General features: G+C 60.7%; 49 protein-coding genes and 1 pseudogene (2 of these 50 cut by a window edge). 29 read left to right on the top strand and 21 right to left on the bottom strand.

Going from position 1 to position 57,671, the window contains the following annotated elements; genetic code table 11:
* From IPM54_25895 to IPM54_25905, 3 genes are all read right to left on the bottom strand, one after another.
* Nucleotides 1-253: the start of a hypothetical protein gene (locus IPM54_25895; protein MBK9263222.1), read on the bottom strand. The gene continues 6,821 nt to the left of window position 1, outside the view; only the first 253 of its 7,074 coding nucleotides appear in the window; it begins with the start codon at nt 251-253; its stop codon lies beyond the left edge, outside the window.
* 206 nt (nt 254-459) lie between these two features.
* A complete protein-coding gene (locus IPM54_25900) occupies nt 460-1,155 on the bottom strand; it encodes a hypothetical protein (protein ID MBK9263223.1) in 696 nt (231 codons plus the stop codon).
* Complete coding sequence (locus IPM54_25905; GenBank protein ID MBK9263224.1) at nt 1,152-2,342, bottom strand: ATP-binding protein; 1,191 nt, start codon at nt 2,340-2,342, stop codon at nt 1,152-1,154. Before IPM54_25905 ends, IPM54_25900 begins: the two co-directional genes overlap by 4 nt.
* Nucleotides 2,343-2,464: 122 nt before the next feature.
* Here IPM54_25905 and IPM54_25910 point away from each other — a divergent pair.
* The 5 genes and pseudogenes from IPM54_25910 (at nt 2,465) to IPM54_25930 (ending at nt 7,384) form a co-directional block, all read left to right on the top strand.
* Nucleotides 2,465-2,614 (top strand): annotated as a pseudogene (locus IPM54_25910) (DUF1589 domain-containing protein).
* Between the two features lie 431 nt (nt 2,615-3,045).
* Complete coding sequence (locus IPM54_25915; protein ID MBK9263225.1) at nt 3,046-5,646, top strand: WD40 repeat domain-containing protein; 2,601 nt, start codon at nt 3,046-3,048, stop codon at nt 5,644-5,646.
* A gap of 57 nt (nt 5,647-5,703) precedes the next feature.
* On the top strand, nt 5,704-6,330 hold the full coding sequence (locus IPM54_25920; GenBank protein ID MBK9263226.1) for a hypothetical protein: 627 nt from the start codon (nt 5,704-5,706) through the stop codon (nt 6,328-6,330).
* Between the two features lie 161 nt (nt 6,331-6,491).
* The gene (locus tag IPM54_25925; protein MBK9263227.1) at nt 6,492-6,758 is read left to right on the top strand and encodes a hypothetical protein; all 267 of its coding nucleotides are present in this window, start codon (nt 6,492-6,494) and stop codon (nt 6,756-6,758) included.
* Between the two features lie 14 nt (nt 6,759-6,772).
* A complete protein-coding gene (locus tag IPM54_25930; protein MBK9263228.1) occupies nt 6,773-7,384 on the top strand; it encodes a hypothetical protein in 612 nt (203 codons plus the stop codon).
* A 73-nt stretch (nt 7,385-7,457) separates the two neighbouring features.
* Here the strand turns inward: IPM54_25930 and IPM54_25935 are convergent, their stop codons facing one another.
* Nucleotides 7,458-8,498 (bottom strand): histone deacetylase, encoded by a 1,041-nt coding sequence (locus IPM54_25935; GenBank protein MBK9263229.1) that lies wholly within the window; start codon nt 8,496-8,498, stop codon nt 7,458-7,460.
* A 231-nt stretch (nt 8,499-8,729) separates the two neighbouring features.
* Between IPM54_25935 and IPM54_25940 the strand changes: the two genes are divergently transcribed.
* Nucleotides 8,730-9,641 (top strand): hypothetical protein, encoded by a 912-nt coding sequence (locus tag IPM54_25940; GenBank protein ID MBK9263230.1) that lies wholly within the window; start codon nt 8,730-8,732, stop codon nt 9,639-9,641.
* A 14-nt stretch (nt 9,642-9,655) separates the two neighbouring features.
* Here the strand turns inward: IPM54_25940 and IPM54_25945 are convergent, their stop codons facing one another.
* The 3 genes from IPM54_25945 to IPM54_25955 all read right to left on the bottom strand — a co-directional run bounded on the left by IPM54_25945 (nt 9,656) and on the right by IPM54_25955 (nt 10,737).
* A complete protein-coding gene (locus tag IPM54_25945) occupies nt 9,656-9,883 on the bottom strand; it encodes a hypothetical protein (GenBank protein MBK9263231.1) in 228 nt (75 codons plus the stop codon).
* On the bottom strand, nt 9,880-10,137 hold the full coding sequence (locus IPM54_25950) for a hypothetical protein (GenBank protein ID MBK9263232.1): 258 nt from the start codon (nt 10,135-10,137) through the stop codon (nt 9,880-9,882). Before IPM54_25950 ends, IPM54_25945 begins: the two co-directional genes overlap by 4 nt.
* A gap of 267 nt (nt 10,138-10,404) precedes the next feature.
* Nucleotides 10,405-10,737, bottom strand: coding sequence for a GlsB/YeaQ/YmgE family stress response membrane protein (locus IPM54_25955; GenBank protein ID MBK9263233.1), 333 nt, complete (start codon nt 10,735-10,737; stop codon nt 10,405-10,407).
* A gap of 199 nt (nt 10,738-10,936) precedes the next feature.
* Between IPM54_25955 and IPM54_25960 the strand changes: the two genes are divergently transcribed.
* On the top strand, nt 10,937-12,781 hold the full coding sequence (locus IPM54_25960; protein ID MBK9263234.1) for an adenylate/guanylate cyclase domain-containing protein: 1,845 nt from the start codon (nt 10,937-10,939) through the stop codon (nt 12,779-12,781).
* Nucleotides 12,782-12,887: 106 nt separating this feature from the next.
* Entirely contained in the window at nt 12,888-16,784 is a 3,897-nt protein-coding gene (locus IPM54_25965; GenBank protein MBK9263235.1) for a protein kinase, read from the top strand.
* A gap of 38 nt (nt 16,785-16,822) precedes the next feature.
* Here IPM54_25965 and IPM54_25970 read toward each other — a convergent pair whose 3' ends face one another.
* Together IPM54_25970 and IPM54_25975 are read right to left on the bottom strand one after the other, a co-directional pair.
* Nucleotides 16,823-17,506, bottom strand: coding sequence for a hypothetical protein (locus IPM54_25970; protein ID MBK9263236.1), 684 nt, complete (start codon nt 17,504-17,506; stop codon nt 16,823-16,825).
* Nucleotides 17,503-17,820, bottom strand: coding sequence for a hypothetical protein (locus IPM54_25975; GenBank protein MBK9263237.1), 318 nt, complete (start codon nt 17,818-17,820; stop codon nt 17,503-17,505). Before IPM54_25975 ends, IPM54_25970 begins: the two co-directional genes overlap by 4 nt.
* Before the next feature lie 373 nt (nt 17,821-18,193).
* On the opposite strand from IPM54_25975, the gene IPM54_25980 reads away from it, so the two are divergent.
* From IPM54_25980 to IPM54_26025, 10 genes are all read left to right on the top strand, one after another.
* On the top strand, nt 18,194-18,457 hold the full coding sequence (locus IPM54_25980) for a hypothetical protein (GenBank protein MBK9263238.1): 264 nt from the start codon (nt 18,194-18,196) through the stop codon (nt 18,455-18,457).
* Nucleotides 18,458-18,575: 118 nt separating this feature from the next.
* Entirely contained in the window at nt 18,576-18,791 is a 216-nt protein-coding gene (locus IPM54_25985) for a hypothetical protein (protein ID MBK9263239.1), read from the top strand.
* Between the two features lie 98 nt (nt 18,792-18,889).
* Nucleotides 18,890-19,231, top strand: a complete 342-nt coding sequence (locus IPM54_25990) for a hypothetical protein (protein ID MBK9263240.1) — start codon at nt 18,890-18,892, stop codon at nt 19,229-19,231.
* Nucleotides 19,194-20,255: a hypothetical protein gene (locus tag IPM54_25995; protein MBK9263241.1), complete on the top strand. Its 1,062-nt coding sequence runs from the start codon at nt 19,194-19,196 to the stop codon at nt 20,253-20,255. Before IPM54_25990 ends, IPM54_25995 begins: the two co-directional genes overlap by 38 nt.
* Nucleotides 20,256-20,400: 145 nt before the next feature.
* Nucleotides 20,401-20,928, top strand: a complete 528-nt coding sequence (locus tag IPM54_26000; protein MBK9263242.1) for an SMI1/KNR4 family protein — start codon at nt 20,401-20,403, stop codon at nt 20,926-20,928.
* A gap of 209 nt (nt 20,929-21,137) precedes the next feature.
* A complete protein-coding gene (locus IPM54_26005) occupies nt 21,138-21,833 on the top strand; it encodes a hypothetical protein (protein ID MBK9263243.1) in 696 nt (231 codons plus the stop codon).
* Between the two features lie 96 nt (nt 21,834-21,929).
* On the top strand, nt 21,930-22,136 hold the full coding sequence (locus IPM54_26010) for a hypothetical protein (protein ID MBK9263244.1): 207 nt from the start codon (nt 21,930-21,932) through the stop codon (nt 22,134-22,136).
* A 141-nt stretch (nt 22,137-22,277) separates the two neighbouring features.
* Nucleotides 22,278-23,600 carry a hypothetical protein gene (locus tag IPM54_26015; protein MBK9263245.1) on the top strand — a complete coding sequence of 441 codons (1,323 nt, stop codon included), beginning with the start codon at nt 22,278-22,280 and terminating at the stop codon, nt 23,598-23,600.
* Nucleotides 23,545-24,210, top strand: a complete 666-nt coding sequence (locus IPM54_26020; protein ID MBK9263246.1) for a hypothetical protein — start codon at nt 23,545-23,547, stop codon at nt 24,208-24,210. The genes IPM54_26015 and IPM54_26020 overlap by 56 nt, the downstream gene beginning before the upstream one ends.
* 1 nt (nt 24,211) lies before the next feature.
* Entirely contained in the window at nt 24,212-25,039 is an 828-nt protein-coding gene (locus tag IPM54_26025; GenBank protein MBK9263247.1) for a hypothetical protein, read from the top strand.
* Between the two features lie 290 nt (nt 25,040-25,329).
* On the opposite strand, the gene IPM54_26030 is transcribed toward IPM54_26025, so the two are convergent.
* On the bottom strand, nt 25,330-30,327 hold the full coding sequence (locus tag IPM54_26030) for a hypothetical protein (protein ID MBK9263248.1): 4,998 nt from the start codon (nt 30,325-30,327) through the stop codon (nt 25,330-25,332).
* Nucleotides 30,328-30,893: 566 nt separating this feature from the next.
* Here IPM54_26030 and IPM54_26035 point away from each other — a divergent pair.
* From IPM54_26035 to IPM54_26045, 3 genes are all read left to right on the top strand, one after another.
* Entirely contained in the window at nt 30,894-32,447 is a 1,554-nt protein-coding gene (locus tag IPM54_26035; GenBank protein MBK9263249.1) for a protein kinase, read from the top strand.
* Between the two features lie 33 nt (nt 32,448-32,480).
* Nucleotides 32,481-33,389 (top strand): PEGA domain-containing protein, encoded by a 909-nt coding sequence (locus tag IPM54_26040; protein ID MBK9263250.1) that lies wholly within the window; start codon nt 32,481-32,483, stop codon nt 33,387-33,389.
* Nucleotides 33,390-33,452: 63 nt separating this feature from the next.
* The gene (locus tag IPM54_26045) at nt 33,453-34,511 is read left to right on the top strand and encodes a hypothetical protein (GenBank protein ID MBK9263251.1); all 1,059 of its coding nucleotides are present in this window, start codon (nt 33,453-33,455) and stop codon (nt 34,509-34,511) included.
* Nucleotides 34,512-35,489: 978 nt separating this feature from the next.
* On the opposite strand, the gene IPM54_26050 is transcribed toward IPM54_26045, so the two are convergent.
* The 4 genes from IPM54_26050 to rdgC form a co-directional block, all read right to left on the bottom strand.
* A complete protein-coding gene (locus tag IPM54_26050; GenBank protein MBK9263252.1) occupies nt 35,490-36,941 on the bottom strand; it encodes a hypothetical protein in 1,452 nt (483 codons plus the stop codon).
* Between the two features lie 6 nt (nt 36,942-36,947).
* Nucleotides 36,948-37,961 (bottom strand): hypothetical protein, encoded by a 1,014-nt coding sequence (locus IPM54_26055; GenBank protein MBK9263253.1) that lies wholly within the window; start codon nt 37,959-37,961, stop codon nt 36,948-36,950.
* A 211-nt stretch (nt 37,962-38,172) separates the two neighbouring features.
* The gene (locus tag IPM54_26060; GenBank protein MBK9263254.1) at nt 38,173-38,754 is read right to left on the bottom strand and encodes a hypothetical protein; all 582 of its coding nucleotides are present in this window, start codon (nt 38,752-38,754) and stop codon (nt 38,173-38,175) included.
* Nucleotides 38,754-39,389, bottom strand: coding sequence for a recombination-associated protein RdgC (gene rdgC, locus IPM54_26065; GenBank protein MBK9263255.1), 636 nt, complete (start codon nt 39,387-39,389; stop codon nt 38,754-38,756). The genes IPM54_26060 and rdgC overlap by 1 nt, the downstream gene beginning before the upstream one ends.
* A 211-nt stretch (nt 39,390-39,600) precedes the next feature.
* Here rdgC and IPM54_26070 point away from each other — a divergent pair, with 211 nt between their 5' ends.
* Nucleotides 39,601-42,246, top strand: coding sequence for a hypothetical protein (locus IPM54_26070; protein ID MBK9263256.1), 2,646 nt, complete (start codon nt 39,601-39,603; stop codon nt 42,244-42,246).
* Nucleotides 42,247-42,309: 63 nt separating this feature from the next.
* Here the strand turns inward: IPM54_26070 and IPM54_26075 are convergent, their stop codons facing one another.
* The 6 genes from IPM54_26075 to IPM54_26100 form a co-directional block, all read right to left on the bottom strand.
* Nucleotides 42,310-43,281, bottom strand: coding sequence for a hypothetical protein (locus tag IPM54_26075; GenBank protein MBK9263257.1), 972 nt, complete (start codon nt 43,279-43,281; stop codon nt 42,310-42,312).
* The gene (locus IPM54_26080; GenBank protein MBK9263258.1) at nt 43,278-44,405 is read right to left on the bottom strand and encodes a DUF3696 domain-containing protein; all 1,128 of its coding nucleotides are present in this window, start codon (nt 44,403-44,405) and stop codon (nt 43,278-43,280) included. The genes IPM54_26075 and IPM54_26080 overlap by 4 nt, the downstream gene beginning before the upstream one ends.
* The gene (locus tag IPM54_26085; protein MBK9263259.1) at nt 44,402-45,529 is read right to left on the bottom strand and encodes a DUF262 domain-containing protein; all 1,128 of its coding nucleotides are present in this window, start codon (nt 45,527-45,529) and stop codon (nt 44,402-44,404) included. The genes IPM54_26080 and IPM54_26085 overlap by 4 nt, the downstream gene beginning before the upstream one ends.
* Before the next feature lie 168 nt (nt 45,530-45,697).
* Nucleotides 45,698-46,360: a hypothetical protein gene (locus tag IPM54_26090; GenBank protein MBK9263260.1), complete on the bottom strand. Its 663-nt coding sequence runs from the start codon at nt 46,358-46,360 to the stop codon at nt 45,698-45,700.
* Nucleotides 46,361-46,863: 503 nt separating this feature from the next.
* Nucleotides 46,864-47,781 (bottom strand): hypothetical protein, encoded by a 918-nt coding sequence (locus IPM54_26095; protein ID MBK9263261.1) that lies wholly within the window; start codon nt 47,779-47,781, stop codon nt 46,864-46,866.
* Between the two features lie 31 nt (nt 47,782-47,812).
* Entirely contained in the window at nt 47,813-49,609 is a 1,797-nt protein-coding gene (locus IPM54_26100; protein ID MBK9263262.1) for an AAA family ATPase, read from the bottom strand.
* 220 nt (nt 49,610-49,829) lie between these two features.
* Here IPM54_26100 and IPM54_26105 point away from each other — a divergent pair, with 220 nt between their 5' ends.
* The 6 genes from IPM54_26105 (at nt 49,830) to IPM54_26130 (ending at nt 57,069) form a co-directional block, all read left to right on the top strand.
* Nucleotides 49,830-50,852: a hypothetical protein gene (locus tag IPM54_26105; protein ID MBK9263263.1), complete on the top strand. Its 1,023-nt coding sequence runs from the start codon at nt 49,830-49,832 to the stop codon at nt 50,850-50,852.
* Nucleotides 50,852-52,048, top strand: coding sequence for an SMP-30/gluconolactonase/LRE family protein (locus tag IPM54_26110; GenBank protein ID MBK9263264.1), 1,197 nt, complete (start codon nt 50,852-50,854; stop codon nt 52,046-52,048). The genes IPM54_26105 and IPM54_26110 overlap by 1 nt, the downstream gene beginning before the upstream one ends.
* Nucleotides 52,045-53,346 carry a hypothetical protein gene (locus IPM54_26115; GenBank protein ID MBK9263265.1) on the top strand — a complete coding sequence of 434 codons (1,302 nt, stop codon included), beginning with the start codon at nt 52,045-52,047 and terminating at the stop codon, nt 53,344-53,346. Before IPM54_26110 ends, IPM54_26115 begins: the two co-directional genes overlap by 4 nt.
* Nucleotides 53,347-53,348: 2 nt before the next feature.
* Nucleotides 53,349-53,837: a cytochrome P460 family protein gene (locus IPM54_26120; GenBank protein ID MBK9263266.1), complete on the top strand. Its 489-nt coding sequence runs from the start codon at nt 53,349-53,351 to the stop codon at nt 53,835-53,837.
* Nucleotides 53,822-54,946, top strand: coding sequence for a hypothetical protein (locus IPM54_26125; GenBank protein ID MBK9263267.1), 1,125 nt, complete (start codon nt 53,822-53,824; stop codon nt 54,944-54,946). Before IPM54_26120 ends, IPM54_26125 begins: the two co-directional genes overlap by 16 nt.
* A 185-nt stretch (nt 54,947-55,131) precedes the next feature.
* Entirely contained in the window at nt 55,132-57,069 is a 1,938-nt protein-coding gene (locus IPM54_26130; GenBank protein MBK9263268.1) for a protein kinase, read from the top strand.
* Nucleotides 57,070-57,096: 27 nt separating this feature from the next.
* On the opposite strand, the gene IPM54_26135 is transcribed toward IPM54_26130, so the two are convergent.
* On the bottom strand, nt 57,097-57,342 hold the full coding sequence (locus IPM54_26135) for a hypothetical protein (protein MBK9263269.1): 246 nt from the start codon (nt 57,340-57,342) through the stop codon (nt 57,097-57,099).
* 93 nt (nt 57,343-57,435) lie between these two features.
* Between IPM54_26135 and IPM54_26140 the strand changes: the two genes are divergently transcribed.
* Nucleotides 57,436-57,671 carry the 5' portion of a hypothetical protein gene (locus tag IPM54_26140; GenBank protein ID MBK9263270.1) on the top strand. It continues 871 nt past the right edge of the window, so the window shows 236 of its 1,107 coding nt (coding positions 1-236); it begins with the start codon at nt 57,436-57,438; the stop codon falls past the right edge of the window.

Genomic DNA, 57,671 nt, shown 5'->3' on the forward strand with positions numbered 1-57,671 from the left:
AGCTGCCTTCCAGCGTAGGGTTTGGCACGAGGGGCCAAAGCCAGAAGAAACCGTCGTGGCCCCCGCGCGGCTGATCCGAAATTACGCGCTGGCTGGCTTGTGCCGTGTGTTCCTCAACGTGCCTGTCCTTGCTGCAGCCTACGAGGCCCACGGCGATGACCATCACCGCAATGATCCGCAAATAGACAAGACAACGCAATTCCATAAGAGCGCTGCATTCACGCAGCGCGCGACCAACCAAATTCGTCTTCACTGGGCATTCTCCCGCAGTGGCGCGAAGCTGTCACCGGACGTAAGTAGCCAAAAGCTCGCGTCCAACGCACGAGCGTCGCACGGTGGAGGTTCCGGGAGCAGTGGGAGAGGCTGCAATTGGGGATAAGTGAAGAGCTTGACGTGCCGTAGCGTGCGTCGGGCGGTATGTCCTGGGGCGGAATGGGCGAGTGTGTGGTGGTCTGGGCGCTATGCCCGCTGCGGCGCGATGCCGAGAACGTCCGCGGCGGCGCCGAGCTCCTGCAACGCCGACACGAGCGATCCAAACGACGGGATGTGCTTTGTCGTCGTCTGCCGCCGAATGAGCTCGCGTAGGTAATAATGTTCTTTGGCGCCGCCAGGATTGTTCTTGGCGTACCGGTCGCCGCGCTCTTCGAATGCCTTTCGGAGATATGCCAGGTGAAATCCAGCGCGTGTATCGAATCCATCCATCGACGGCATTTTTTCTGGATCTTCTCGAACCACATTGTAATGCGCCATGAAACTGCGCAGCGGTTCAGTCTCCGGCATGCGTTTGACGATCTTGGCATTCCCCAATAACCACGTCTCGATGCAGCAGTGCTGCACAATCACGCGTGTGCCGTGGAAAGAAGGACACTCGTCGAGGATAGAACGAATCTCATGCACCTTTTCGTCGTACGACATATCTTCGGAATCGATGCATATCCACAACCATCGCACCCCATGCGCGTGCACGTCCGAAACCGCGGCCTTGATTCGTTTCAGATAACTCGGATAGCCTTTCCCCGAGATCATGAAAAACGTTTTGTCCGAAATGTCCTCCACCCGGTCGACTCGTTGCCATGTCGGCAAACAATGCTCGAGCCAAGATGCGTAAATGAGCGGCTCGGTTTGGTCGCCCTCCACGAGCAAGTACAGACTCACGCGACGCCCCGCTCGTATTCGCGCAGATTCGTGAGCAGCGTGAATTTGTCTTGATGAGACTTCGTATTCAAGGCCGGAAGTTGGCTCGCGTCGAGCACCTTCACGGTGCAACCGTGACGCGTTACCACGAGCCAATCACGAATGGGGACGTTGTTGATGATGTACGGATGGTGGCTCGTGATGAGAAACTGCAAGTCTCCTGATCGTTCGAGGAGGTGATCGGTCACCTGTGATAGACAGTTGACGCCTAGGCTGTTCTCGAATTCGTCTATCAAGACGACCGTTCCGGCCGGTGCAAGGGCGAGCTCGAACAGGTGCATGAGGGTCCGAATCATACCCGACGAAATGCGATGATGAACGAGCAATCGAGGAACACCCCGCTCGCGCAACGCAACGGCAATCCACTCCGCCGGTATGTCGGGTCCTTCGGCTGCAGGATCGAATTCGCTCAGCTTCCCTACCTTGACTTCTTCGATTTGTTCGAATATGGCCTGATATTGGCTCACGACCTTCTTGAAGTCATCAGGAAAGCGGTTCTGCATGATGAGCATCTTGGCCATGACCGAGAGATTGCTGGCGTCACGCAGATCGTCGAGCGTCTTGAATTTCGATTCGGCACGCTCGAAGCGACGCGTGTCATACGGGAAGTATGTGCGGGTGAGCGCATGCGCATTACTGACGAGGAAACGGCGCATCGCACGGAAAATCGGCTTTATTTCTTCGTCTTCATTCAGCAGGCTAATGAGACTTTCTGTTTTCTTCAGGGATGGCATCGGTCGATCGCGGAGCACGAGATCGTCGTCACATCGATTGAAAAGTACGCTGCCGTCTTCGCGCGTAACCGACTCTTCGACGAAGCAAATATCTTCATAGCTCGCGTCGATTTCTCCATCCTCCTCCAGCATGTCATCGAGCATGTAAAACGCGCCGACCGACGCCGACGGTCGGCTGGTTGCCGCAGACCACACGTAGCGCTTACCGTCGATGGCAATCTCCATGGTCCAAGCGCAACCTGGTACGCGACGCGCTCCCTCGATAACAGCTTTGCTTACGCGACGGAGTGAATCCAGGATGAGTGTCTTGCCCACACCAGACATACCCACGAGGAGATTGAATGGACCGAACTTGACCCTCTCCAATTTCCACTCACGCACCTTGTCTTCAAATTCAAACGCTTGAATCGTCATGTTTTTCACCAGTGTGGTGTACTACTGTCGACGGCGCACAGCGAGCGAAACGATCGTGCTCGGGCCTCAATCGTTCAGGTCACTTCTCGACGAGCCAGCATTCGCGGTGGTCCTGAAATTCCCCGGGGAAAGCATGGCCGCGACAGTCGCATTTTCCCGTCTCGCACGCAAGAGGGTTTTGCGAACTGCTACGCTCCCACAAAAGTGACGAAACACACCACGTAACACCCTCGTCGCGTGCGGGTACGGCCGGCCGACCGCCGGTAACGTGAGCCATCGGCCCGTGCACGCCTGTCCGACACGTGTGCAAGCCATCGAGATACGCGTAACGGCCATCGCGACGTGCGGGCAAGCCATCGCGATGCGCGTAACGGCCACTGAGATGCGCGTAACGGCCATCGAGACGCGCGGGCAAGCCATCGAGACACGCGTAACGGTCGTCGAGATACGCGTAACAGCTATCGAGACTGCATGTGCAAGTCATCGCGACGCGCGTAACGGCCATCGCGATGCGCGGGCAAGCCATCGCGATGTGCGTAACGGCCATCGAGACACGCGTAACGGTCGTCGCGACGTGCGGGCAGCCGTCGTGGGCGTGCTGAACGGCCATCCATGATCAATAAACTTGTTCCATCCGCGCCTTCTCGACTACCGTCTAGACCGTTCACGGAGTGCTCACCGGGACGAGGAGCAGCAGGATCGCATGGCAAAGCAGGCGACGCAGGATGCGCGGCAAAAGTTGGCGGTTGGAGTCATTGCCGTCGGCGTGTCGATGCTCGTCGGGGGCGGCGTATGGTGGGTCGTCCAGCAGCGAAGGACGGCGCTATCCGCCACGGAGGCGGCGCAACAAGCAAAAGCCGCGCAGCAGGATGCCTTGCGCGCTTCGCAGATGGCAGGTGCGCGCGAGCTGCTTGGAACGGGCAAGCCGCATCTGGCCGCGCTCGTGCTCGCCTCTGTCGACTCGCCGGACAAAGCGCGCGGATGGTCACAATTGGCCGTCGACCTCCTGAAACAAGGATGGCCGAAAACCACGTTGTACCACGACGCCGCAGTCACTTTCTCCGCGTGGAGCCCCGACGGAAAACGCATCGTCACCGTCACCGGGTCGGCCAATACGGCGCACGTGTGGAACGCCAACGGCTCGGCTGCTGCGATTGACTTGAAAGGCCACAAGGGCTGGGTGAATTCGGCCGCGTGGAGCCCCGATGGCAAGCGCATCGTCACCGTCTCCGAAGACAAGACCGCGCGCGTCTGGAACGCCGACGGCTCGGGCACGCCCGTGGTGCTTTCGGGTCACACCGGCGAGGTCATCTCGGCCGCATGGAGCCCCGACGGCACGCGCATCGTCACGGCGTCGAGCGACAAGACCGCTCGGGTGTGGAACGCGAGCGGCGCGGGCAAACCCGTGGTGCTCGATGGACATCCGGACGTGGTCCGATCCGCGACGTGGAGCTCGAGCGGAAAGTACATCATCACGGTCGCCAAGAACGACATGGTCGTCCGCGTATGGAAGGTGGATGGCTCGGCGCCGCGTTTGCTCGAAGGGCATCAAGGTATCATTCGCGCGGCGACGTGGAGCCCTGATGGAATTCGCATCGTCACGGCGTCTGAAGATTACCTTGGATGCGTCTGGTATGCTGATGCATCGGCGAATGCCGTGGACTTGCAGGGTCACGCCGGGGTCGTGACGTCGGCGGCTTTCAGCGCCGATGGCAAGCGCGTCGTCACCACGTCGTCCGATGGCACGGCGCGCGTGTGGAACGCGGATGGCTCGGGCGAGGCCATCGTTCTCAAAGATGGCACCTTGGGCGTGAAGTCTGCTTCGTGGAGCCCCGGCGGAAAGCGCATTCTCACGACGAACGATTCCGGCCAAGTGCGCTTGTGGAATGCGGACGGCTCGGGCAAGCCGATGACGCTCGAAGGGTCGCACGCGACATGGAGCCACGATGGCCGGCGCATTGCCACATCGAAGGACAAGGTCGCGTGGATTCGGAATGCGGATGGGTCAGGCGAGCCCATTGCGCTGAGGGGGCACGAGGGACCGGTCGATTCGGTTGCATGGAGCCCCGATGGAACGCAGTTGCTCACGCATTCCGAGGACAAGACGGCGCGCGTATGGGACTCCTTTCGATCGGCGCAGGTTTCGAATGGCCACTTGCGGCACATCAGTGGGGCGGCGTTCAGCCCTGATGGAGTTCGCATTGCCACGGCGTCGTTCGACAACACCGTCCGCGTAGGCAATGTGGATGGTTCGGGCAAACCGGTGATTCTGAAGGGGCATGAAGGCGACGTTTGGGCTGTCGCCTGGAGTCCCGATGGCAAGCGCATTGCGTCGGTGGCATCGGACATGACCGCGCGCGTGTGGAATGCCGATGGCTCGGGCACGCCGGTGGTGCTCAAGGGGCGCAAGGGTTTCGATACTGTGGTCGTGTGGAGCCCGGATGGAAAGCGTATCGTCACGGCGCCCGCTGACAACAGCGCGTGCATTTGGAACGCCGACGGTTCGGGCAAACCGGTCCTATTGGATGGGTATCGAGGTGAAGCGAAGGTATCTGTGCAATCGTGGAGCCCCGATGGAAAGCTTTTCGTTGCGCCGTCCGCGGGTGACGTTGCGAGCATTTGGAATGCCGACGGATCGGGCAAGCCGGTCGTGCTGAAGGGTCACGGCGGGGCGGTCCAGTTTGCTGCATGGAGCGCGGATGGCAAGCGTATCGTCACGGCATCGGCGGACAAGACGGTGCGCATATGGAATGCGGATGGCTCGGGCGCCGGGGTGCTCATGGGTCACGACGGGGCGGTGACGTCTGCATCGTGGAGCGCGGATGGAAAGAGCATTCTCACGGGGTCGGACGATCACACGGCACGCGTATGGGATGCCGAGCGTCCGGGTACGTTCGTCGCATTGAAGGGACATGGGGATCGCGTTCAATGGGCGGTGTGGAGTCCCGATGGGAAGCGCGTGGTGACGACGTCGAAGGACGAGACGGCGCGCGTGTGGAACGCGGATGGATCGGGTGAGCCGATTGTTTTGAAGGGGCACGTGCGTGGATTTGGCGGCGTTGCGTGGAGCTCGGACGGCAAGCGCATCGTTTCGACGACGCCGTGGGCTCGTCATGAATCGGAGGACAAGAGCGCACGCGTGTGGCTCGTGGATGCCGCGATGCTTCAACAGGCGATTCGTTCTGCGACGGCCGATTGCCTCACGCCTGCGCAGCGCGAGATGTATTTGGTCGAGACCGAATCCGATGCGAAGAAGGGTTTTGATGCGTGCAGGAAGGCGCTCGAGGCTCCGGCGGGGAAGTAGGACGCTCGTCACGCGAATGCGATTGACTTTCCCTAGTAACCCGCGATAGGGTGCATCATGTTTCGCTCTTTGCCCGCTCTCGCTCTTGCACTGGCTCTCTTCTCGCCCGCGTTCGCGCGTGCCGATGTGCCTCCGCCCGATGGTCAACGCCGCGTATCGTACCGCTTTCGAGTGGACGGCGTAGCGAAGCTATCGCCCGATCATATCATCGTCGTGTATCCTTGGAGCTTGTCGAACGGGGCTCCGACGCGCGAGCAAACGGTGGCGCCCGATGGTGAATGGGTTTCCGTGGGCAGGCGCAGCTATAGGCCAGAGCTTCATGTGGTTCGCAAGGCCGACTACGAGGAATTCGTAAAAACGCATGTCGCTCCGGAGGGGCGTGAGCAGGATGATCCGGCCCTTGATGCATTCCTGTCGAAAGGCGCAAAATGCAATCTCGGGCCGATGCCGAATCACACGATATCGGAAGATGATCCGCGCAGTGCGGTCGAAGAGATCTTCGTTGCGCAGACCATCAGCGATACGTCGTGTGTATTGACGAGGGTGAACACTCGAGCGAATGCGCCGAAGAGCGGGGGATGCGCTGGATGCACCACGAGCGACAATCAGGTTGCGTCGGGCATTGGTCTTGCCGGACTGCTTTTCGGGCTCGGCGTGCTCGTGAGAAGGCGCAGGCGGGGTTAGGGCGGAACGCCGTATGGTTTTTCTCGGCGAACGTTTTTCTTGACCAAGGGTTCGTCCGTGCTACCGTCCGCCCGTGCGCTTCTACAAGCTCGTCAACATCCTTGACGGAGAAGTAAAATTTTACGCTTCCCAGCCGCGGTCTCCCGTGGTAAAGGAGATGCATGACCACGACTGCTCCAGGGCCTCAGATGGTCAATCCGCAACGGGTCAAACGTCGCCGAACTGCGGGCGGCGAGGTGCCGTTCGACGACGACCCTACCGAGTATCCTGAAAGCGAAGTCATGTGCCGGGAGCCGGTCGAGACCGAGATTTGCCTGCAGCTCCAGCCGGTGTTGCGCCGGTTTCTGGCAGAGCGGGGGATCGTCGCTTTCGTTGGCTCGGACAATTTCATTTATTGGGTCAAAAGGGAAACATCAAGGCGTGCGTAGCGCCGGACATTTACGTGCTCCCTGGCATCGCCCCAACGAGTCGCCCGACGAAGTGGGCGGGCACCAAAGACGAGCAGTGTTGGAAGACGTGGATTCATCAAGTGGTGCCGAGTGTTGCGATCGAGGTAAAAGCGCGGCGCGTGCCGCGCAAGGATGAGCTGCAATCGCCATCTCGCCACGATGCTTTGGGGACCAAGGAATTGATCGTCTTCGATCCGTTCCACCATCGACGCCGGGCTCCACGAAAGCGCTTCGCCGTCTACCGAAGGGACGCCGTTGGCAAGCTCGTGATCGTGCTCGAGACCAATGACGATCGGGTGCATTCCGAGCAGCTCGATGCGTTCATCGTGGCTCAAGATGAAGGGGACGACGCGCTCTTGCGGCTTGGCGTGGGTCCGAACGGGGAAAACCTCTTGCCGTTCGAATCGGAGCTCGTGGAGCTGGAGACTCGGCGCGCGGAAGAAGCGGCGCAGCGTGCAGAGCATGAGGCGCGCATGCGACAAGAAGAAGCGCGGATGCGACAGGAAGAAGCGCGACGTGCAGAGGACGCGATCCGCCGCGCACAAGAGCTCGAAGCGGAACTTGCGCGCCTACGTGCGGGCACGAGCAAACGCCGAACGCGATAGGTCGTATCGGCTCGGCCGCCGGCGTGCAGCGGAAGCTTGCCCGTGTGTGCGGCCAAGGACGACGCGTCATCGATCATCGTGGGGCCGCGCGAGCACCGAGCATTTTCTCGAGCGATATCTCCACGCAATCGGTCAAAGCGCCAAGATGGTAGCCTCCCTCGAGCCCCAGCACGACCCCCACGCGCCCGCATTCCCTTGCAATGTCGAGTATCTCTGCAACGAGCTGCCCATAACCTTCGGTCGTGAGACTCATTCCCGTTCCGCGTTTTCCACCGAGCGGGTCGTCGATGTGCGCATCGAATCCCGCAGAGACCAGGACGAGATTCGGCCGGAATGCAACGAGCTGTGGACGAATTCTTTGCAGCGCTGCGACATATTCGGTATTGCCGGCAGGCGGCTTCAGCGGCACGTTCACGGTATGGTCGCGGCCTTTTCCTTCGCCCGTTTCCGATGCCCAACCCGATAGCGGATAAAAACGCACCGACGGATACCGGTGCATCGAAACGAAAAGCACATCATCGCGCGCATAAAAAATATCCTGCGTCCCATTGCCGTGGTGCACGTCGATGTCGATGACGAGCACCCTCGGGAGCTGCTTGCGACGAATCGCATATTGCGCTCCCACCGCAATCGGGTTGATGAAGCAAAACCCCATCGCTCGATCCCGCGTCGCGTGGTGCCCCGGTAGACCCAATGAGAAGGCACTCCGCGCGCGACCGTCGACCACCGCGTCGATGCACGACAATAACCCCGCAACCGACGCACGTAGGGCACCGGCGGTCCCTGCGGAGATTTCCGTATCCGGATCTTTTGGATAAAGTCGAACGCTGCGACCGCCATTCGTTCGTAACGCCTGATCCACTTTGCAGATCTGCTTCCATAGCTCAGGGTCGTGCGTGTCGCAGATGAATCGATCGGCTGCCCGCGCATAGGGGCTTTCCGTTTCGAGCTGCACGCGACGCCCCACGGATCGATCGAGCGCCGCCCGGGCGGCCTCCATTCGCTGTTTACTCGTGACCGATGCGCCCTTGCGCCCCATTTCAGCGTGATGGTTCAGCGACGTTGCGGAAAAGTAGGCGATGACCGGATTGTCATTCGAATGATTGGCGATCATGCGCGGTGTTCCTTCGATGCACCGGTTGACGTGCAGCGGCGTGCGATCTTAGCCCAGCACGCCATGACGAGCCAGTTTCCAGGGGCGCAAGCATTTTTTCGGCTCCTCGACGCCCATTCAGTGCAACTTGCTTCACCGTCTCAATCTGTGATCTCGACATCAGTTGCGGCGTCAGTCGTCACCTCCGCGTTTTTTCTTGCAATGCGGCGTGATCGCTGAAAATATCGAAAAATGCGACACACAATTCCAAAGCATCTCGTTTCCTATTGGACTTGGACCCTTGCCGCCTTCGTCGTCGCAGTGCCTGCATGCGGCGCATCGGATCCGACGGCGGGAACGGGCGCTGCGGCGCCGACCGGCTCGGGCGGAGTGGGAGGGCAGGGAGGTCAAGGCTCGGGCGCCAGCGGTGGGGACAGCGCGTCGTCGGGGTTCATCCCGAGCACCTCGTCGTCGGGCAGCGGCGGGACGGGAGCCGGCGGCGGTTGCGGTGCGCCTGCAATGGCCGAATGCCAGACCGTCGCCGATTGCGACGATGGCGATGCAAGCACGACCGATGCTTGCGTCGTCGTCAATCCGGGCAAGGAGTTCGAGACCAACGTATGCGTGCACGTGCCGTGCGAAGGTGACGGTTGCACGTCGCAATCCGTGGATCCGACGTGCGCATCGGGCGACGACACGGTGGTTTATCCGCCCTTCGTGCCGCTCGAACCACCCGATGTTCCGGCCAATTGCGCCAATGGTTTCGAGCTCACGAACGCTTCCGGTGCGCCGAATTATGTGATTCATTCGAAGAACCCCGCGGGTTCGCAAGCGCTCACGCTGGACCTCGATTTTGCGACGTACACGGCGCCCGATGGTCTCATCATCACCGGCACCGATGGCAATTGCCAGCCGTATGTGCTCTTCGAAAGCTGCCGCTTGAAGACGGCGGACCAGCCCTTCAGCGCCTACGGCAATGGCAAAGAGCGGCCCGACGACATTGCTCTACGGCATTTCGATTTGCAATTGCGTCCGGGGACGACCGAATTGACGTTCGATTTCAGCAAGGTGTCGACGCCGATGTACGTCCGGGTCCTCGGCTTGTGCGATTTCGACTTGGCCACGGCCACGGGCGTCGCGTGGTTCTCGCTCGTGCCGCCGTAGGAAACGATTACGTTTTACGACATCATCTTGTTCGTCGTATGAACGCGTTCGGCGGCCATTTCCTCGCGCAGCGCGGTCAAGCCATCCGATAGCAGCGTCTGTATCGTTTCGGCCGATTCGGGGTCGAATCGCAACGAAATCGCGCCAATGTGGAGCGTCACGACGCCGCATGCCGCGCAATAATCCATTTTGCCCATGCCGTTCTTCGCAAGCGGCGCGTGAAAACAACGCAATCGATTCATGATCCCTCCATGTGCCGGTAGCTCGAAACGAACGCGCCGAAGGCCACGACGACGCTGACGGCAAGCCCCACGGGTGAGAGGATACCGTTCATGTAACCGAAGCCACCAAAAACAAACGCGCCGATGGCGCAAAATCCGTAAGCGAGCGCGCGTTCGTCATCTGGTTGCCCTCGCACAAACCACTCGATGCGCGGCCGAGTCGTTCGCGCCGTCGAGGACGAAATGCGGCTGAATTGCTCGTAGTTGGCTGCCATGACGACAGACTCTACCAGATCTTGTTGAAGGTGACAATGAAAATCGTTTTCAAATTCTGGCACGAGGAAAGAAGGCGAATGTGCGGCATCTTTCCAGGAGAGGGTGCCAGCGCCTCACCCCCGGCCCCTCCCAACGCTTCGCGTTGCGGCGAGGGGAGATTCTGTATTGAAACGAGGCTCTTTCCCCCTCTCCGCGGGGTTTTACCCGGGGAGAGGGGGCCAGGGGGTGAGGTGCGAAAAGGCTACGATTTCCCGATGAACACCATCTCAGGTTCGTCTCGCCGCACCCCGCTTGATCGCGAATTGGACGACGAACGCCAGAATGATGGCACCGATGAAGGCGGGAACGATGTGAATGTCTGCAACCTCAGGCCCGAGCGGCCCGAAGAGCAAGCCGCCGAGCCAGCTTCCGAGCAAACCCGCAACCATTGCACCGAGCCACCCGTAAGGCAGCTTTCCAGGAACGATCAAGTCGGCAACCCAGCCAACGATCGCTGCAATGGCGAGTGTCACCAAAACGGCCATGAAGTTGAAAGTGAGCCAGATGCCCACGATGATGGCGGCGAGCAGAACCAGCGCAATGATGAGTCCGGCGGGCATTCTGTCCTCCATGGGTATCAAACGCGCACCAGTGCGTCGCTGCAAACGTATGGCAAACCTCGCGCCGCCCCAAGATGTTCAACCAAGGAATTTGACCTTGCAGCGAGAAGCGTGCGATCGTTATGATCGATGACGACCGAGCGTCGAAGAGCAGAGACGAGCCGCTGCGATGGTCCAAAGGGCGGGAAGGGACGAGCACGTGGAGCGCCTTGACACGAAACGCCTCTTGGAACTGCATCCATGGCCTGCGGAGTGGGCGCATGCCGAGCGGATCGAGCGGCTGTGGGTGTACGACTTGCCGGGAGCTCCCGAGGACTTTTGGCCGTTCATCTCGGATACGTCGCGTATGAACCGCGCCCTTGGGACGGCCGAAATGACGTTTTCCGAGCGCGAGGGCAAACGGTTCGGGCGCAGCAGACCAGGCGGCGTCGAACACGCTTGGATCGAGCTGCCCTGGAACTGGGTCGCGAACCAATGGATCACTTGTCACCGCATCTACGAGCGCGGTTTTTTCCGCGCCGTATGGGCCATCCACAAACTCGAGCCCATCCCGAGCGGCACGCGACTTTACCTCTACTATGGCGCCGTGCCGCGCAACATGCTCAGCGCGGTCGCCATTCGGATCGGATTTCCCACCGTCGAACGGGCGTATTCACGCGTATTGCCCCAGCTCGCCGCCGAGCTCGACCAATATCGTCCCGCCGTCTTGACCATCCCCCCGACGCCGCTCGCGGAAAGCGCCATTCAAAGGCTCAAGACCCAGCGCGCGGCCCTCATTGAAAAGGGCCTGCCGTCCGCGTGCGTCAATGCCCTCATCGATTGGATCCAAAACGGCGACGATCAGGACCTTTACCGCATCCAAATCCGAGAACGAGCGCGCGTGTGGAAGCTCCCCGAGCGTGACCTCATTCGCGTCGCGCTCCATGCCACTCGCGCCGGGCTCCTCACGCTGTCGTGGGACACGGTGTGCCCCCATTGCCGCGGAGTGCGTGACGAGAACGCCGCGCTCGCCGAGCTTTCGAGCAATTCCCATTGCGAAGTTTGTCAAATCGACTTCGGGACCGACACCGAGGAATCCGTCGAAGTCACGTTTCACGTGCATCCATCGATCCGCGACGTCCCCGAGCAACTCTATTGCAGCGCCGAACCTGCCAAGAAAAGCCATATTCGCGTGCAGCGACTCGTGCCCCCCGGCGGTCGGGAAAAGGTCGCCCCGAAGCTCGAGCCTGGGCGTTATCGAGCGCGGGAGAGCGGTGGAAATTGGTTTTACTTGGACATTGACGACGAAGGCGAAACGCTCGTCCGGTGGAGCGACGAGCCTACGGGGACCGTCATCAAGGCGCAGCGGGCCGCGACGATCGAGCTTTTCAACGATGGCAACGACGAACGCATGTTCACCGTCGAACAGGCGACGTGGAGCGACCACGCCCTGCGCGCCGGGCAGCTCTTCGGCTTCCATGACTTTCGCGACCTTTTTTCGGAAGAATACATCGGCGCGGATGTTCGGCTCGGCATTGGCGAGCAGACCATCTTGTTTACGGACGTCGTTGGATCGACTGCATTTTATGCAAAACGCGGGGATCCCGCTGCGTTTGTCGAAATCAAACGCCACTTCGACGAAGTTTTCGCCATCGTCGCGACGTATCGCGGAGCTGTCGTCAAGACGATTGGCGATGCCGTCATGGCGACGTTCGGCGATCCGCTCGACGCGGTTCGTGCATCGGAGAAGATCCACGACACGTTTCCCCCGGGGCGCGCCGATACGCCGATTCGGCTGCGCATTTCGCTCAACACGGGTTCGTGCATTGCGGTGAAGCTCAACGCCAATGCCGACTTTTTTGGCGGTACCGTGAACATCGCCGCAAAATTGCAGGCGCTCGCGGAGACGTGCCAAGTCGCCATGAGTGAAGTGACGTATCAATCGCCAGGCGTAGCCGCGTACCTTGCCGAACGAGGCGTCGAGCTCGAAACGGTGACGCTCACGACGAAGGGATTTGCCGAGCCGATTGCGGCGAGGCGATGGACGGTGCATCGGGTGGAGTAGCTGCGTCGGGTCGCGATCGGTTTGAGGAGAGGGAAAAACCAGTCGCTGCACGTCCTCACGAGATTTTTCTGGACTTGCTTGCACACGAGCGCCGATACTGGAGGTAATGCAACCCGGGTGTGTCGTTCGAGGACGGTTCAGGATTGAAGACTGCGTTACGACCGGTGGGATGGGGCAGATCTACCGAGCTACGGACCTGACGTCGGGCCAGCCCGTTGCAATGAAGGTCATGCTCGACGTCGAATCGCATCAGGCGCTGAGGTTCGCGCGCGAAGCGAAATTGTTGGCAGAACTTCGCCACCCGGCCATCGTGCAACATGTCGCCGACGACACAACCGAAACGGGCGAGCCTTTTTTGGCCATGGAATGGCTCGACGGCGAAGACCTTTCGGTTCGCCTCACGCGTGGCGCGCTCGATGTGGTCGATGCGCTGACGCTCGCTGCACGTGTCGCAGATGCGCTGGCCGTGGCACATGAGCGCGGCATTGTCCATCGCGATCTCAAACCAGGCAATCTGTTCCTGGTGCACGGGCAGGTCGACCAAGTCAAAGTGCTCGACTTTGGCATTGCTCGGTTCATCGGCGCCACCGTGCTCACCTGGACCGGCGCAATGCTCGGCACACCCGCGTACATGGCGCCGGAACAGGTGCGCGACGAGCGAGCCATCGACGCACGGGTCGACGTATTCGCGCTCGGCGCCGTGCTGATGGAGTGCTTGACGGGAGAACCGGTTTTCAAGGGCGAGAATGTCCTAGCGGTGCTCGCGAAGATCCTCATCCAGGACCCGCCGCGCCTTCGCGAAGTGCGCCCGGAGCTACCCCGCGAGCTCGACGTGCTCTTGGCGCAGATGATGGCCAAAGACCCGGACAAGCGGCTGAAAGACGGCGCCGCCGCTGCCACGGCGATAAACCACACGCTCGCCAGGTTCCGCGCCGAGGTGCCGTTCGATGACGCCCCCGTGCTGTCGTCGAGGTTCATGCGGGCTGTCAGTCTGACCGGGCAGGAGCAACGGGTCGTCTCGTTGGTGTTGCTCGGCAAACAAACGGCGCTGCGGAACAACGCATTGACGGTCGAGCATTCGGCGCTTGCTGCTTCCCATGCCGAAATGAGCCGCACGGCCGAAAAACATGGCGCCGTGTTGACCATTTTGGCGGACGGGTCTGCCCTCGTCACCATCTCGGACCGAGGTGAAAGCGCGACCGATTTGACGACGCAGGCCGCACGCTGCGCGCTCGCGCTCAGGCCGCTTGCGCCGGGCCGCCCGATGGCGCTGGCGACGGGCAGGGGTGAAGTGCACGGCAAGCTCCCCGTGGGCGCGGTCATCGATCGAGCCGCAAAGATGCTCACCGACGACGAACCCGGCGCCGAGCATCCCATTCTCATCGACGAAACGTCCGCTCGTCTGCTCGATGGCCGCTTCGAAGTCGGCACCTTGCGAGGCCACTTCACGTTGCGGGGCGTCTGCGAAGGCGGGCTCCGCACGCTGCTCGGCAAGCCCACGGCATTCGTCGGGCGCGACGCCGAGCTCCGGATCCTCGAACAACTTTGGCTCACCTGCGTCGACGAAACGGTCGCTTGCGCAATTTTGGTCACCGGAACGGTCGGCATGGGCAAGTCTCGGCTGACGCATGAATTTTTGCGCATCGTGCGGCAGAATTCGCCATTGGTGGATGTGTGGATCGGCCGCGGCGATTCGCTCGCTGCAGGTTCGGCGCTGGCCCTTTTGGGGAACGCTCTCCGGGATGCCTTCGGCATTCGGGAGGGCGGGTCAATCGAGGAACGGCAGCGCAAAATCAGGCAACGCATCGAGCGGCACACGCCCGCGGACGACGTCAACCGGGTCGTCGAATTCCTCGGCGAGCTCGTGGGTGTGCCGTTTTCCACGGCAAGCGCGCCATTGCAGGCAGCGCGGCAAGATGCGCGCCTTCTGGGCGAGCAGCTACGTCGCGCCTTCGAGGACTTTCTCGATGCGGAGACCGCGCATCACCCCGTGCTCATCGTGCTCGAAGACCTGCAATGGGGCGACTTGCCCACGGTTCGCTTCATCGGCGGAGCGCTCCGCAATCTCCAAGAAAGGCCGCTCTACGTGCTCGCGATGGCGCGTCCCGAAGTGGATGAGCTTTTCCCGAACCTTTGGGACGACCACGGGGTGCACCGTGTTCGCTTGCGGCCTTTGTCGCGCAAAGCGAGCGAGCGGCTCGTCACGCAGGTGCTCGGCGAGACGGTGGGCCCGGAGGTGAAGGCGCGTGTCGTCGCGCAAGCCGATGGCAATGCGTTTTACCTGGAGGAGCTCTTGCGAGCGATCGCGGAGAACAAGAACGCATCCGGTGCGGACCTGCCCGAAACGGTGCTCACCATGGTCCAAGCTCGCCTCGAGGCGCTCCCTGCCGAGGCGCGGAGATACTTGCGCGCCGCGAGTGTATTCGGCGAAATATTTTTTCGAGGCGGTCTTGCCACGCTCCTTGGCATGGACCCGGATGTTCCGGCGCTCGACGCCATGCTCGACGACCTCGTGCAGCGCGAATTCATTCAGCGGCGCACTGAACGTCGTTTCGCGGGCGACGTCGAATTCATGTTTCGGCACGCATTGGTTCGCGAGGGGGCGTATGCAATGCTCACGGACACCGATTGCAAGCTCGGGCATCGGCTTGCCGGCGCGTGGCTCGAAGAGCATAGCGAGTTTGATGCGATGGTTTTGGCGCATCATTTCGAGCGAGGGGGTGACTTGCCTCGGGCGGCGCGCGCGTATCGGCGTGCAGCCGAGCACGCGCTCGGAGGTGACGATCTTGGCGCGGCGATCGCGCGGGCGGAGCGTGGAATCGTTTGCGGTGCGTCGGCCGAGGAGCTTGGGGCGTTGCGCATGATCCAAGCCGAGGCGCACAATTGGCGTGGCGAGCTTTCGCTTTCCGAGCAGCGAGGGATTGAAGCAGCCGAGCTTCTCCAGCCTGGGACGATAGAATGGTTTCGAGCTTTTCAGCAGGCCGTCGACGCAGCAGGCAAATTGGGTGCATTCGATAGCGTCGAGACTTGGGCACCTCCATTGAGCTCGGTGACGCCGGCGCCCGATGCGATGGATGCAAGAACCACGTGCCTCAGTGTATGTGCCAATCACCTCATTTACGGCGGCCGTTATGCCGTGGCGGACACCTTGATTTCAGCGCTCGCCGAAACGGCGAACCTCGACGCGCAGAGCGCGCAAGCCGTGGGCATGTACCATCAATTGCGCGCCATTCGAGCGTCTGCGTCGGGCGATCCTTATGGTTTTTGCGATCATTTGGGGACGGCGCTTTGGTGTTTCGAGCAGGCGGGGGATCGTCGAAGTGCTTGCTTGACGCGCCAGAACCTTGGCTTTGGTTTTGCCGAGCTTGGCGATTACGAGGGCGCCGAAAACGCGCTTCGGTCCGCATTGACCGTTGCCGAGCGAATGGGGCTTCACGAAGTCGTGGCCGCGGCGCTGCAGAACCTGGGTCATGTCCTTGCGTACCGGGGCAATTTCGACGAGGGACGGCGTATTCAGAGACGGGCGATCGAAGCAGCCGAGGAGCAAGGCCATCCGCGACTCGAGGGGTTGTCCCAGGTATACCTTGCCAATCTCGAACGATTGGCTGGTAATTTCGGGGCTGCCGAACCCGAGGCGCGTGCGGCCATGGAATCGCTGTCGGGCGTGCCGCCGCTTCTTGCGGGTGCGCTCGCCGTACTTGCGCGCATTCTGCTTGCTCGAGGGCAAACGGCCGAGGCGCTCGCGGCCGCGCACGAGGCGTATTCGTTGCTCGAAGCGCTTGGCACCATTGAAGAAGGCGAGACCATGGTGCGTTTGGCGTTTGCCGAAGCTCTTGCTGCGAGTGGCGACACGGAAGGCTTTGGGCGCGTGATTATGGCTGCGCGTGATCAGGTGCTTGCGAAAGCCAACAAGATTGGCGATCCCGAAAGGCGGCAGCGGTTTCTCATGGGCGTCGCGGACAACGCCAGGACACTGGAGCTAGCTGGTCGGGGGAGTGGTTAGGGGGTGAGGTGCGCGATCACGGACAAACGAACGCAAAACTATGAGCTTCCGCGTTCTGATCTGCGTATATGAAATGCTCGTCCGCTCTTGATCGGAAAATCGGCACAATCGAGCAGATCGTCCGATCCCGTCCAACCTATGGGAATCGCCGCATCGAAGAGGACACGAGCGCTGGCCAGAGCGTCGAGAGTTGCTTCAATAGCGTCTGAGCCAACGCCATGACCAACGCGGACCTCGGGCCACGGATCGAAGGCGAATTCGCATCGCCATATATCAGATTCCTGGAACGGCAGGTATAGAGTCAAGATGGTTTCCCGTTCGATTCCAGCATCATCCGGATAGCCGAGTTTTCTCGTCGCGAGCACGGCCAGACGATGCACGTCTTCGCTTGCCATGATGGGAGTCAATGCCGTCGTATCGACGGGTTCATCTGTGCTGGATGGTAAACCGCAATCAAGCATTCCTTGCCAACTGGCACGGCCCCATAAGTTGGTGCTCTCGAGGAAGACTCGTGCAAGCCGAAGCCCCATGACGAGCGCGTGGATGCAGTCAACGCCGCCCCCTCGCGGCTGTGCGCGATAGATTGAGGGCTCGAAAGTGAACTCGCATTTCCATCCGCCATGCTCCACTTCGAAGGGCACAAAGACGGTCAGAACGACTTCTTTTTCATTCCCGTCGCTATCTGCATAGATCAATCTTCGTGTGGCGAACTTTTGCCTCATGAGTCGGTAATTTTCTTCATGCATTCAGCTAATTTGCGGACGCAATCGTCCTCGATGCATCGCCGTTGTTCTCTGGCCTTCTTGTTCGTTTTCACGCACCAATCGTGACAATATTCATACATCCGGGCGCATTCTTCTTGCCGACGCTCTCTCTCCTCGTCGCTCATACCTTGACGCTGTAGCCCATCACCGTGCAAGGCGATCGTTTCACTTGGCGCATTTGGTTCGTCATGGTGTGCTTGCGCAACACCCGAAAGCATGCCGAACGTGGCGAAAAGCAGAAATCCGCAGAGACCCAGAAGCTTGCTTTGCATGGCGTTCCTCCCGGCAAACGGCGCTATTGCCGCTGTACGCACTGGCAGGCTACCAGGGTCGTCACCGGACGTTCAACTTTTCTGCGTTCTCGTCGCTCATGCGTTGTTGTCATCGCTCGTGCCTCACGTCTGAACGGTCCGATCCCAACTCTTGCTGGAAAAGTCCATCCTAAAACGAAGGTGCCGTTCACGGGTTACTTCAGAAACTCGAAGGCGCGCTCCTTACGGTCTATGCCTCCAATCCCAAGCGCGTCGCGCGGTTCTTCAAACCCTTTCGGAAGAATCGAAAAGTCTCCAAGCTGCAAACGCCCGTCGTGCCTCCCGAAACGCCCTGAAGCTGCACGGAGCGGCATCAGGCCCTTTGCCTGGCGCCGTGGACGTGCACAATCGAGTCGAACAGCCCTTTAGCGCGTCCGTGGACGTGCACAATCGTGTCGAACAGCCGTTCGGCGCGTCCGTGGACGTGCAAAGCCCTGTTGAACAGCCGTTCGGCGCATCCGTGGACGTGCAAAGCCGTGTCGAACAGCCGTTCAGCGCGACCGTGGACGTGCAAAGCCATGTCGAACAGCCGTTCGGCGCATCCGTGGACGTGCACGATCCAATGGAACGCTCGTTGTGTCTTGCCGTGACGCTGTAGAGCAGCGAATCACGAAGTGAGCGCCATGCTTGGTGGCGATGCTGGGACGTTGACCTATGTTTGCTTGACTCTCCGCAATTCCACCCTGTAGCCTGCCTGTCGCGGGAGGCAGCTTGCGATGACAAGATGGCTTCGCTTTCTCTGGGTCGCGTGGGCGCTTGTCTTGCGGCGATGGGCTTGTTCCTGTGCGCTGGTGCTCGTGGTGCTGGCCACGAACGCCTCAGCCGCACCGGCGCCCATCGAAGTGTGCTGGCGGCCTGACAAACTGGCAGCGGATGACGACACGTTCGTCATCGTCAAGGATGCGAATGGGTGGAGGGAGGTCGGCGCATGAAGGGGGACGAGGACCGATCATCATATCGTCTACAAGCACAACCCAAACCTTGGCCCTGATAGCCTCAATAGGTTTCCGGAGGATATCCGCAAGATTGCGTGGACCTGCAAGCCGGCACCGCCGCTTCAGCCGCCGCCGCCACCCCCGCCAAAGCCGCCTCCGCCAAAGAAGACCACGCCAAAGCCGCAAGCGGCTCCGCGCAAGGCGAATGGTCCGAAACCGTTGCCACAGCCGATAGCGCGGCCAGTGCAGAGGCCTGCTGCAAAGCCGGAGCAGCCGCGGAAAGCGCCGTCGATACTGCCTGGCAGCGAGCGGTTGCTACCAAAGGACGAGCTGGCACGCGTGCTCCCGGATGCGAAGGACGCGTCACCATTGCCACGGCCATCGCTTTCGCATTTCGCGGTGAATTGCGCGGATGCAAAAGCGCCGTGCAAGCGTGACACGGAATCGGCGACGTTCGCCATCTCGGACGAGCTTCATGCGCAATTCGTCCGCGTCGTCGAGCAAACTTGCAAGGCTGCGGCCGACGAAAAGCCGAATACGTCATTCATCGGCCAACAGGCGGGTGTTCGGCCCATACGCATCTTGCCGCCCACGGGCATCGCCATCGAGCAATTCAAGCGCATGGTTGCCGACGCGCTGCGCTCGGGAAAGCCGGTGCCAGCTCCCACGACCCCGGATCCTGGCCCTCGTGCCGTGGATCATCCGGCCGCGCAATTCGTTGGAGGCGCGGGCGCCGGCGTACCGCTCAGCTTCCTGCCTTTGGGCAGCCTTGTCGCGGATGTCGGCATGGAATCGGGCGTTTTGCCTCGCGGCACCCCATGGGCGCGCTTGGGCAAATCCGTTGGGGAAGGCGTCGGGGGCATTGCTCAAATCGGCGTTGGATGCGTTGGTATCGCTGGCGGTGGCGGCCTCACGGCGACCGGCGGAGGTGCACCTGCGGGCGTCGTGATCGTCGTGGGCTCCGCGGGCCTCGTGGCCAATGGCCTGCTCTCGTGCGTCGTGAGCGTGCAGCACGGGGCCGACGCGCTGTCGGACATCCTATCGCGCGCGGATGATTCGCAGCCGGCGACGGCCGCGGCATCGACGCCGCCACCTTCGCCAGCGCCCGCCACGCGTCCGCCACAAGCGCCGCCAGCCAAGGCACCGCCGGCACCGTGGCGAAACCGGTGCAAGCGCCACCGCCGCCGGCCAAGACGACGACCACGACGCGCCCGAGGGGAGCGTCCGAGCCAACGACGACGACCACGACGAGCCCATCAGGCACGAGGACGACGACGCGGCCGAAGGGAAAACCGCCCGCCGCGGACTACAGAGGCCGCTACAACGCTGCGCGAACGACGCAGGGGAAATCGCGACTTCCCGACGATTGGGCTGCTCACCACAGGATACCTCAAGTGTACCGCAAGCACCCCGCGTTCAAAGGCTTCGATTTCGACGCGCCCTCGAACATCCAGGGTGTAAAGGGTCCGAAGGCCGATGTAAACGTACACCAGAAAATCACGAACCTATGGACGAGCTTCCAAAAGGCCAACCCAAACGCGACCCGAAAACAAATCGAAGACTTCGCACGCAGCATCGATGTCAAGTTCCAAAGCGATTGGTGGAGATGATGATGGACGATTATTTGGAGAACTGGGTGACCTCGGTCCGAGCGACGCTCGCCGAGATGGCCGAGATGGACTGGGGATATCCTATCGGCACCAACGATGTGCGTGAGAGATCGGCCGAGCGCCACGTGGTGCCGCCGAGCCTCGAGCCGTTCTACGCGATCTGCGATGGGGCCAGCCTCATGGACGTCTTTGTGGGTTACGACATCCACCCGTCCTGGATGGTCGAGGCCGCTGCCCGGCGAGGCTGGCCCACGCGTATCGAAGGCAAATCCCCGCGAGCGATCCACGTCTTCGGGTCGGACGGGGGCGGCAGTATGTTTGCGCTCGGCACCGAGGATGGGGCCGTCTACTACCTGCCGAACGAGGCTTTGATTGAGGACGGTGTGTACGAAGAAAACGAGCTCTGTCCCGTGCGCCGGGTCGCGGGGAGCGTGGTGGAGTTCCTCGAGCGCTTGAAGGGTGATATCGAGGCCTTCGTACGCGGGGACGAGGACCATCCGTACATGACTCGATGGCCGACGTAGTGCGCGCGAACGACCCAACGGACTTCGGCGGCAATACTCAAAAGAGCGTTTCGCCGATCTTTCATCGGGATGATGTGGCCCACCTCGCCCCCTAACGCGCACGGATACCTCGCATGAACCCCCCTCCTCCGTGCAGCTCGACGACCATCTGCAATATTTTTGACCCTTCCTCCTGATTCTGTTACGACGTTCGTCAGGAGGCCTTGTCCATGGAAATGCCGACGGCGGATACATCTGCCGATGCCTATCTTTCAAAAAGTACGTACACCGTCGCGCGCGTCGCGGCAGATCCCAAAACCAAGGGACTCGAAACCGCGCTCGACGCTGCCCATACGAGCATCAAAACGACGCTCCGCGAACGCGATGACCTCGAGGAGCAAGCGCAAAAAAAAGCTGCATTGCTCGATGCGGACGACGAAGCTTGTGATGATGTCGTCGAAGAATTCGAATTGCATCTGCTCGGCGCGGTCAAAAAGAATCGCGACAATCCCAAATACAAACGCTATTTTGCCGACGGCTTGCGCGCCGTGACGACCGCGGAGCCTCGGGAAGAAGAGCCGAAGATCGTCGCCGATATCCTCGAATCCATGGCCGAGGACGAAAACGATCCGGAAATTGGCGCCATCGTCACGCAATGGAAACCAAAGCTCACCGCTGCACGAGCGAAGGTGATCGCAACGGTCGAATCGCTCGAAACGACGGAAAAGGCCATTGCGTACATCAAAGAAAAGAAGCTGCCCGTGTTGATGGCGACGTGGCGCGAGGAATACAAGAAACTCGAAGGCGCGCTCCTCACGGTTTATGCCTCCAATCCGAAGCGCGTCGCGCGGTTCTTCAAACCCTTTCGGAAGAATCGAAAAGTCTCCAAGCTTCAATCACCCGTCGTGCCTCCCGAATCGCCCTGAAGCTGCACGGAGCGGCATCAGGCGCCTTGCCAGCCGCCGTGGACGTGCACAATCGAGTCGAACAGCCCTTCAGCGCGTCCGTGGACGTGCACAGCCATGTCGAACAGCTATTCGGCGCGTCCGTGGACGTGCACAATCGAGTCGAACAGCCGTTCAGCGCGTCCGTGGACGTGCACAATTCGAGTCGAACAGCCGTTCAACGCGACCGTGGACGTGCACAATCGAGTCGAACAGCCATTCAACGCGTCCGTGGACGTGCACAATTCGATGGAACGCTCGTCGTGCCTTGCCGTGACGCTGTGAGGCGGCGAATTACGAAGGAAGCGCCAATTGTCAGGGGCGATGCTGGAAACTTGACCGCTGTTTGCTTGGCCGTCCGCAATTCCACGCTGTAGTCTGCCTACCGCGTCGATGCTTACGCCGTATCGGGGGAGGCAGCTTGTGATGGCGGGGTGGCTTCGCTGGATTGCTTGGGCATGGCTTGCATGGGTGCACGTGTGGCGGCGGTTCCGGAGCTGTTCCGGCGTCTCCGTATTGCTGGTCGCGCTCTTTACGACGGATGCATTCGCAGGCCCGGCCCCGGTCGAAGTGTGCTGGCGACCGGACGATTTGGCGGCGGATACCGATACGTTCGTCATCGTCAAGGATACGAAGGGGTGGCGGGAGGTCGGCACATCGAGGGGGACGAGGACCGATCAGCATATTGTTTACAAGCACAACCCAAACCTCGGCACCGATAGCCTCAATAGGTTTCCCGAGGATATCCGCAAGATTGCGTGGACCTGCAAGCGAGCACCCGCGGTTCACCCGCCGGCGGCGGCGGCGGAGCCGCCACCTCCGCCACCTCCGCCACCTCCGCCGCCACCTCCGCCGAAGAAGGTTACGCCGAAGCCGCAAGTGGCTCCGCGCAAGGCGAATGGTCCGAAACCGTTGCCCAAGCCGATAACGCGGCCAGTGCAGAAGCCTGCTGCAAGGCAGGAGCAGCCACGGAAAGCGCCGTCGATACTGCCTGGAAGCGAGCGGTTGTTACCGAAGGACGACCAGGCGCGCGTGCTGCCGGATGCAAAGGACGCGTCGCCATTGCCACGTTCGTCACTTTCGCACTTCGCGGTGAATTGCGCGGATGAGAAGGCGCGGTGCAAGCGTGACGCGGAATCGGCGACGTTCGCCATTTCGGATGACCTTCACGCGCAATTCGTCCGCGTCGTCGAGCAAACTTGCAAGGCTGCGGCCGACGAAAAGCCGAATACGTCATTCATCGGCCAACAGGCGGGTGTTCGGCCCATACGCATCTTGCCGCCCGCGGGCATTGCCATCGAGCAATTCAAGCGCATGGTTGCCGATGCGCTGCGCTCGGGAAAGCCGGTGCCAGCTCCCACGACCCCGGATCCTGGCCCTCGTGCCGTGGATCATCCCGCTGCGCAATTCGTTGGAGGCGCGGGCGCCGGCGTACCGCTCAGCTTCCTGCCTTTGGGCAGCCTTGTCGCGGATGTCGGCATGGAATCGGGCGTTTTGCCTCGAGGGGACGCCATGGGCGCGCTTGGGCAAATCCGTTGGGGAAGGCGTTGGGGGCATTGCTCAAATCGGCGTTGGATGCGCCGGTATCGCTGGCGGTGGCGGACTCACGGCGACGGGTGGCGGTGCACCTGCGGGCGTCGTGATCGTCGTGGGCTCCGCGGGCCTCGTGGCGAACGGATTCCTCTCGTGCGTCGTGAGCGTGCAGCACGGGGCCGACGCGCTGTCGGACATCCTATCGCGCGCGGATGATGCGCAGCCGGCTACGGCTACGGCATCCAGCCCGCCACCTTCGCCAGCGCCCGCCGCGCGCCCGCCGCAAGCGCCGCCGCCAGCCAAGGCACCGCCGGCTCCCGTGGCGAAACCGGCGCCGAGCACGCCCACTGCGCCGCCGGTGATCAAGACGACCACCAAGGACTCGTCCGGACGAACGATCGCAACGACCACGACGAGCCCGTCGGGTACCAGGACGACGACGCGACCGCGGCAACCACTCCCCGCGGAGCCTGCGGAGCTCAAGCCCTACGGTGGACCGGGGGGTGGGCACCATGTGCCTGCAAAGAGGGCTTTCGAAGGCGCGCCAGGGTACGATCTCAAGAAAGCACTCGCCATTCCCAATGCTGAGCTTGATAAATTGGGGGTGAAACACGCCATCGTAACCGGTGCACAACGAAAGCGATACAAGGCATTTGCAGAAACCGGTCAGCCGCTGACATGGGAGGCTATCGCCAAGATCGAAACAGAAGCTTTGGTGGACGCTAAGATGAACCTTGACATGGCCCAAGCGACCGTGGCCAAGGCGATCAAGGCTCTCAGAGACGCCGGCATCTCTGCACCAGTTAGTATACCGTGGGGTAAATGACATGTCCAAAGTAGCGATTGAAGAGTTCGCTGAGCTGCTCGTATGCCACGTGCGCGACGTGTCCATTCAGCAGTGCGATATGACACTGGGACCAAATTACCGAGGACCAGACGGCCAGCGATGGAGGGCCGCCGCGGCCGCCGCGGGTGGTCAGGTGCCCGCGAGTATGGTGATACCGGACTGTGTGGACACGACGATATTTGAAGCGCTTCGCGAAACAGACGACCAGGAGATCCTTCACCTTTCGTTCACCACGAACCATGGCGAGATCATGGACCTACTGGTTGAAGGCGGTGGTGAGCTGGGCGGATGGTACATCGGGACCGGCGAGTGGCGTCCGATGTATTCGAAGGAGCGTTTCATCGACGACTTCGCGGACATCCCCACCGAATGGGGCATCGCTACGCCGGAGCTCGCGCCCATTCTCGAAGAGCTTCCCATGCCCCGCAGAGCCATCGAAGAGCTCGGCCAACTGCTCGTGCGCCACGTCCGCGATGTGGCCATTCAGAGCTGCGACCTGCAACTGTTGCCGCATTCGCAAACGCCCCTGGCCAAACGATGGAGGCGCGCGGCGGTTCCTTTCCATGGCAAGGTGCCGCCACAGGTGCTCATCCCCGATTGCGTGGACGAGACGATCTTTGCTTTTCTCCGCGCCATCGACCAAGGCATCCTTCGCCTTTCCTTCACTGCGGAAAGCGGTGAAACCGTGGACCTTGTAAAGGAGGGGCGCGGAGAGCTCGGCGCACGGTACATGGCGAGCAGCGGGTGGCGTGCCAAATACTCGAAGGAGCGTTTCGTCGACGACTTCGCCGAGCTCTCGTCGGCATGACCATGGCCGAAGCGCCCGCCGCAAAAGGATGCTGCGCGCCGAGCGCCGCTACTCCCAAAGGCACGAGTGCAACGACCACGACGAGCCCGTCGGGTACCAGGACGACGACGCGGATGAAAGGAGCGTCGCAAGTCAATTGGACATCGCACGGTGGTAAACACGTCGCAAGATCCGGCGTGCCCTGGAAACAGGTTGTAGACAGCACGAAGTATGGCCCAGCGAATACTGCGCTCGCAGTGCCATAGCAGGCATTTGCGGAGACGGCTGAAAGTGGAGCGGCTAAGGCGCGATCACGGGCAGTCCGTGTCGCATTCCCAGACCGGAAGGTTGGGCGTCAGCGAGCAATTCAGGAACGGATCGCAGACTCCATCGCCGAGCGCAGGCGTGCAATCGGGCGCGCAGCTACCATTGTCGCGTTCTCCCAAGCTGCAGACGCCATCGCCGCACCAGGGAACCCGACCAGGGTACACCGACGACGATCCAGGCGTGCCAAGCTGCCCGAACGTGTTGTTCGCCCAGCACCAAATGCCACCGTCGCTCTTGCGCACGCACGTGTGGTGTCCACCCAACGCCACCTCGACCACGTCGTTGCCAAGGTTGCTCGGCCCGGCCTGCACAGGAGCCGTCTTGTCCACCGTGGTGCCATCACCAAGCTGCCCGGAGCCGTTGTATCCCCAGCACCAGAGCGTGCCGTCGGTCTTGCGTGCACAACTGTGGTAAACGCCAAGCGAAACCTCGACGACCGAGCTGCCGAGCGTGCCCGCTCCAACCTGCACCGGCGTGAGCTTGTTCTCGACCGTTTCATCACCAACCTGCCCGAATTGGTTCTTGCCCCAGCACCAGAGTGTGCCGTCGGTCTTGCGCGCGCAGGTGTGATGCTCACCAACCGCAACCTCGGCCACGTCTTCGCCCAAGGTGCTTGCCCCGATACGCACGGGCTGCGTCTTGTCCACCGTCGTTCCATCGCCGAGCTGGCCGTCGATGTTCCTGCCCCAGCACCAAAGAGTGCCGTCCGTCTTGATCGCGCAGGTGTGCCGGTTGCCGCCGGCTACCTGGGCCACGTCGCCGCCGAGGATGCTCGACCCGACCTGCACGGGCGATGTCCTGTCCTGCGTGGTGCCGTCGCCGAGCTGGCCGTATTGGTTTCTTCCCCAGCACCAAAGGGTGCCGTCGTCCAAGCGTGCGCAGGAGTGGTAGAAACCCAGCGCGACGTCGATCACGCCAGCGCCGAACGTGCCTGCACCCGCCTGCACGGGCGCTTCGTGGCTCAGGAGGGTCCCATCGCCCAATTGGCCGTAGTCGTTGTCGCCCCAGCACCACAGCCTGCCTTCGTCCGTGACCGCGCAGCTATGGTCGGCGCCGAGCGCCACCTTCGCGACCGTGTTTTCGAGCGTCGCGGCCCCGGCCTGCACCGCGGTCGTCTTGTTGGTGCTGCTCCCGTCGCCGAGCTGGCCGTTGACGTTGCGACCCCAGCACCAAAGCGTACCGTCCGTCTTGCGCGCGCAGCTATGCCACTCGCCAAGCGCAATCTCCGCGGCCAGCTTGCAATCGGCCGGGCAGTTGCCCGCCGTTTCGCCGCCGTCGCACACGCCGTCACCACAGCTCGCATTGCGGCAGTCCGCAGGGCTGGTCGACGGTGACTCGTTGGCCGCACAGATCGCATCGTTGCCGTCGCAGCGTAGTCCCATGGCCTGCACGGGAAGCGATTGCGAAGCGGTCGAGCCATAACCGAGCTGCCCGTAGGCGTTGTATCCCCAACACCACAGCGTTCCATCGCTCTTCCGAGCGCAACTGTGGTAGAGCCCAGCCGCAACCTCGGCCACGTTGCTACCGAGCGCGCTTGCTCCCGCCTGCACCGGCGTCGAACTTTGGCTCGTCGTGCCGTCACCGAGCTGCCCGCTCCCGTTGCGTCCCCAGCACCACAAGCTGCCGTCGGTCTTTCGCGCGCAACCGTGGTACGCCCCGAGCGCGATGTCCGTCGCGGCGCTGCCGACCGTGCTCGCACCCGCCTGCACCGGCCAGAACCGGTCCCAGGTCGTGCCGTCGCCGAGCTGTCCGTTGCTGTTTCGGCCCCAGCACCAAACCGTGCCGTCGGTTTTGCGTGCACAACTATGCAGATAACCAAGCGAAACTTCGGCCACGTTGCTGCCGAGCGAGCCCGGTCCTGCTTGCACGGGTGACGACTTGTCCCAGATGGTGCCATCACCAAGCGCGCCGAAGTCGTTGTTTCCCCAGCACCAGAGCGTCCCGTCGTTCTTGCGAGCACAACTGTGGTTGGAACCGAGCGCGATTTCTTGAACGGCGCTGCCCAGCTCGCTTGCACCCGCCTGCACCGGTTCGAGCTTCTTCAGCGTGGTCCCGTCGCCGAGTTGCCCGTCGCTGTTTCGACCCCAGCACCAGACCGTGCCGTCCGTCTTGCGAGCACAGCTATGATGCGTACCGAGCGCGATTTCGGCGACGCCCGTGAGGCCGTTTACCGCCGCAGCGCGTGCGCGGCTCGTCATGGTGTCGTCACCGAGCTGCCCATGGGCGTTGGATCCCCAGCAATACACCGAGCCTGCCGACGTGCGTGCGCATGCATGCGCGCCGCCCGAGGCCACCGCGAGCACGCCCGTGAGCGGGCTGCCGTCGCTCTTCAACACCGGCATCGCCTCAGGCCCGCCCGTGCGTTCGTCGCCAAGCTCGCCCGAGCTGTTGTAGCCCCAGCACCACGCCGTGCCGTCGGTCTTTGCCGCGCATGTGAACGTATCGCCGGCGGCAAAACGACCCACGCAGCACGTATGCCCCGGTTTGCACGTGATGAACGTCGGGCAGCGTCGAGGGATGTCGTTGGCCAGGTTCACGCCCACCAGCGTGTCGGTGCCTACCGCAAACGTATTGCAGGGACTCGATAGCGGCGTGATTTGGGGAAGCCCCCAATCCGATGCCCAAGCGCAATTCGAATCGTACCACGGCGAAGCTTGCACATCGATGAGCACGTCGTTTTGGAACGTCCCGCGCGATGCCAAATCCGGCACGTCGTAGCCGGCTTCGCATTGATTGAGCTCATTGGGATCGAACGACGCGCCGCCCGTATGATCCGGATTGTTGTAGACGCTGATGGCCACGCCGGACCTATCGGTCGATGTTTTCAGGCCGAGCGCTGCCACGAAGTCGTGGTCTTTGCGCGTGCCCGTGGCGGCGTGGTAATCGAGCGGATTCAGGTTCCACGCATTGGTGGACGTGTAGCCCGAGGGCGTTTGCCCCGGCTCGGCTTGCTCGATGATGGCACCAATGTGGCTATGGACGAATTCGAAATGGGTCGACCATGTATTCGGTCCCCACACGAGTTGCCGGGCGAAAAACGACCGTTGCGAGAGGCTCGCAATGGTGTCGCCTTCGGGATGTGCCGGGTCTGGAATGCGCTTGACCGCATAACCCACGACTCCGCCTGCGAGGCGGCCCTTGCCGCAGAGCCATTTCGACCCGGCGGGTGCCGTCGTATCGTACGCTTTGACGCAGTAGTAGCGGTAATACGTGCTGAACAGCGGCGGCGATCCATCTGGATTTGCCTTGCGCGCCTCGGGGCCATTCACGGGATGAAGCAGAAGCGGCCGGACGACTCTATCCGCGCACGCAATCGCGTAACTCGCGTGAATCTGATGCGTGACGTTCGTCTCGGCAATACCGTCGCCATCGAAGTCTTCGGCGATGTCCACGGTCGCCACTGGACACGTCGTCGGATCGGGGTTGCCGCACGTCTCGTAGAGCTTTTCGTAGATGCCGTTCATCGTGATGAGCTTCGGCAGCACCAGGTCGACGTCGACTCCGCCGGCCAGCGTATCGCGAAAGCGCGTCGCCGGACAAAGCACATCCATTTGGTCGAGCGTATATTGTGAAAAATCGGCGATCGTCGTGCTGGGAATGAGCTGGTTGCCGACTTCGATCATCAGCGTCCCGCCCGCGGCGCCGGACCACAGGCCATCGAGGGCGCTGTTGTAGCTACCATTGAACAACCCGTTGTAGCTGCCATCGATGCTACCATTGTAGCTGCCGTTGTAGCTGCCATTGAACGAGCCATTGTAGCTGCCATTGAACGAGCCATTGTAGCTGCCATTGAACGAGCCATTCAGCGTGCCCTTGAACGTCCCTTCGATGTCGCCCTCGTACGCGGGATCGTTGATGGCGACTCCATCGAGCAGCCCGTTGATGCTTCCATTGAAGCTCCCGTTGATGCTGCCATTGATGCTGCCGTTGATGCTGCCGTTCAGCGAGCTATTCACGTTGCCATTGAACGAGCCGTTGATGCTGCCGTTGTAGCTGCCGTTGATGCTTCCGTTGATGCTGCCGTTGATGCTGCCGTTGATGCTGCCGTTGTAGCTGCCGTTGATGCTGCCATTGTAGGTCGGTTCGCTTATCGGCATGCCATTGAGCGTCCCGTTGATGCTGCCGTTGATGCTGCCGTTGAAGCTCCCGTTCAGCCCATTGATGCTGCCGTTGATGCTCCCATTGAGCGTCCCGTTCAGGCTGCCGTTGTAGCTGCCGTTGTAGCTGCCGTTGTACGACCCATTGATGCTGCCGTTGTACGACCCATTGATGCTGCCGTTGAAGCTGCCGTTCAGCGTTCCATTGTACGCAGGCTCGTCGATGGGTACGCCATTGAGCGTCCCGTTGATGCTGCCGTTGAACGAGCCATTGATGCTGCCGTTGATGCTGCCGTTGATGCTGCCGTTGTAGCTACCGTTGATGCTGCCATTGATGCTGCCGTTGTAGCTACCGTTGATGCTGCCATTGATGCTGCCGTTGTAGCTCCCATTGATGCTACCGTTGTAGCTCCCATTGAGGCTCCCGTTGTAGCTCGGCTCGTTGATCAGCTCGCCGTTGATGCTGCCGTTGATGCTGCCGTTGAAGCTCCCGTTGAAGCTCCCGTTCTGCGCGCTGTTGATCGAACCGTTGATGCCATTGATCGAGCCAATGAACGAATCGTTCAGCGCATTGAAGGAACCGTTCAGCGATGTATTGATGCTGCTATTGACGCCGTTGATCGAACCGTTGAGGCTCGAATTGTACGCTCCATTGAGCGCCCCGTTGAGCGAAGCGTTGATCGTTCCATTGACGTCCGAATTTACCGTTGCTGCTTGTTCGACCTCGCCAATGGTCAGCGTGCTCTCGTCTTCCGTGGATTCGCCCTGGCAGGTCGCCAAGACCATGACGATCGGAGCAATCGGCAGTAACCTCGACGACGTGCGAAAAACTGGGCGACTCCAGAGCGGATTGCTGCATTGCGTAATTTTCGTTAACCAGTCCATGCTGAGTCTCCGTTGGGTCCCTGGCTCCGCAATGTTGCTTGGCCGGGCTCCGCTAAATCACCAAAAAAACGATGGCCCATGCTATGTCACGTCCACTCATCCGGGCGCTTGCAAACGCAAACGCATCGACGAACCTCCGCTTCAGAACGAGCTTATCCGGTTGTGAAGAGAATTTGAAGACCCAATCGTGCTATTTTGTTGCCAAAAGATCCGCACACAGCCGAATGCGCACGTAATGATCAACGCTAATCTGCGGGGCTCTGGCATGCACGCGTGATGCCGAGCGCACGCCATGTCGCTCGACACCTTCCGTACAAATGTCGAAATGGTGCTGTCGAAATGGTGCTAACCGTGGCCGTCCGAATGGCGACCGTCGAAAAGGTGCTATCCCTTTTGTTGTCACTCCTGGTCGGAAAAGTGCCAACGAGAGGTCGCGCGTCAGCGGCGATGCGTCGCGAACGGTTTCCACAATCGTCCGAGTCTTATGCTCTTCATGTAATGTAAGCGATCCACTATTCGAAGGTGGGCGCGGCTGAGTTTGGGTGGTAGCATCGCGCTCGGGGAGCATGAAAACCGGAGATCTCGTCGGGGGCAAATATCGCCTCGTTCGCGCGCTCGGGCATGGCACGATGGGCTCGGTCTGGGAGGCATTGAACGAACGCGCTTCTCGGCGGGTGGCGCTCAAGCTGATCCAGCAGCCGAGTGAAGAGACGAGGCAGCGGCTTTTGAGCGAAGCGCGCGCGTGCGGGAGTTTGTCTCATCGCAACATCGTGGAAGTATACGATGTGGGCGAAACGGAAACGGGCGAGCCATTTTTGGTGATGCAACTTCTGGACGGCGAGACGCTTGCCGCGTGCCTCGAAAAGCACATACGGCTGCCGCCGGACAAGGCTGCGCAGATCGCGCGAGACATCGCTTTGGCGCTCGATGCTGCCCACGAAAAGCGCATCATTCATCGGGATTTGAAGCCGGCGAACGTGTACTTGCACCAGATTGGCGGTGGCGAAGCGGGGGCCATCGTCAAAGTCGTCGATTTCGGCGTGAGTCGAGTGCTCAATGCGGATACGCGGATGACCTTACCGGGGATGATCGTCGGGTCGCCTGTGTACATGAGCCCCGAGCAATTCATTGCGATGAGCGATATCGATGCGCGGACGGACATTTGGTCGCTGGGCGTATGCCTCTTCGAGATGCTCACGGGCGTACGACCATTTCTCGGAAAATCGGTGGAAGAAATCTCGACGCAGGTGCTCCGGACGGGAGCGCCTTCGGTAACGAGCCGTATTCGGCATCTCGACGAGGGGCTGGCGACGATCGTGGCGCGCTGTTTGAAGCGGGATCGAGCGATGCGGATTGGGTCGGCGGCCGAGCTTGCGGCGCTGCTCGAACCTTATGCCAATGCACGTCCCGACGCGCCGATCATCATCACGCCGCCGGCCACCAGCGTGTCGCTCAATGGTACCGTCATCATGCCTCCCGAAGCGCTTTCTTCGAAGACGCTGGCATTCGATCGCGATGCGACGGATGGGGCCCCTCGACAAGCGCCTTGGCGGGAAAAACCATTGGATGAAATTCTCACGGCGACGGTAGCGGCGCTCGCGGCGCCGGGTGAGGGTAGGGCGCTGCCTGTGGTTGCGACGAATGCGCGAGAGGCCAGCGCGCCGGTCAGCGCGTCGCACGAACAGGCGTCCGAAAAGCGTCGCCCGAAGCGGCATTTGGGGCGCATTTCGGCAGGGGTCGTCGTAGGCATCGTCGGCGTGACGTCGGTCGTGGTGGCGAGCCGCGCATTGTCGAGGAGCGAGCATTCGGAGCCGCCAAAGGAGCGCACGACGACGGTGGAGAAAGCGATGCCAAAAGAGGCGCCGCCTGTCGAGACAGCCGCGCCACCAAAGGAGGAGCCTGCGCCGGTGAATGCGCCTGCGCCACAGCAAAGCGCGACGTCCCAACCTGTGCCCTCGGCTGCGCCCCCAAAGACGACGCCTCCCCAAAACGCGCCCATGACGGCTCCCACGCCGCAGCGTACGGCGGCGGCGCCCATATCGCCGCCGAAGCCGCCGGTGGTGGTGAAGCGAGACACGCTGAAGGGTCCACGAAAATCGCCTGTCATTGACGGGTTTTGACATCAATGCTTGCTTGAAAATGGAGTCCTTCGCATGAAAACCTTGCTTTCGCGTCTCGTGACGACAGCAGCGTTCGCTCTTACAATGAGCTTCGCGCCTTGTGATGCCGTCGCGACGGAGCCTTCGGTTTCGGCGCCGCAGCAGCCGGAAGCCCAGAAGCTCCTCGAATTGGGTGTCAAGGCACTTCAGTCGAAACAATGGGAGAAGGCTCAGAGAAACCTGCTCGAGGCCTGGCGGATCGAAAAGCATTATCGCATTGCGGCGAATTTGGGGCTCGTGGAAATCGAGCGCGGACAATTCAGGAGTGCGGCGGAGTATCTCGTGTATTGTTTGCGCAATGAGTCGGACATGCCCGAGAGTCACAAGGTCGCCATACGGGGGCTTTTTGAAAAGGCGAGCGCGCGAATCGGCACGCTCGACGTGCGCACGGACGCGATGGGCGCGACGATTCTCGTGGATGGTGAAGTCGTGGGACACACGCCGATCGCGACGATTTTCGTGGAACCTGGGAAACGAACGGTCACGGCGCGAATGGCCGGCAAGGCATTCGTGGCGCAGCACGTCGAGATTGCTGCGGGCGAGGAGCAAAAAGTCGTCATTTTGGAAGAGGCGCCGCGGCCCTCGCCGTCGCCGCTGCAATTCGAAGAGGAGCCATCGAATTGGTCCATGGCAGCCGTTCCGCTTGGCGGGCTTGCATTGGCAGGTTTTGGGGTTGGGGTGGGGTGTACCGTGGCCATGGGAGAGCACGGGATCAGCGCGGAGTCGCGTGACAACAGGCAAGTGGGAGCGGTCATTGGTTATGGTGTGGGCAGCGCGGCGCTTCTTGCGACGATGATCGTGGCGTTATGGCCGAGCGCGCCGCAAAAGCAAAAAACCGGGCTCTTCGTGGCGCCCGTCGTCGGGGGCGGTCAGGGCGGCGTCCAGGTCGTCGGCGCATTTTAGAAATTGGCGACGACCACCACAATTGCTGGATGGTCGCGTTCTACATGGTAAACCAATCCCATCATGACGACGACCGATTCCGCGAAGGAAGCATGGGAGCGGTGTCCCCGCAGATCGCGGCGATTCGTCCACGCCGCTGTCATTGCAACCATTGCGGTGGCGCTGATGCTTTCTTGCAATGCCGTCGCGGACGAACATCGAGGCACTTCCGTCGCGCACGGCCATTACGATGCGGGAGTGAAAGCGCGGCTCGAAGGGGATCTGCGTCTGGCGCTCGACCTTCTTCGAAAGGCGTGGGCGCTCGAGCAATCAGCGCTCATTGCTGCCAAGCTTGCGCAGACCGAGCTCGAATTGGGGTATTACCGCGACGCCATCGAGCATTTCGAGTTTTATTTGCAGAGGCCCGAACCGAGTCCCGAGGATCGGGCTGCGGTTGCTCGATTGCTCGCCGAAGCCAAGAGCAAGATTGTCGTGCTCGACATTCGAGTGGACGCGCCGGGAGCAGAGATCCTCTTGGATGGGGCGGTCGTGGGCGTCGCGCCGCTGTTGCGGGAGATGCCGGTCGATCCTGGGAGGAGGCTCGTCGAGGCACGCAAGGCGGGGTGTACGTTCGAGCGCGTGTCGGCGGAATTTGCTCCGGGCAGCAGGCAGAATTTGTCATTTACGTGCAAGAAAGCCGTGCCGCCTGCGCCAAAGGACAATGGAAAATGGTCCACGTGGGACACGGCGGCGGTCGTGTCGGGAGGCATTGGAGTCGTCGGTCTCGGCGCGGGTTTGATCTGGGGCATTGGGGACATGATGAATTCGTCACGACTGTCGGACGATGCAATGCAGCGCGGAACGGCGCTCATGCCACGAACGCCGTCGACCATGCGCGTATGTGGACCTGACAGTCCATCGGAAAACGCCAGTGAATGTGCCGCGATTGCGTCGAAACTCGAGGCGAGCGACCAGGCTTGGAACGATTCGAAGAGAGGCTATTTGCTGGCAGGCGCAGGCGTTCTCGTGGGAGTTGGCGCGATCATCATGGCGGTCGTGCCCACTTCGGCGAACAAGCAGGTGAGCGTCGTGCCCGTCGTCAAGCGCTCAGAGAGTGGTGTTGTCGTCACGATGTCGTTTTGAAGGATGAATTTATGAAAGAACACGCAACGAGGTTCTGGTGGATGGCGAGCGTGCCGGTGATCGTCGGCGGTGTCGCGTACGCCGTTGGATGCTCGAACGATGCTGACGATTCCGCAAAGAACTTTCAGGGGGTGTATGGGACCTGCAAGGTCGACGATAACCCGTGCACGGAGGATTGCCGGCCATCGAGCAACCTGGCGAATTTTCTTCCAGATGGAACGGTCGTCGAAGTCGGGCCTGGCGATGCTGGACCTGCTCCAGCATGCCAAGAGTGGGTTTGTCGAAGCGGTACGGCGACGCTCGAGGAGGTAGATCCTGGCGATCCGTGCAAGACAGCCAAGGGAAGGAACGGGCATTGCGCTGCCGGCGCAAGGTGCCTCGAGTGCGTAACCGCTACGGATTGTTCTGGGAAAAAAGCTTACTGTAGCAACAACGAATGCATCGCTTGCGATGATGGTCTTCAAAATGGTAATGAAACCGGTGTCGACTGTGGCACGACGGATTGCGGACGTTGCAATGGGACGGGGTGCTCAAAGGACGGCCAATGCGCGAGCGAAAAATGTGTCGATGATGTATGTTGTGAAACGTGGTGCACTGACAAGTGCTCTTCCTGCGAGCTAGATGGCTTCAAAGGCGCGTGTAAGCATCGGGCATTCGGGACCACCGATTTCGACACCGGCTGCACTGGATCATCGATTTGCGACGGCAATGGCGTATGTAAACTCCGGCATTTGGCTGACTGTCAAAGTGGTGCGGACTGTATCGGTGGTATATGCGCGGGCAGATGCAGCAATAACAACGCATGCAGTGTAGGTACAGATTGTAACAATGGCAATTGCAGGTTCGTATGTCTTGGTGCCAAGGGAATCCCTTGTGAGCAAAACGAGGAATGTGGCAGCAAAAGCTGTGAGCCGGACGCTGGCGCCTGTAACTGAACGACCCCTGGGCGTCCTCCCCCCACGGAACGCCCGCCTCGTCTCAATCCACGCCCTGTTGCCTCTGTGCCGTCGTGCAATCATCCAAGTGCGACGTGCACCTTTTCTCCTTCGTGCGCGCCGCCGCCTTACGCCTCACCTGCACGCGTGCCGGCGCTTTGCCTGTCGACGCCTTCACCTGTTCGCCATCAGCAGGCGCCTCACCCCCTAACCCCCTTTCCAGTTCCGCATTGCTTCGCAATGCTTCGTGGAGAGGGGGAACCGGCATCGGTTTTTCCGGCTCCTTCACGACGACCTTGCCGCTGTCGGCCGGTACCGGAGCCTGTCGCGGCTCTTCCGTCGGCGCAGGCGTTTCCGCTTCCACCACCGGCGCATACACCGCCACCTCGTCCCGCTCCGCACCTTGTTCCCGGCCAAACCACGCCGCGCATATCCCGCCAAATGCCAGCACGACCGCCAATACCATGCCGAACCACCGCCACGCACGCCGCTTCGGCGCCTTCTTCGCCTCGTCACGCGCCGGCGCCTCGTCGATCGTCACCTCGATATCGTCGCCCGCCGTCACCTCGTCCCGCCACGGCGTCCGCTGCTTCGGGCCTCCCAGCGGATGAACCGGTTTGGCGCGGAAGAGCAGCATGGCAAGCTCTTCCGCATCCGACGGTATGTCCGCCCATCGATGCACGACCACCCCGTCCTCCGCCGATGCTAATGCGTTCGTTGGCATGAACCGTATCGTCGTGCCATTCGGGAGATCCTCCTCCCGACCATTCGATATCATCGTCCAGCGCACGTCCGACGTGTACAAAATTGCAGCGATTCGCCCGGCACATCGCACGAGCGCCTCGAATGGCAGCCCGTCATCGTGCATAATCACGATACGCTTCGGTTGCTCGATCCCTCGCGCTGTCCATTGCAACGCCAAGCGGCTCGGTCCCGGCGCCGGCAAGTCATCGAAATCCCCCACGTACGAACGCAAAAGCGCCCCGGCGCGCACAGGATCTTCGCCGCACGACGCATACGCGTGGTAAAACCCAACACCCTCGTCCGTGACTCGAGTGCTTTCGACGAGCTGCTCCCGAAACGAAAGCGCAGCCCGAACGAATGCGCCCTCGTCGAATGCTCGATCGACGCCCACGATCGCATGCGAAAATGACGGATCCTCACGCCCCGCATGGTCGCGCGCACCATGCACCCGCAGGCTCAGCACCAGCGCAATGCCGCCATGCCCCGGCTCGTGCTGCGTATCGTCCCGAGACAAATTTCCAATCGCAAACGCTTGCTCCCTCGGATCGCGCGGTTCGATGTATTTTAGTATTCGCACCAGATGGCCGAAATGTTGCCGAGAAAGCGGACCCCATGGAATCGTATGTCGGTAGATGAAATCGATCTGATGCCCCGGAACGTTGCCATGCAGGAAATGAAACCATCCTGCGTCCGCTGGAGCTTCGTACGTCGGCACCTCGTACGCACCTCGAGATTGATTTCGAGATTCCATCTCAATTCACCGTGGTCGTTTGTTGAGCACCGAGGGTGGATGAGGTGCCGGCAGGGACGCCGTCTTTTCGTGCGTCGAAACGGTGGGACCAGCAGGCGCCATTGCCGCGGCAGCCGCAGCCGCAAGCTCGCTCGTCCGCTGCACGAGCTGCGCGTCGTAAGCGCTCGACGGTAGAATCCGCTGGACGAAATGCGAGAACAACAGATGCGTCGAATGCCCGTAACTCGCCGACCCCACGAAAACGCGAATGTCGAGCTCGGTCGAATAACGCATCAGGTCGTCGATGAGCGGCGCGTAAAGCCTCTTCGCCTCGGCCTCGACTTCGGCAGGCGTCCCAGGCAGCACATCGCTCTTGTTGATGAACAGCACGACGGATTTGCACGATGCAATCGTCCTCGGCCCAAAGAAATACCTCAATGTGTTGAACTGGAATTCTTTCAACTGTTCCTGGATGCGGTTGGGATCGACGTTTTTCCCATCTCGTGCCGCAAGATCCACGACCAGCAAGAGCCCGTGTATCTCGTCCATGACGACTTCGTGCTGCGCGTCCACCACATGCTCGCCGCCCCAATCCCCCACTTGAAAGACGTGCTCCGTCATCACGTCGTTCTGCAGCACGTGACTCACCGTGCGCTCGTAACGTTCAATCTTCGTTCCTTGCAGAAGCCCAAGGTCGATGAGCGGATTGGCCCATTTCAACGTAAGCGACGTTTTGCCCGTCGCCTTCACGCCAAACGTAATGATTTTGTATATTTTTCGCGTGAGGATCGGACGTTTTTCGAGCTCCGCGCGCAATCGAAGGATTTCCCGCTCCTGCTCGTCGAGCCACCCGACCTTTCTCTTGTCTTCCTCGACCGCGACGAGCAACTTCGTCTCGCAAACGCGCCGTTCTGCCTCGAGCGCCTCCACGCGTTTTCCAAGCGCGCCGCATTTTCGCGAAAGATGAGCTGCTCGCATCCCCGCAACCGCAGCTCCACCGAGTCCAAGCATGAGCCCCGCCGAGTAGACGATCTCCAACATCAGGCCCTCGTGCGAAAGAAAAGAAAACTCGATCCGCGCATGGGAGGCCCAGGTCCGGACATACGGAGCCCCCCATTGCCTCTGCCGGCTAAACTCTAGCTCGAATTGGAAATCTCGCACACAGAGTTCATCGTCTGCGCCGACGAGTCGATGCGTCACGCTCGGGACGCTCGATGCCGCGTGACGGGCATACGACGCGTTCGAGATGACCTCACCGCTTCCGCTTTGCCCGTTTGGCCGCAAGCACCGCGCTCTTCGCTACCAAATACGCATCCGCATCCGGCTTTTCGCCATGCGCCCAGCTTTGCATCAGCGGCTCGATATCTTCATCCCATGCATCCGAAAGTCGCAATTGCACGAAGTCCGCATACAGCGCCGCAAGCGTCGCATCCAGGTCCTCGAGCAACATCATTCGCTCGTAAAATACCTCGTGCTTTTCGTCGTCTTTCTTGAGCTGCGTGGGCAACTTCAACCCCGACAGCCCAAGCGTATCCGCCTTCAGCGTCCAAACGAATTCACGATCCCCGCGCACGAGACGCATCTTCGCCTCCCGCGGAAGCTTGCCCTGCCGAAGCGCCTCTTTTGCCTCGGGAGACGACGCGGGAATCGCCCCCTTGAGGCGGCTTTCTTCCTTTTCGAGCACCAGCGTGATTTGCGCTTCGAGCCATAACGAACAAGGATCCACCCCCGTCGGACGCAGGTTCGTCTCCTGCATTTCGCTCTCGAACCACAACCAAACCACGAATTCGCGGCCCATGAATCGACGCCCCTCGACCAAATCCAAGAGCTCCATCAGCCTTCCTCCAGTCGCGCCAATGTCGTCGGTTCGAGCCCCGCAAAAGCAGCCGCTTGTCGTGCGTCGAGACCCACGCGTTCCGCAGCCGTTCCGGGACTCTCGGGCACCAGATCGAGCTTGAACGTCTTTTTGAAAAGGTCGTCGAAGAGCGACGTGACTTTTTCGGATTGGCTGAAGAAGTGCACGATATTCGAATTCAGGTTCCACACCATGTCGTAACTCTTCAGCGACGGCACGAGCTGCTTGCGCAGCTTGCGCACCACCATCGTCTTCAGGTCCGCCTTCGCTTGCCGACCAAGCTTTTCGAGTCCCCGTTTTTCCAGGAGCGCCTGTTCTGCGTCACGCAGATGCGCCTTCAAGAGCGGCCCCGGGATAGCCCATCGATCGACACGCAGGGCAAGGCAAACATATTCGTTGTAAAAGACTTTTTCGTGGTCGAGATCCGTGTCGACCGGATCCTCCATGTTGGCCCATCCAAACCCTTCGCTCTTGTCATCGTCGGGCGAAAGTGGCTGAAATGCGTTGGCTCGAATGCGCTTCAGCGTCGTGCCGGGAATATCGTCGGGGATATCACCCGTAACGTAGAAGCGCGCGAATGTCAGATTGCCGCGGAGTGCACCCAAAGTGCGCATCGAGTACGACAGGTCCGAAGGAAAGGCAAGAAGATTTCGCAACGACTGGCATCGGCGGCACGTCGCAAACCCTCCCGACACTCCTCCTTCGTCAATACCGCCGTCAGCACGTCACGCTTCGGAAGGCTGACTGGATGCATGCGACAATCCGTGAAACTTCGCGTCACTCATCCGTTGACGGTAGTGCGGAATTCATGTAGTCCCTTTATCCATGAAACTTTCACGACGACCCCAATTTGCCTTCGTTTTGACCCTCGTTACACTCGGATCGCCTGTCTTCATCTCGTGCGGCGACAACGGTGAATGCACCTCGAACTGCACCGGACAGGGCGGTGCGACGAGCTCCAGCAGCAGCGGCGGCGGCGAGGCAGGTGCGTCGAGCAGCAGCAGCAGCGGCGGCGGCGCTGGGGGAGGTGCGTCGAGCTCCAGCAGCAGCAGCGGCGGCGGCGCTGGAGGTGCCGGTGGAGGTGGCGCGGGCGGTTTGGGTGGTGGGGCCGTCATTCCAATCGACCCGACGTTCAATGGCGGGCAGCTCGTCACGACACCCATGCGCAATGGTGACGACTCGGGACAACATGTACAGCGCCTGAGCGACGGGAAGCTCGTCGTGGTTGGCATGAACAAGTCCAACGGGTCGATATTCGTCGAGCGCTTCGATGCAATGGGAACGCTCGACAAAACATTCGGAATCGATGGCCGAGCGCTCGTGCCTGGCCCCATCAGCGCAACCCCTGGCGGTATGGCCGTGGCGCCGGATGGCAAAATCATCGTGGCCTTCGGGCACCTCTTTTATGGCGGCGCGCTGATTCGCCTCGATGCCAATGGCGCACTCGATGGCAACTTCGGCTCCGGCGGTCGCATCGATATGCCGGACTTGTATTCGCGTGCAATCCGCGTACAGGCGGACGGCAAAATCGTCGTGGTGGGCGGAGCTGCCGATCCCAAGGGCGAAAGTCCATTGCGAGTGCGCCGATTCACGGCCTCCGGCGCGCTCGATACCACCTTCGGAGCCGGCGGAACCGCAGCCATCGACGATCCACCGGGTTCGGATACCGGCGACGGGATCGCCATCGATTCGGCAGGACGCATCATCGTCGTCGGCGGGCCCTTCAATGCGGTGGTCGTTCGCCGTTTCACGCCCAATGGGGCGCTCGATACGGCATTCAATGGCACGGGCATCGCAACGGCGAACACCGTGAATACTTCGGCCTCCTTCGGGGCGAATGCAATCGCAACGCAGGACGATGGCAAGATTCTCATCGGTGCACGTTTGAATGGTGGACCGGATGGCGTGATCGTGCGCTTCGCCGCCTCGGGCGCGCTCGATACCACCTTCGACGGCGACGGCATTGCAAGCCTGGGCACGACCAATGGTGTCGACGGCGTGGCAATCGAGCCTTCCGGGCGCATCTATGCCACATCGTCCACCGCATTGGTGCGACTTACGACAACCGGCGCCCTCGATACCACGTTCGCGCCTGGAGGAGCGATGCCCCTCGGGTTTTACGCGCACGGCGTTCACGTCGCCACGGACGGGTCGGTGCACGTGACGGGTGACGACCTGTCGACCCACAGCACGGCACTCGCACGCGTGAATGCGAACGGAACGTTCGATGCAGCCTTTGGAATGGCGGGGCTCGTCGTGGCCAACATGGGAGCATCGGCGGACGGCATTTCGGCCCTCGCATTGCAACCCGACGGCAAGCTCATCGCGGCTGGGCAGGCCGTCGTGGACACTGCATTCTCCGATGGATGGGTCGCTGCGCGTTATCTGCCGACCGGCGAGCTCGATGCATCGTTTGCAACGGGCGGACGCCTGTTTTCGACGCAGCCCAAGAGCCTGCTCACGAGCAGCGTTGCAATCGATTCGACAGGCCGGTTCGTATTGACCGGGGGTTTTCTCAAGTGTGTGGTCGCCGGGTTTACGCCCGATGGCGCCGTCGACGCGAGCTTCGGAACAGCCGGCGAGCAAGTGGTCGATTATGCTGCAGGCAAAAACGGATCGTGCTCGAAGGGCGTGTTCGACGCATCGGGTCGCCTGATCGTGGTGGGCTCGGCGAACGTCGGGGCCGGCACGTTTGGCGTGGCGCGACTACAGCCCGACGGCACGTTCGATCCGACTTTCGCCGGCACGGGTGCCACGACGACGGCCGTGGGCGAGGTGAGTGGCGCAAGTGGTGCGTTTGCAATCGCCCTACAGAGTGATGGGAAGATCGTCGCTGCTGGGCGCGGCCCGACGAATTCCGGAGCTTACGGCGTCGCGGTCGCACGGTATCTCGAAAATGGGACGCTCGATACGTCCTTCGATGCCGATGGAAAACTGGCGATGGATGCCGATGGGGATCCAATCACGTCCGCCGAGGCAGCGCTCGACGTCATGCAAGCACCCGATGGCAAGTATTTGCTCGTCGGTCAAGCGGGCAAGCCCACCAATGGCAGTGCTGGCCTTGGTCTCGGGTCATTCATTGGGAACAAGGGAGAATTCGCCAAGCTGCTCGTCGTGCGACTCTTGCCGAACGGGGCGCTCGATACTTCGTTCGGCATCAATGGCGCCACGACCGCGGATTTCGGCTACCAAGCCGTCATCGGGCACGCCCTGCAGATGCGTGCGGATGGCAATCTGTACGTTGCTGGCCAGCTCTTCGATGGAACCACGTCACGCGGCTTCATCGCTCGATTGCTCGAAAACGGCACGGTCGACACGACATTTGGCGACAAGGGAATGGCATTCGTACCGACGAATGGGGCGAGCGGCCTTTCTTCGTTGGTTTCGCAGCCCGACGGCAAGCTCGTCGCGGGCGGCAGCGCATTCGTGAACCCCACGGGTTCCGACTTCGCGCTGCTCCGATTGGAATGAGCGTCGTCCTCGAAACGCTAAAGCAAGCAGACGATCGCTGGCCCGCTGCTCTTGGTGCAACGACTACGTTGGGGCTTTGACGGTGGGCAATCCATCGCGCGCAATGCATCCGACGATGCCCTTGAACGTATCCGGATCTCCATCGAAAAAGATTCGCCCCGGATCCGGCGTAAAGCGTACGTGCCACGAAAACTCGATTTGCTGCCCGTTTTCTCGCGTAAACGTGTGTTCTTCCCGGTACTTATTCATCGTGCTCACGCTCTCGGGCGTGCATTTCGTGGGAAGTGAGGATGGACCGATCGCAGTTCCTTGCCACGTGGCAAAGAACTGCTGCATTTCCAGGAGACGTTTGACAATCTGTCGCAACGCGGGATCACCGCTTTTGAAACCAGCAAGCTGTGCTCGCACCTCTTTGCACATCTCCAGCGCCGGAAATAACGTTTTCCTTTTGTCCCACAAATCTCGACCATCCTTCACGGTGATTCGTGAAAGCGAATGCAGCCAATCCGCGTGGATATCGATGTGCTCGGGTCTGCTCGCGTGCCTGAACTTTTCTTGTGACTCGACCAGATCCCCCGCCGCATCGAGTGCGTGTATGGTTATTTCCAGCCATTCCGTGTCCCAAACTGGGTCGGACAGGATGCTGACGGGAAGACCGTCCATCAGTCGCGCCGCACTGAGCGCAAGCGCTTCGCGTTTTGCGTGAAAACAGTCGACACGGTCTTCGGGATGAACTGCGACCGCGACCTCCGCAGCCGTCGGAAACAACGGGGACCGAGCTGCCAATGCTTGGAGCCACGTACGCTGCTCCTTCTCGACGTCGGGATCATTGAGCCAACGTGCAATGGGGTATTGTGCCGTCAGCTCCAGATCCGCGACATTCATGTGAAGCCGTAGGGTAGGGAGTTTACCATTCGACGTATACTGGACTCGTTGCAGCGTGCCGATGAAACGATCCATCCGAAATCGCGCTTCGTGCAGATTGGACGAGAGAGGCGTCGCGGAGAGCTCGTTGAAAAAGAGCAGGCAAGTCAATGCCCACCTCGCCGTGGTGCGATGAGCCGCCCGAGGGCCTGTTCGTATTCGTCGAAGAAGCCTTCCGGCCAATGGTCGAGACGTCCATCGGCGTCGATCTTTGGCGTCGAATACGTGTGATAAATGCTCTCCGGCGTTACACGTCGCTCGAAGTAGTGAATGCATGTCGCTTCAGGCGCAAGAATTCCGTCGAATACCGCAAGGCGCACGCCATTGAGCACGTGATCGCTATGGGTTTCCAGGACGACCTGAACGCCGGCCGCCGCAGCTCGTGCCAGCAGATTCGCCATGCGCACCTGACCGCGCGGGTGCAGATGCGCTTCGGGGTTTTCAATCACCAGCGTCGCTCCTGGCCGTGCCGAAAGTACGGCCGCGAGAATCGACAGGGTATAGGTGAGCCCAAAGCCAACGTTGGTGGCGCGGTATTCATTCGTGTTCCCGTTGGGTCCCGTAAATGAAAAACGCACCTCCATCGCGTCGATTGCCCGATGGGCCGTGACGTGCAATCGGGCTCCAGGGCTGATTTCGCCAAGCCACGCATCGACCTGATCGAGCGCCGATTCGGAAACACCGCGTTCATGCAGCAGCGTCGGTATTGCGACACGCTCCCTGCCGAACAACGACAAGAAGTAGGCGGTATGTTCGCCGCTCGATCCAAGCTGCCGCAGATGGGCCACCGAATAATCCGACATGCCGAATGAAGCACGAGGACCCACGCGCTCGGCGGCAAGATAATGAAAATTGCTCGCGAAAGGCGGCTGATTGAAAACTTCCTCGGCCGCTCGAGCTGACTCCTTCGACAAGACATCGGCTATCGCGTCATACCGGAATGCCCAGCGCGCCGTCAACCCGCCGGTCCACGTGAGTCCCAACGTGATCACGTCTTCCTCGGCGCTTTCATTCAGCGCATCGCGCCCGGTGCCAATCTGCACCAAATCACCATTGATCGCGAGCAGTCCTTGTCGCAGTAAACCTTGCTGGTGCGACTGGCGAAGCAACAAGAGAGATTGGATGAGGCTCGATTTACCGGCACCATTGAGTCCCGTGGCAAGCGTCAGCGGTCCCAAAGGAATTTTTTCGTGCTCGAAGCACTTGAAATTCCCAAGCTCGATTTCGGTAATCATTGGAGGGCCCCCTGGATGAGCTCACGAATGGTCCTGAAGCGCAACTTGACCTTGTTGCGATCGCCCGTCCCTTGAGAAAGCGCCTGCTCGAACTCGGGCACGTTCGCCAATCGTTGAACGAAATGGCTGACCAGCGTTTCGGAGCGTGTTGCGAGCACTGCGATTTCTTCGTCCGAACACGCATCCAAATTCACCGACCAGGCCTCGAACAACGCCTTGTTGATCGGACCCCGACGACCGCTCGGCATGACCTTGCGAAATGCCTTGTTCCCCAGCACGTGCGACGCGCTCGTCATGGCTCGACGGAATCTCGTGGCCAACTCCGCACGCTGCTCGGGATTCATGCGGTCGATGGCTTGCATCGCCTGATTGAGGAACGGATCGAAGTCCGTGTTGGGATAATTCTCTGCCGGCGTGAGAATGAACGCGACGAACCTCAGGACACACTCCCGATCATCCATACGATCCGAGCTCAGGGCGCCGCCCGTCGCTTCTTTGAGCTCGGTGCACTCCGCAAGCTCTTTCAAAAAGGCCCGCGACGCTCCCGGATTGATGGCATGTCGAATTTCTTGTGCAGTCAGACTCAATCCACCGGTGTTGATCCGTTTGAAGAGATTCAACTTTGCTTCGACAGGCGTCCCTTTTTCAATGATGTTGACGTCCACCTGCGTCTCTTCGATCCGCCGCTGAAGGCCTCGCGGCAGCTCGGAAAACGATTTGCCCTGCAGATCCACCAAGAACTCGAGACCCGTCAGCCTCAGTTCGCCACGGTTGACGAATCGATCCAAAGCTGTGAGGCGCTGGATGCCATCGATGACGGCCATGACATCCTCATTGATGGCATCCATGTAAAACGCGGGAAGGGGAATGCGGATGAGGATCGATTCAATCAGGCGGCTTTGCGCCGTGTCCTTCCAAAGCCCCGCTTTGCGCTGAAACCCCGGTGCGAGGTCGATTTCTCCTCGCTTTATCCGCTTGAGTATGAGGTCCAGCGTCGGAGCCCACTTGGATACGCGCAGCTTGCTCGCGTCATACGGACGGACAATCCCATCGGCGCTGGTGTCCTCGTCATCGACCCCTTGTTCTTCGTTGGTGTCCTCGACATCACGCGCAGCATCCGACATGGACAGCCTCTCCTTCAGCCCTGATCACCATGGTGTGTACACGCAACCTGGCTACGACTCGCGCGACAAGTATCCGTGTCACGCCCGAAATGCAAGTACAAAAGGAGCGGACGCACTCGGCATCTGGGGCGGGGGCGCCTGGCTGGCAGCCGCCACCCCCAAATCCCGCTACCCCTCGTTCTTTTTCTTCACCGGCCGATCCGGAATCACCGTGTGAATCTCCGCCTCGCTGAACCCCGATACCTTGTACAGCCGCTTCAAATTCGATAGCTCCGTATGCACCACCCTCGCCAATGCCGTGCGCACGCGACTCAATACCTTCACCTTCGCCGCAGGCTTGCGCACCGCCTCCACCGCATTGCGCAATGCCTTCGCCTCGGCATCCACTTCGGCCGCGCATGCATCCGCCGTCGCCTTCGACAATTTCGGATGCAATCCCGCCTGCAGCAGTTGCACCAAGATATCCATCCGATCCGGCTGCTCGTCCGTGTCCCCTTGCGCATAATACGCAATCCCCTCCGGGAACAGCACCGACAGCGCCGCGTCGTACCCAGGCCGGCCAATCTCGTTCCAGATCACGTCGTACGTCTTCCCGAGCACCTTGTCCGAGCGAATGTTCAACGTGTCCACGTCCGCCTCGAGCGGCGCAAGCATCTGTTGCGCTTCGGTCAATTGCGCCGACACGTTGCCTACCAACCCCAGCACCGTGCCCAATCGTTCGTCAGCCAGCTCTTTCCACTTGCCCCCGCGCGCCGACGCCTTCGTCAACGTCGTATCGCCATCCTCGACAATGGCCTCGGCCGCCGCATCTCGGCGAATGATCGTCCCCATGTTTCACTCCTCGTCTTGTCCTGTTCGTTCGGACGGTAGCGGACTCTACAGGCCATCCCGACCCAGGGCCAACTTTTTTCGCATCGCCAAGATTCGCCACGAATGGCCGCACAAATCGCCGCCGATCGCGCTGGAATCGGTCTGCATCACTCTACGCCTCGCCCCACATCGACACCAAAACGCTCCAGCCTGCGCAGATCCGGATCCACATCCATGTGGGACCGCGTTTTGCCAGCTCGATCCGCACAACCACAGCCTCGAGGATCCGCCTCCGAGGTGCCCGACCACCGATCCACATCGATGTGGATCGGCCTCGGGCGACCTCACGGCGCGCTCGTTGTCCGTATCAGCGCGCTTTGGGGCAGGTCGAGCGGCATTGCACGGTGATGCGGTTTGCAAAAGGGCCCGGCACCTTGGCGCTTCACATGGACGGGAAACGTCATCCGAGCATGCCCGAGGCATTTGGGGATGGATGTGGGGTGGGTAATGTCGCGGCCCGTCGTCTACTTCTTCTCGCAGATCTCGGCGTGTTCTTTCTCGAGGCTCGCGAATGCAGCGGCCGGGATCCCTTCGTCCAAAACCGTCTTGATCTTCGCGCACGAATTCCTGCATTCAGGCGTCGTCGCCTTGTTTTTGCAAGCGAGCACTTCCTTCTGCGCCGTCTCCACCGCGGCGAGCGCATTGCACTGCGCGCCGACCGACATGTTGTGCGTCGCTGCGAGCACCCGTATCGGCTCGTCGGCCTTTTCGTAGGTGTTCGCGACTTGCTCCGTCTCGGCGGATGCGGCTTTGCAAGCGTCGAACACGGCGGCGATCGTAGCTTTCTCGTCGGCGCATTTTGCAAAAAACGCAGCCTCTGCCTGTCCCGGTCCGCGCGCTTTTACGTATGACGCAATGGCTTTCTTCGCGTCCTCCGTGACGGCCGCAGGCCCCACGCGCGGCACCTTCGCCGTGACTCCCGCCGCCGTGCACGCAGCCTCGAACTTCCCGAGCGCCTCGTCGAGCGCCTTCACCTTCGCGGTGCACGCATCGAGCTTCGCTTGTTCGTTCGCATCGGTGCATGCCGTCGAGATCGCCGCGAACGCGTCCGCGAGTGCCTTGGTGGGCGGTGTATCCTCGCGGTTCACGCGCTGCCTGGCGCTGTTGGCCGCGTGCCGAATCTCGTTCGCGGCCTGTTCCGTCGCGCGTTGCATGTCGTTGCGACGCTTCGTCGCGTACTTCTCCTTGGCCCCCGGATCCTCCGTGTACGGCAAATACGCGGAGATCAGCGCGACCGCCTTACCCACCTCGGGTATCGCGGCCTCCAGCGCCTTCTTTTCGGCAGCCTTTTTCTCGGCGCCTTCGTCCGTCCCTTTGCAGCCAGCCGCCGCGAAGACGAACATTCCCATTGCAGCGAGCGTCGTTCGATGTGTCGGTTTCACTCGTCCCGCGTAAACCAACCGCGTCCGAGCGTCAAGTTTTCTTCGTCGCCTTTTTTGCCTTGGCGACCACCTTCTTGGCCGCCTTCTTGATGGATTCGCCCACCTTCTTGATGGCGCCTCTCTTCGGCGCCTTCGCTCCTTTTGGCAACACCATCACTCGCTTTCCATTGAAAGCTACCACCATCTGCGTGATCTTCTCCACCCCCGCTGCTCGCAAATCCGCTGCGTAATCGTTTTCCTCGAGCTGCCGTAGCCCCTCGGCCATGGCCTTTTCGATCGTCGTTACACCTTTGCGTGCCGATTTCAATTCGAGCACCGCCCCCGCCTTGCCCGCATACCGCGGCTTGATCAGCACATCCGGCCGCCCTTCGCCCGATTCTCGATTCGAGCGGACTTCGTAATCCGGTTCGAGCGATGCGAGCAGCCCAATCATCATTCCATGGTAAAACTTCTCCGGCTCGAGTCCCTCGACGTCGTGGTACGATGGCAACGAGCCCGCGAACTTCTGCAGTTGCTTTTCGAATCGCGGAGCATTGCCCTTGAGCAACGCATCGAGCAATTCTTGCAGCGCTCCACCTTGACCCACGAGCGCTCGATCCATCCACGACTGGAATGTCGTTCGATAAACTTCGGCCACTTCCTTGTTCGGAATCGACAGCCGAAACGGAGGCCGCGGGTGCCCCGGGATCGGCGGTCCTGGTCGAGCGGCCTTCAGATAGCCCGAAAAAACCAGCAAATTCCACAATACTCGCGGGTCCTCTTTCAAGTCCGGGAGGACCACATTTTCATGAATGTGCTTTTCGATGACCCCCCCTCCGAGCAGCGTCTCGACCTCCTCCTGAACCGCAAATGCGTGATGGTGCATGGTCTCCTTGATGAGCAGATTGGATCCCACGTTCACCCAATACGGCACCACATTGCGGTCCTTGCGGGCCAAAAAGCTCAAGATGGACCAAGGGTTGTAAATGTCCACCATGCCGAATTCGTACCCGTCGTAGAAACTGCGAACGGCGTCCATCAGATCCGCCATGCCAGCCTTTTCGAGCAGCCCTTGCACTTCGGGCTCCGTGAATCCGAAACACGTATTGAATTCGAAATCGAGCAGCGAATACACCCCCACGTTGTTCAGCTCGGAAAAGATGCTCTCGCGCGACACCCGCAAGATTCCCGTCATCACCGCGCGTTCGAGGTGCATGTTGTCTTTGAGCCCCGCCAAGAAGAAGGCGCCAAAAAAGGAAATGGCCTTCTCGTAGAATCCGTGCAAGTAGCCCGCCTGAATCCCCGCGTCGTACTCGTCGATCAAGACGATGGGCCGAACGCCGTGAACTTGATGCAAGTACCGAGTCAGATTCTTCAGCGATCGGCGGTAAAGCGCGTCGTCCGCCGTGCCGCGCCAGATAGCCCGAAAGTCTGCTTCGTCGCGAGGATCGAGCTTCCCTTCGAGCGCAGATTCGTGCTGCGCGTACATGTCCCCGATCAATCGCTTGGTTTCGCGAAAGCACGTTTCGAAATCTTCCGCCTTCGCTTCCTTCAAGCTGATGTGCACCACAGGGTACTTCTGAAAATGCTCGCGGTACTTGTCCCCAGCTCGCGCGACATGCAGCCCTTCGAACAGGTGCCAAAGATTCTCGTCGCGCTTCTCCAAAAACCACTTCAGCGTCGTCATGTTCATCGACTTGCCGAACCTTCGAGGACGCGGCACGAGGATGACCTTGATGTTGTTCGAGTCGATGAATTCCGTGATGAAATGCGTCTTGTCGACGTATTCGAAGCCCTCTTCGCGAAGCTTGCGGAAGTCATCGATGCCAATGGGGATGGGTCGGATCATGATGCGCTCGCGGAAAAACGTTCGGGTGCGAGCCTTGCACGGGCTCGGAAGACCGTCAAGTTCGGCATTCTCGCATGAGTGCGTCTATTTGAACCGTGCACCCATGGACGTGCCGCACTGCTCGTGATGGTGTGTCCCCCATCTCGAACCCCAAAGCACATGCAGAGGAATTCGTGCTCATTTCGATGGAACGTCTCGTTGTGGATGCTAGGATGGCCGCGTGGGGCATCGACAATCGAACTGGCTCGCTTTTCTTCTCTTGTTTGGCACATCGTGCAGCTCGCAACCCGTGGAGGGACCTCCGGACGCCGGCACCACGGCGCAGTGGGCGCTCGTTCATGAAGACCTGCCGGGCGCACTGCTCTCCATTTGGGGAACGAGCGACACTGACGTGTGGGTCGTCGGTGCCGATGCTCGCGACGGCGCTGGACCTTTGGTGCTGCACTACGATGGTCAATGGCAGCGGGTAATGACGGGGCAGGCGCAAGGCGATTTGTGGTGGGTGTTCGGCTTCGACGGGGGACCGCTGTACATGGGAGGCAGCGGCGGCGTGATCCTGCGTTACGAGGGGGGTACGTTCACGAAGTTGCAGACGCCGACGATGGATACGGTATTCGGGCTTTGGGGCGCTTCTCCGGACGATATGTGGGCGGTCGGGGGAACGTACGACAAGAATGCCTTTGCGTGGCGTCTTCAAGGTGATACGTGGGTCAATGAACCGACGCTGCCGTCCGATGTCGGCGCGAATGCCGCCATATGGAAGATCTTCGGGACGAGCAAGAACGACGCGTGGCTCGTCGGCAGCGGCGGAGTTTCGTTTCATTGGGATGGCTCGAAGCTCACGCCCGGGCAAACAGGCGTGGGCTCGTCGCTCTTCACGGTGCACGCCAATGGCGATCGTTACGTGGCCGTGGGCGGTTTGGTTGGCGGCGTCATCGTGGAAAATGCCGGCAGCGGGTGGACGCTCGCTGCATCGGATACCATTGCGTATGGCCTCACGGGTGTATTCTTGGGCGCGGGCGACGCAGCGCTCGCCGTGGGACAATATGGGTCGGTCTATTCGCGCAGCGCAAATGGCTGGCAGGAGGACGTTACGGGGTTGTCGATTCAGTGGGACTTGCATGGAGCGTGGATGGATCCGTCGGGTGGCTTATGGGCAGCCGGCGGACAAACGGCTAGCTTTCCGTTGACCAAAGGGCTGCTCCTTCATAAAGGAAAGCCCATCGTAGGAGGAGGAATTTGATGTTGCGGCTTAGGAAAAACTTGCTTCGAGGTTGCTTTGGCGGTCTTTTTTCCCTTGCGCTCGTGGGCTGTGGCGACGCCACGGTGAACCAAGGGGGAATGACCGATCCTTGTGAAAATCAAGTATCTGGCAGCGCCTGTACGTGGGCCGGTATGAAAGGGCAAACGGGCTTCAACGGCGATGGCCTTCTTCGCTACGAGACCAAACTCAATAGCGTGCAGGATATGGTTTTCCTGCCCGACGGCAGCGCTTGGCTCAGCGATTTCAACAATTACCTCGTGCGCAAGGTGCGCCCGGACGGCGTCGTCGAAAGCGTCGTCGGGTGGACCGATCCCCCGTTCCCCGGCGACGGCCCCGTCGGCGGCGTATCGCCGGGAGGTGCAGATGGTGCCGATTGGCAGCTCAATCATCCGACGAGCTTGCTCCTGGGCCCCGATGGCTCCGTCATTTTGGTCGGCTGGCACAACCACAAACTCCTGACCATCGACCCCGATTCCGGCTGGGTCAAGGTCGTATGCGGCGCTGGAGCAGGCTTTGCCGGCGATGGTGGACCGGCAACCAGCGCGCTCTTCAGGCAACCGAACGATGCGACCATCGACGACCAAGGCAATGTCTATGTCGTCGATCAGCAAAACCAACGTATTCGCAAAATCGATACGAACGACAACATCAGTACCATCGCGGGGACGGGCACGTATGGCACCGCCGGTGATGGTGGCCCGGCCGCAACCGCTGAATTCTCTTTTGCATTCGGCTCCAATCCCAATCCGAGCGGCAATATCCTTCACCATGAAGGGAAGCTGTACATCAGCAATACCGAGAACAACCGCATTCGAGTCCTGGACCTGGCGTCGGGTGTCATCGACGAATTTGCGGGAACGGGCGAAAAAGGGTATGGCGGCGACGGCGGCTCGGCGAAAATGGCCATGCTCAGCGCCCCGCGGGATTTGGAAATCGGTCCCGACGGGGATCTGTATTTTGCCGATACCGACAATGGCTGCGTTCGCGCCATCAACCTCGATACCGGCGTGATCCGAACCGTCGCTGGAACCGGAGAACTGGGGCTCGACGACGAAGAAAACAAGCCGGCGACCCAAACGAAGCTGCGACGCCCGTTCGGCTTGGCTTTCGACCCCGATGGCAATCTCTTCATCATGGATTCGCTGAACGACCGAATCGTGAAGGTGGCAAAATGAAAAACTTGACGCTTGGCTCTGCACTTGTCCTCGTATTCACCTCCGGCTGCGGGAGCACCACCGACGACGTCACTCCGTGCGACAAGAACGTCGTGGGGAACATCTGCACGATCGCGGGAAGTGGTGAAAACGGCTATGATCCCAATGCTGAAACCGAGGCGCTCGAAGCGCTCGAAGCCCGCATGTCGTTGCCGCAGGATACGTTGACGGCGCCTGACGGGACGCTTTTCGTGATCGATTGGAACAACCACCGCATTCGAAGCCTCGGGGCGGATGGAAAATTGCGGTGGGTGGCAGGACAGGGCGAGCTGGGGGGCGACCTGGACAACCCAGCCAATGGCGATTTCAATCATCCCACGAACATCCTCTTCGACAAGACGGGGCAAAACCTCATCATTGCCGCGTGGCACAACAGCAAAGTGCGCACTTTGTCGATCGATACGGGTCTGATCGTGGATACCTGTGGCGATGGAAAACGCGCGTATTTCGGTGACGAGGGGGCAGCCAAGTCGTGTTCACTCGATTTGCCGGCGAGCATCGCGTTCGACGCAGATGACAACCTCTTGATCATGGACCAAGCCAATCAGGTGATTCGGCAGGTCGATCAGGCAGGCAACATTCGCCGTATCGCCGGACAATGCATCATCGATGCTCCGGCACCCGCAGGACCTGGACCTTGTCCCGCAGGCGTCACGCCGGTTCAATGCCCCGCAGGACCGAACGGGCCGAGCGGAAAATGGACGTGTGGCGAACCGATGATCTATTGCCCGATGCCCTGCACGCCTGGATATTCGGGCGACGACATCCCCGCGACCGAAATGCGAATGGCTCAGCCCTTCGGGCAATCGGCGACACCGGCCGGGCGGATGGCGGTGGACCCCAAAGGAAATATTTATTTTGCGGATACGGCGAATCACCTCATTCGCATGATCGATACCAACGGCATCGTTCGTCGAATTGCGGGACAACCGCCGAAAAATGGGGAAAAACAATCGGGCTATTCGGGCGATGGCGGCCCGGCCGTGGATGCGCTCATCAATTACCCCGTCGACATCGCGCTCGCCGATGACGGCACGCTGTTCTTCAGCGATGTGTACAATCATTGCGTACGCTCCATCGATTCGGCTGGGATCATCCGGACGGTGGCGGGCCAATGCGGCAAGAAAGGGTCGAGCGGCGATGGCGGGTCGGCGACGGAAGCGCTGCTGAAGTTGCCTTATGGTGTCGAATGGGCCGATGGTCGACTGAACATCGCCGATACGGGCAATCACGTCATCCGAACGATCAAGCTGCGTTAGCAATGAAAAGAGCCATCCTCCCCTTCGTTTGGACGCTTGCGACGTGCTTCCTCGTTGGCTGTTCGGAAAACAATCCGAACCCCGAGCCTCCCAAAGCAGACCCCGTGTTTCCAGCGGATTATGCTTCGACCTATACCGAGGTGCGGAATTGTCGGCAAAGCGGCGATCACGATTTGAACATCATTCGCGTGCTCGCCGATCCGACGGCCCTTGATCCGTACCAAAACCAGAACGTCGTTTTTCCCGTGGGCGCCGTGGTGCTCAAGGAGGAATACGATTTCGCGGACGTGACGTGCGCCGGCCCCATCCTTCGGTGGACGGTCATGTCTCGGTTGGCGACGGGAAGCTCGCCGGAGACGCTGGATTGGAAGTGGCAGGAGGTCGATTCGGCGCGAAAGGTCGTCTCGGAAGACCTCCAGCGCTGCATTGCTTGCCATTCCAGTTGCACGGCCGCCAATGGCGGCTTCGAGAGCACATGCGCGCTTCCTTGAAGGTAGGAGAATCGGCTCGTGTGCCGTTGTTCGTTGCCGCCATGGGGGTCTTCTCCATGGCGTGCAGCGAACCGGCAGGCGTCGCACCTTGTGGCGGTCAAGGCGTGATCTGTCGCGTGGCGGGAACAGGAGAGGCGGGTTTTCATGGCGATGGGCTCTCCCCGCTGAAATCGGCGCTGAACCTGCCGACGGCCGCGCGAACGGGTCCGGACGGGTTGCTGTATGTGATGGATTTCAACAACATGCGGCTGCGGTGCATTCGAGCGGACGATACGTTCGATACCGTCGTGGGAAATGGCGTGCACACGTTTGCGGTCGCGGGCGCGGATGCACGCAATACACCGCTCGAAAATCCAATCGACTTCGGCTTCTTGCCCGATGGAAGCGTCGTCTTCGTCTCCGTGCACGATCCGCGGGTCCTTGGCATTGCGGCCGATGGAACGGTGGATGTCATTGCAGGCACGGGCGAATCTGGAGACACGGGCGATGGCCATTCGGCTTTGGTGGCGAAATTCCACGAGCTGTCTGGTATTGCCATCGCGCCCGATGGAACCATCTTCGTGAGCGATGCCAAAGCGAATCGCGTGCGCGTCATTCGGCCCGATCGGACGGTGCATGCCTATGCGGGAAGCGGCGAAGCGGCATATGGTGGCGACGATGGCCCGGCCACCGCGGCGGCGCTGAATCATCCGACTGGCTTGGCGCTCGACGCAATGGGCAACTTGTACATCGCCGACACCTACAATCAACGTATTCGGCGGGTCGATGCGCTGACGGGCGTCATCGAGACGGTCGCAGGAACCGGGACGGCCGGGTTGTCGGGGGACGGAGGCTCCGCGAAAGCTGCCGACTTGCAATGGCCGAACGGTGTCAGCATCGCGCCCGATGGAGGGTTCTACTTATCGGACACGTTCAATCATCGCATTCGCAAGGTCGATTCGGGCGGGCTCATCACGACGTTTGCAGGCACCAGTCGCGGGCACGCAGGCGATGGCGGCCCGGCGAGCATGGCTCAGCTCAAGGGGCCGACGTACATCGAAGCCACCGAGCGCGCGCTTTACATCGCCGACACGCAGAATCACGTCGTGCGCGTGGTGTGGCTCGAGTGAGCGCGATGTTCGACCACCTGCAGCTCCAGGACTTCGCATTGAAGCCCGCGGCAGGTTTCAGGATTTGCACGCAATTCGCACCACCACGCACGAACGACGATCACGCAAATAGCGTCTTGTAAAGCGCCTCGGGTCATGCATAGAGTACACGCGCGTAACGAGCGTCTCGCTCGACACGTCTCGCCATGCGCCACGATCGATTGAATCCAAAACAAACCGTCGCCGCCTTCGCCGATACGCTCGCAGGAAACGCCGCCGAGCACACCTATCGGCCGCAGGAGCTCGATGGCGCAGCCGCACCCAGGATCGCTGCACATTTGCCACGCGCGACGATGACGTTCGTGGCGGGAGGGGCCTCCGATGACACGGCTTTCTTTTTGGCACAGGCCAACGCGGCGCCACCGGCGAACCCTTCGGAAAGCGACGGCGAAGCATTCGATGTCGTCGAGGTCATTGGGCGAGGTGGCATGGGTGAAGTCTGGCGTGCCGTACAGCGCTCGCTTGGGCGCGAAATTGCAGTCAAACGGCTTTCGCTCGACAACGAAGCGGCAACCTCGTTTTTTCTCTCCGAAGCGCGCGTGACGGCGCGTTTGTCGCACGCGAACATCGTCCCGGTGCACGCGCTCGGCCGAGCGTCGGATGGGCGCCTGATGCTCGCCATGAAGCTCGTCGAAGGGCAAAGCTGGGCGGATTCGTTGCAGAAAGACCGCAACCTCGAACGGCATCTGCAAGTTTTCCTCAGCGTGTGCAATGGCGTCGCATTTGCGCATGCCAAAGGCTTTTTGCATCGCGACTTGAAACCCGCGAACGTCATGGTGGGTGAATTCGGCCAGGTCTTCGTCGTGGATTGGGGCCTTGCCGTGGGGCTCGATCGGCGCACGTGTGACGAAAGCGGCATTCTCCATGCGCACGACGTGCGCAGCCCCGCGGGAACGCCGACGTATATGGCCCCGGAGCTGGCGCTTGGGGATGGAGAAGCACAGGGACCAGCCACCGACGTGTATTTGCTTGGAGCGTGTTTGCACGAAATCATCACGGGCGCGCCTCCGCACATCGGAGCAGACGTTCGCGAAGTGCTCGAAAAGGCCGTTGAAAGTGCACCCATCGACTACCCCGAGGACACACCGCGGGAGCTCGTCGAAATTTGTCAACGAGCCATGGCGAAATCTCCGACGGATAGATATCCCGACGTGCCGGCATTACGAGCTGCCGTGGAGACGTTTTTGTCGCACGAGGCTGCGCGAGAAATCACGAAAAAGGGTGAACGTGCAGCACGGCGACTCGAGCAGCTCATGGCATCGTTCGGTGCGGAGGACGGTGATCGCGTGGACGCGGAGCGAGCTCTCCACAATGCATTCACCGAAGCACGATTCGCTTTTGAAACGGCGCTCGAAAGCTGGCCCGAAAACGATCAGGCGCGTGAGGGGTTGTCGGCGGTGTCGCGATCGATGTTGGTGCATGCCATCAACACGGAGGAAGTGGGGCTCGCGTCGCGCCTCCAGGTCGAGGTGGACGATGCGGATTTGCGGGCGAAATTGGAAGCGTTGCGTGCGAAGATCGCCGCTCGAGAAAACGAATTTTCGTGGCTGAAAGAGCACGTCGAATTGCTCGACGACGCGCGCGTGGCCAAACCGCTTGGCAACGTGTTCATCGTGGCGGGTATCACGGGTGCGTTGGCAACGATTCCGACACGAATCGCGCTCGACCGACAAGCCGCGGAAGCGGCCCGACCGATTACGATCTTGTGGTTGTCGTTTGCCGTCATCACGTGCACGTATGCATTCTTCGTGCTTCGGCGAGCGAAAAGAAGCCTGGTATCGCCGCGCGTCGGTTTCATGTGGGCGGCGGTGGGGGCGAGTTGCTTGCTTGGCGGCGCCATTTCCATCATGCAAGGCAATGCCCCGTTCCAGAATGCTGCGTATACCGTTTTGATGCTGTCGATTGGTTTCGTATCGCATGCCATGCAGACGCGGCGCTGGCTCTTGTTTCCGGCCGCGACGATGTTTGCCGGCGCCATCGCCATGGGCTTGTTCCCCGACCGGCGCCTCGAAATCTTCGGCACGATTTGGCTGCTTTCCTTGATGGGCGTCGGGCTCATGCTGCGACGAACTGCGAGCGAGTGATACATTGCCGCTTCGGGTCGATGGGGCTCAGCGGCGTTTGAGGACCGTCACGAGCTCGCAGGTTCCTGCAGCAAGTCCCGCGGCGGCCGGGATGACGAACAGAATGCCCCAGAATCTGACGAAAATCGACACGATGGCAAACAGCCCCCCGAATAATTCCCCCCCAGTGCCCCACAATTGTGTACCCCACTGAAAGACGAAGCCCCCAACGACCAAGCTCGCGATGGCCGACAAGTAAAAGACAGTGATTCTAATGATAGCTCCCGTGTCCATGAATACGTACCCAATGCTTTCCTAGTCCGCGGTCAAAAAGAGGAACATGACTCCGAACACCACCAGGCCAAGGGTGCCGAGCATAGCGGGGATTTGAAAGATAAAGTTGGCTACCGCGAAATAGCCGCCGCTAAGCTCAATGGTTCGCGCGCAGAAGAACGCACCAACGAAGCAGCCGAGCGCCAGCAAAAGAAATACGATTTGGCTGACACGGTCGGCCTTTTGGGTTTTTTTTGCGAGCGTGTTCGTCCATGGGATATCGATGTAACAATTCCCATGCCAAAGGGAAGATCCGGCGAATATCGCGCCAAGCTCGTAAGGAGTGGCTT

The sequence above is a fragment of the Polyangiaceae bacterium genome, from assembly GCA_016715885.1.
GTDB lineage: Bacteria > Myxococcota_A > Polyangia > Polyangiales > Polyangiaceae > Polyangium.

Bases quoted from the DNA above. Each gene is read 5' to 3' on its own strand.
- IPM54_25905 (MBK9263224.1), bottom strand. From the start codon at position 2,342: ATGACGATTCAAGCGTTTGAATTTGAAGACAAGGTGCGTGAGTGGAAA.
- IPM54_25915 (MBK9263225.1), top strand. From the start codon at position 3,046: ATGGCAAAGCAGGCGACGCAGGATGCGCGGCAAAAGTTGGCGGTTGGA.
- IPM54_25920 (MBK9263226.1), top strand. From the start codon at position 5,704: ATGTTTCGCTCTTTGCCCGCTCTCGCTCTTGCACTGGCTCTCTTCTCG.
- IPM54_25925 (MBK9263227.1), top strand. From the start codon at position 6,492: ATGACCACGACTGCTCCAGGGCCTCAGATGGTCAATCCGCAACGGGTC.
- IPM54_25935 (MBK9263229.1), bottom strand. From the start codon at position 8,498: ATGATCGCCAATCATTCGAATGACAATCCGGTCATCGCCTACTTTTCC.
- IPM54_25940 (MBK9263230.1), top strand. From the start codon at position 8,730: ATGCGACACACAATTCCAAAGCATCTCGTTTCCTATTGGACTTGGACC.
- IPM54_25945 (MBK9263231.1), bottom strand. From the start codon at position 9,883: ATGAATCGATTGCGTTGTTTTCACGCGCCGCTTGCGAAGAACGGCATG.
- IPM54_25950 (MBK9263232.1), bottom strand. From the start codon at position 10,137: ATGGCAGCCAACTACGAGCAATTCAGCCGCATTTCGTCCTCGACGGCG.
- IPM54_25955 (MBK9263233.1), bottom strand. From the start codon at position 10,737: ATGCCCGCCGGACTCATCATTGCGCTGGTTCTGCTCGCCGCCATCATC.
- IPM54_25965 (MBK9263235.1), top strand. From the start codon at position 12,888: ATGCAACCCGGGTGTGTCGTTCGAGGACGGTTCAGGATTGAAGACTGC.
- IPM54_25970 (MBK9263236.1), bottom strand. From the start codon at position 17,506: ATGAGGCAAAAGTTCGCCACACGAAGATTGATCTATGCAGATAGCGAC.
- IPM54_25975 (MBK9263237.1), bottom strand. From the start codon at position 17,820: ATGCAAAGCAAGCTTCTGGGTCTCTGCGGATTTCTGCTTTTCGCCACG.
- IPM54_25985 (MBK9263239.1), top strand. From the start codon at position 18,576: ATGACAAGATGGCTTCGCTTTCTCTGGGTCGCGTGGGCGCTTGTCTTG.
- IPM54_26000 (MBK9263242.1), top strand. From the start codon at position 20,401: ATGATGATGGACGATTATTTGGAGAACTGGGTGACCTCGGTCCGAGCG.
- IPM54_26005 (MBK9263243.1), top strand. From the start codon at position 21,138: ATGGAAATGCCGACGGCGGATACATCTGCCGATGCCTATCTTTCAAAA.
- IPM54_26010 (MBK9263244.1), top strand. From the start codon at position 21,930: ATGTCGAACAGCTATTCGGCGCGTCCGTGGACGTGCACAATCGAGTCG.
- IPM54_26015 (MBK9263245.1), top strand. From the start codon at position 22,278: ATGGCGGGGTGGCTTCGCTGGATTGCTTGGGCATGGCTTGCATGGGTG.
- IPM54_26025 (MBK9263247.1), top strand. From the start codon at position 24,212: ATGTCCAAAGTAGCGATTGAAGAGTTCGCTGAGCTGCTCGTATGCCAC.
- IPM54_26030 (MBK9263248.1), bottom strand. From the start codon at position 30,327: ATGGACTGGTTAACGAAAATTACGCAATGCAGCAATCCGCTCTGGAGT.
- IPM54_26035 (MBK9263249.1), top strand. From the start codon at position 30,894: ATGAAAACCGGAGATCTCGTCGGGGGCAAATATCGCCTCGTTCGCGCG.
- IPM54_26040 (MBK9263250.1), top strand. From the start codon at position 32,481: ATGAAAACCTTGCTTTCGCGTCTCGTGACGACAGCAGCGTTCGCTCTT.
- IPM54_26045 (MBK9263251.1), top strand. From the start codon at position 33,453: ATGACGACGACCGATTCCGCGAAGGAAGCATGGGAGCGGTGTCCCCGC.
- IPM54_26050 (MBK9263252.1), bottom strand. From the start codon at position 36,941: ATGGAATCTCGAAATCAATCTCGAGGTGCGTACGAGGTGCCGACGTAC.
- IPM54_26055 (MBK9263253.1), bottom strand. From the start codon at position 37,961: ATGTTGGAGATCGTCTACTCGGCGGGGCTCATGCTTGGACTCGGTGGA.
- IPM54_26060 (MBK9263254.1), bottom strand. From the start codon at position 38,754: ATGGAGCTCTTGGATTTGGTCGAGGGGCGTCGATTCATGGGCCGCGAA.
- rdgC (MBK9263255.1), bottom strand. From the start codon at position 39,389: ATGCGCACTTTGGGTGCACTCCGCGGCAATCTGACATTCGCGCGCTTC.
- IPM54_26070 (MBK9263256.1), top strand. From the start codon at position 39,601: ATGAAACTTTCACGACGACCCCAATTTGCCTTCGTTTTGACCCTCGTT.
- IPM54_26080 (MBK9263258.1), bottom strand. From the start codon at position 44,405: ATGATTACCGAAATCGAGCTTGGGAATTTCAAGTGCTTCGAGCACGAA.
- IPM54_26085 (MBK9263259.1), bottom strand. From the start codon at position 45,529: ATGTCGGATGCTGCGCGTGATGTCGAGGACACCAACGAAGAACAAGGG.
- IPM54_26090 (MBK9263260.1), bottom strand. From the start codon at position 46,360: ATGGGGACGATCATTCGCCGAGATGCGGCGGCCGAGGCCATTGTCGAG.
- IPM54_26100 (MBK9263262.1), bottom strand. From the start codon at position 49,609: ATGATCCGACCCATCCCCATTGGCATCGATGACTTCCGCAAGCTTCGC.
- IPM54_26110 (MBK9263264.1), top strand. From the start codon at position 50,852: ATGTTGCGGCTTAGGAAAAACTTGCTTCGAGGTTGCTTTGGCGGTCTT.
- IPM54_26115 (MBK9263265.1), top strand. From the start codon at position 52,045: ATGAAAAACTTGACGCTTGGCTCTGCACTTGTCCTCGTATTCACCTCC.
- IPM54_26120 (MBK9263266.1), top strand. From the start codon at position 53,349: ATGAAAAGAGCCATCCTCCCCTTCGTTTGGACGCTTGCGACGTGCTTC.
- IPM54_26125 (MBK9263267.1), top strand. From the start codon at position 53,822: ATGCGCGCTTCCTTGAAGGTAGGAGAATCGGCTCGTGTGCCGTTGTTC.
- IPM54_26130 (MBK9263268.1), top strand. From the start codon at position 55,132: ATGCGCCACGATCGATTGAATCCAAAACAAACCGTCGCCGCCTTCGCC.
- IPM54_26135 (MBK9263269.1), bottom strand. From the start codon at position 57,342: ATGGACACGGGAGCTATCATTAGAATCACTGTCTTTTACTTGTCGGCC.